This is a genomic window from Actinomadura sp. NPDC049382, assembly GCF_040677125.1.
GTDB lineage: Bacteria > Actinomycetota > Actinomycetes > Streptosporangiales > Streptosporangiaceae > Spirillospora > Spirillospora geliboluensis.
On record NZ_JBFARO010000027.1, the window covers coordinates 1 to 55,811 of the forward strand.

Sequence of the window (55,811 nt, forward strand, 5' to 3'; positions counted from 1 at the left end):
CCGGCGAACGCCGCCAGCGCGATCCCGAACCCGAACACCGGCGTGACCCAGCGGCCCACGTCGATGCCCAGCGCCCGCGACAACTCCGGCTTCTCGGTCGCCGCCCGCACGATCATCCCCACCCGGGTACGGGTCAGCACCACCCACACCGCACCGCACACCAGCACGGACACCGCCAGCACGAACACCTGATAGGCCGGGTAGCTGAACAGCCCCAGGTTGATCGACCCGTCCAGCGCGGACGGCCTCGGGTAAGGCTGCGACTGCACGCCGTACTGCCGCTTCACCAGGTCTTGCAAGATGAGCGCCAGACCGAAGGTGAACAGGAAGTTGTAGAGCGGATCCAGCGGCGCCAGCCGCCGGATGAACAACCGCTCAAGCACCACGCCCAGCAGCCCCAGCACGACGGGGACGAGCGGCAGCGCCAGCCAGAAGTTCAGGCCGAGCGAGTCGAGCGCGATGAACGCCCCGAACGCGCCCAGCATGTAGAACGCGCCATGGGCGAAGTTGACGACGCCGAGCATTCCGAAGATGACGGCGAGGCCGAGGGCGAGCAGGGCGTAGAACGCCCCGCCCACCAGGCCGTTGAACGCCTGTTGCAGCACGTCGGGCCCGCCTCAGAGGGAGCAGGCGGCGTCGGGCTGCTGGAACGCCTCGGCGGCCGGGATCGTCTTGACGATCTTCTCGTAGTCCCACGGCTCCTTGACCTCGGCGGACGGCTTCACCTGCGCGATGTAGGCGTCGTGGACGAGCAGGTGGTCCTCGGCGCGGACCGTGCCGGTGGAGGTGAACACGTCGTTGACCTTGTGGCCTTCGAGCTGCTTCACCACGTCGTCGGACTTGTCGGTGCCGCCGCGCTGCACGGCCTCCAGGTACTGGAGCGCGGCCGAGTAGTCGCCCGCGTGGACGGCCGTCGGGCGGGCGCCCGTCTTGGCCTTGAACTTGTCGGCCCACGCGCGGTTGCCCGCGTTGGCGTTCCAGTACCAGAAGTCGGTGAAGTACGTCCCCGCGAGGGCGTCCGGGCCGAGCGAGTGGATGTCCGTGAGGAACATCAGCCCCACCGCGAGACCCACGCCCTTGTCGCGCAGCTTGTACTCGTTGTACTGCTTCACCAGGTTGACCAGGTCACCGCCGGCCTGCATGGCCCCGAGCACCTGCGGCTTGGGGTCGAGGCTGGGCGCCTTCAGCAGGAACGTGGAGAAGTTGTCGTTCGGGAACGGCGTCGGGTCGCTCTTCACGACCGTCCCGCCCGCGCCCTTCACGGCCGCCGTGAAGGTCTTCTCCATGTCCTGGCCGAACGCGTAGTCCGGGTAGACGATGTACCAGTTCTTGGCGCCGTCCTTGGTGACCTCAGTGCCCGTCCCGTGGGCGAGCATGTAGCTGTTGTAGCCGTAGTGGAAGGTGTACTTGTTGCACTGCTTGCCTTCCAGCTCCGTGGTCGCGCCGCCGACATCGATGAAGACCTTCTTCTTGTTCTTCGCGACGGTCGCGACGGCGAGCGCGGCCGACGACGTCGGGACGTCCACGATCAGGTCGGCCTTCTGCCGGTCGTAGAGCTCCTGCGCCTTGGAGTTGGCGATCTCCGGCTTGTTCTGGTGGTCGGCGGAGACCACCTCGATGTTCTTGCTGACGGCCTTGTCACCGTACTTGGCCTTGAAGTCGGCGACGGCCATCTTCACCGCCTCGACGGCGTTCTTGCCCGACAGGTCGGCGTAGACGCCGGACTGGTCGGTCAGCACCGCCAGGACGATCTTGTCGTCGCTGATCTTGCCCCCGCCCCCGCCGGGCCCGCCCGCGCAGCCGGCCAGCAGCGCTCCGGCGGTCGCGATCGCGGCCGAACGTCCCAAAAGTTTCATGGGGGTCTCCCTAGATTCCGAGGTACTGGAGGAGTTCGTCTTCACGGGCGCGGACCTCGTCGTTGTCCATGGACTCGACGATCCGGCCCTCGGCGAGCAGGTGGTGGCGGTCGGCGACGGTGGCGGCGAAGTGCACGTTCTGCTCGATCAGCAGGACGGTCACCCCGGCGGCCTTGACCTCGCGCAGGATGGCGCCGATCTGCTGGACGATCAGCGGCGACAGGCCCTCGGTGGGCTCGTCGCACAGCAGCAGCCGCGCGCCCGTCCGCAGCACCCGCGCCAGCGCGAGCATCTGCTGCTCACCGCCCGACAGCTTCGTCCCGGGGAACCGCCGCCGCTCCTTCAACCGCGGGAACGTCTCGTACACCCGCTCCATCGACCACGGGTCCGGGCCCATGCGCGGCGGAAGCGTCAGGTTCTCCTCCACCGAGAGGGAGGCGAAGATGCCGCGATCGTCCGGCACGTAACCAAGGCCGAGGCGCGCGCGCTTATGCGGGCTCAGGGAGGAGATGTCCTCGTCCAGGAATCGGACCGTTCCGGACGTCCCTTTATGCAGCCCCATGAGCGAGCGCAGAAGCGTGGTCTTGCCGGCGCCGTTACGGCCGACGAGCGTCACGATCTCGCCCTTGTCGACGTGCAGCGAAACGTCGCGCAGGGCCTGGGCCTCGCCGTACCAGGCCGACAGTCCGTCAACGCGCAGCATGGGAGTCTCCGAGGTAGGCAGTGACCACGCGCGGGTCGTGGCGGATCTCGGCATACGGCCCTTCGACCAGGACCTGGCCGTGCTGAAGCACCGTCACCCGGTCGGCCAGGCTCGCGACCACACTCATGTTGTGCTCGACCAGAACCACCGTCCGGCCCGCGCGGACCTTCTTGATGAGCTCGACCGTCCGGCCGACGTCCTCGACGCCCATGCCGGCGGTCGGCTCGTCCAGCAGCAGGACCTTGGGGTCGAGCGCGAGGGCCAGCGCCAGTTCGAGGGCCCGCTTGCGGCCGTAGGCGAGCGCGCCCGCCGTGACGTCGGCGTGCTCGCCCAGCCCGACCTGGTCGAGCAGCTCGGCGGCGCGGCCGGAGTAGCGGCCGAGCGCCGCGTCCGACCGCCAGAACCGCCAGCCGAGGCCGCTGCGCCCGGCCAGCGCCAGCTCCACGTGCTGCCGCGGGGTCAGCTCGGCGAACAGGCTGGTGATCTGGAACGAGCGCGCCACGCCCAACCGGGTGATCGCCTCCGGGCTCCGCCCCGCAAGCTCGTGCCGCCCCAACCGGACGCTGCCCGCGGTCGGCTTCAAGAACCCGGTCAGCAGGTTGAACAACGTCGTCTTGCCGGCGCCGTTCGGCCCCACCAGCGCGTGCACGGACCCCTCCCCCACATCCAGGTCCACACCGTCCACGGCACGGAAACCGCGGAACTCCCGGACCAGGCCCCGCGCCTTCAGCACCGGGGCCTGCGGGACGGGATCGCCCATGCGCCCTCCTCAATCTCGTCTAAGGTGACCCGAGACACACCGGGCCCTCGTGACCGGGAACGCTAGGTCGCGCCCGCGGGCCGGACCATGTGAGCGGCCCCCATATTCGGACCGGCCGATACGGCTGTGACCCACATCACGCGCAGGTCAGCACGCCCCGCACATGGCGGCCTCCGCCGATATGTGGACGGGCCACGTGGTCGCGGTCACAGCGGGCGCCCACCATGGCGGGCACTGACGCCGATCCGAGGAGCCGGAATGCCCGTCCGCACCGCCGCCCTGACCGCCGGCCTCGCCACCGGCGCTCTGGTCGCGGCCCTCGCCGCACCCGCCCACGCCGCACCGGGCCACACCTCACCGGGCCATGCGCGGGAACGCGCGCTCACCGTCCCGGGAGCCGAGAAGCTGGTGTCGGCGCGGCTGGACGACCTCACCACCGCCGGGACGGTCGCGTCCGGGCACACCGTCCCCGCCGACTTCGCCGGCCTGCACGCCGCCGGGACGCGCAACCCGTCCGGCGTCCCCGGCATCCAGCTGGACGGCTATTTCCCGGACGACTCCGCCTTCAACACCACCCACGGCTGGAACCATGACGCGCAATTCGTCATCCGGCTGCCCGACCGCTGGAACGGCGGCCTCGTCGTCGCGGGCTCTCCCGGCAACCGCCGCCAGTACGCCAACGACGTCACCATTTCCGACTGGGCGCTCGCCAAGGGCTACGCCTATGCCGCGACCGACAAGGGCAACAGCGGCGTTGAGTTCTACAAGGACGGCCGCCGCCCCGGCGACGCCGTCGCCGAATGGAACCACCGCCTGACCCAGCTCACGCGCGCCGCGAAGAAGGTCGTCGCGAAACGCTACGGCCGGTCGCCCGGCCGCACCTACGCGGCGGGCATCTCGAACGGCGGCTACCTCGTCCGCTGGCAGTTGGAGAACCGGCCGGAACTCTACGACGGCGGCATCGACGCCGAAGGCACGCTCTGGCGCGCCGGCGGCCCCAACCTGTTCACCTATCTCCCGTCCATCCTGCGGGCCTACCCGGCCTACGCGGCCACCGGTGACCCGTCCGCCCACAAGGCGCTGCTGAAGGCGGGGCTGGCACCCGGTTCGGAATTCCTCTGGCCGTTCCACGACCAGGTCTACTGGGAACTCACCCAGCGCATCTACCGCGAGGAATTCGACCCCGCCTACACCGGGCCGGAAGCCGAGTACGACTACGCCTCCCGCCCGAAGGAAGTCCACCGCGCGGTGGCCCGGATATCCCTCACCGGGCAGATCCGCAAACCCCTGATCACCCTCCAGGGAACCTACGACACGCTCCTGCCGATCGGCACCGACTCGGACGTCTACGCGAAACTCGTCCGCGCCCGGGGAAAGGCCCCTTACCGCTACTACCGCCTGGAGGCCGCCAACCACGTCGACGGCCTCTACGACACCTACCCCGACCGCCTCCGCCCGCTCCTGCCCTGCATGCGCACCGCCTTCACGGCCCTCGAATCCTGGACGCGGAACGGCACGCCCCCGCCGAAGAGCGCGACGCTTCCCCGCCCCGCGTCCGGCGACCTGGTCAACACCTGCTCCCTCAGCTGACACCGGAACCGAGGAGGTCTCGTGTCATGAAGTCCACCCCGATCCTCACGGCCGCCGCCGCGCTCGCCCTCACGGCGGCCACCGCCTCCCCGTCCGCGGCCGCCGCGCCCCTCGCCGGAGCGCTTCCCCAGCACACGATCAGCGCTTCCTACGTCAGCGGCATCTCGTCCGGCGGATACATGGCGGACCAGCTCCACGTCGCCTACTCGGGGACGTTCAAAGGCGCCGGCATCTTCAGCGCCGGCCCGTACCACTGCGCGCGGGGAAGCGTGGTCACCGCGCAACTCGCGTGCATGAACGACCTGTACGACGACAATCCCGCGGAATTGGAGCGCACGGCCCGCGACCGGGCGGCCCAGGGACGCATCGACCCCGTGGCGAACCTGGCCGGGCATCCCGTCTGGATTCACCACGGGACGAACGACATGACGGTCAAGCAGTCGGTGAACGACGGGCTCGCCGGTTTCCACCGCGATTTCGGCGCCGCCGTCTCCTACAACAAGACGTCCCCGGCCGGGCACGCATGGGTGAGCCCCCTCGGCCCCAATCCGTGCACGGCGACCTACACGCCCTACATCAACAATTGCGGCGACGACCCGGAGGGCGCGATGCTCGCGCACCTCTACGGGAGCGTGGCGCCGCCCGCGTCCGCACCCGGCGGAATGCTCATGGAGTTCGACCAGAACGCCTATGCGCCGAACGGCAGCGCCTCGTCCATCAGCATGGACGCCAAGGGATTCGCCTACATTCCGGCCGCGTGCGAATCGAGCACGTGCCGGCTGATGGTCGCGCTGCACGGATGCCAGCAGGGCCGCAGCCTCGTCGGCACCACGTTCGCGACGAAGACGTACCTCAACGAATACGCCGACACCAACGCCACGATCGTCCTGTATCCGCAGGCCACCGCGTCCAGCTGGACGGGCGGTAACCCGCAGGGCTGCTGGAACTGGTGGGGCTACGGCGGCGACACCGCCTACGACATGAAGGGCGGCAAGCAGATCGAGACCATCATGCGCATGGTCCACGCCCTGGGCGGCTAGTCGCCCGGAGTCAGAGTTTGGAACGCGTCCAGGCCACCAGCTCGTCGGCGGGAAGGGTGTTGACGAGCTGGGACGCCTCGACCCCGCACCGGGCCGCGCGCTCGCAGCCGAAGGGCTGCCAGTCGAGCTGGCCCGGCGCGTGGGCGTCGGAGTCGATGGAGAAGCGGCAGCCCGCCTCGGCGGCGACGCGCAGCAGTCGCTTCGGCGGGTCGAGCCGTTCCGGACGTGAGTTGATCTCGACGGCGACGTCGTAGGCGGCGCACGCGTCGAAGACGAGCGCGGCGTCGAACTCCGACTCGGGCCGCAGGCCGCCGCGCTTGCCGCCCGCCTTCACGATCCGCCCCGTGCAGTGCCCGAGGACGTTCACCCGCGGGTTCGCGATCGCGGCGACCATGCGCTTCGTCATGGCGACCCGGTCCATGCGGAGCTTGGAGTGGACGCTGGCCACGACGACGTCGAGGCGTTCGAGCAGGTCGGGGGCCTGGTCGAGGGTGCCGTCCTCCAGGATGTCGACCTCGATCCCGGTGAGGACGCGGAACGGCGCCAGTTCCTCGTTCAGCGCGGCGACGGTGTCGAGCTGGCGGCGGAGGCGGTCGGCGGACAGGCCGTTGGCCACCTTGAGGCGCGGGGAGTGGTCGGTCAGCGCGAGGTACTCGTGCCCGAGGCCGCGCGCCGTCTCGGCCATCTCCCGGATGGGCGAGCCGCCGTCCGACCAGTCGCTGTGGGTGTGCAGGTCCCCCTTCAAGGCGGCGCGGAGCGCGGCGGCGGCCTCGTCGAGCGGCCGCCCCTCGGTCGCCTCCAGGCGGCGCAGGTAGACGGGGGTCTCGCCGCGCAGCGCCTCCTCGATCACCAGCGCGGTGACCTTGCCGATGCCGGGCAGCGCGGTCAGCGTCCCGTCGCGGGCGCGGTCGGCCAGTTCGTCCGGCGGCGTCCGCTCGGCGAGGTCGGCGGCCGTGCGGAACGCCCGCACGCGGTAGGTCGGCTCGTGGGCGCGCTCCAGCAGGAACGCGATGCGGCGCAGCGCTTCGACGGGCTCCACGCCTCGCACCGTACCCAGGTATGACCTGATGCGTCCCACCACGGTGTCATCCGGGTGAGTCCGCGGCGGCTTTAGCCTGGCGGCATGGCCGGGGACAATCTCACGCTGCGGGGCATCCTGCGGGACGTGCTGGTGGCCGCCGCGTTCACGGGCCGGGCGGACCCGGCCCCCCTGAACCGGCCCTGGCCGCTGCTGCTGCGCTGGACCCGCTACATCGGCGTCGGCCGGCTCCCCTACGGGCTCGTGACGAACCTGTTCGGGCTCGCGCTCACCGTCGGGCTGGTCGCGGGGACGGTGTCGCTGCTGACCACCGAGACCACACGCCGCGGCCTGGACGTGTCCGACGGGACGAAGCTGCTCATCGCGGTCGCGGTCACCGCGCCGCTCGCGCTGCGGGACCGGCATCCGCTGGGCGCGTGGCGGCTGAGCTTCGCGGCGATGGCGCTGGTCGACGTGGACGGGTGGCTGACCGTCCCGTACGTCCCGGCGGGCACGTTCGCGGCGATCGTGTGCGTGTACACGGTCGCGGTGCGCTGCTCGCGCGACATCACCCTCGGCGTCGGGATCATCTCCTTCGCCGGGGTGTGGATCAAGGACCCGGAGACCGGGGCCGGGGCGTCGGTGCTGCTCCTGCTGCCGCTGACGGTCGGCTACGCCGTCCGGGTGCGGCGGACGTCGCGGCGGGAGCTGGCCGAGCAGGAGCGGCGGCACCGGGACGCCGAGGCGGTGCTGACCGAGCGGCAGCGGATCGCGCGGGAACTGCACGACGTCGTCGCGCACCACATGTCGATGATCGCGATCCAGGCGGAGGCGGCGCCGTACAAGGTCGCGGAGGTCCCGGACGAGACCCGGCGGGACCTCGCCGAGATCCGCGCGACCGCGCTGGACGCGCTGACCGAGCTGCGCCGGATCCTCGGCGTGCTGCGCGCGGAGGACGGCGCCGAGACCGCCCCGCAGCCGAGCCTCGACCGGCTCGACGAGCTGGTCGGCAACGCGCGCGGCGCGGGCCTGCGGGTGGAGACGCGGCTGGAGGGCGATCTCGCCGGGCTGCCGCCGGGCGTGGGCCTCACCGCGTACCGGATCATGCAGGAGGCGCTGAGCAACGCGATGCGGCACGCGCCCGGTTCCCGGGTGGACGTCGAAGTGTCCCGAGATGACGGTCTAGTGTGGCTCGGCGTCGTGAACGGCCCGCCCGCCGCCGGACAGGTCCCCGGCACGCCGCTGCCCGGCGGCGGCCACGGGCTGCTCGGGATGCGGGAGCGGGCCGCCGCGCTGGGCGGCGAGCTGACCGCCCGCCCCACCGCCGAGGGAGGATTCGCCGTGACCGCCACGCTGCCGCTGAGGGCGCGGGAGACGACGTGACGATCCGGGTCGTGATCGTCGACGACCAGGGCATGGTGCGCGCCGGGTTCGGCGTGCTGCTGAACGCCCAGCCGGACATCGAGGTCGTCGGCGAGGCGGTGAACGGCGAGGAGGGGCTGCGGCGCATCGCCGAGCTCGCCCCGGACGTGGTGCTGATGGACGTCCGCATGCCGGTGATGGACGGCCTGGAGGCGACCCGCCGGCTCCTGTCCGAGACGTCGGGCGACGTCCCGAAGGTCCTCATGCTGACGACGTTCGACCTGGACGACTACGTCTACGCGGCGCTGCGGGCCGGGGCCAGCGGGTTCCTGCTGAAGGACGCGTCCGCGACCGAGCTGGCCGACGCGGTGCGGGTCGTCGCGGCGGGCGACGCGCTGCTGTCGCCGTCGGTCACCCGGCGGCTGATCGCGGAGTTCTCCCGGCTCGGCGGGCCGCGCGCGCCGTCCCGCAAGCGGCTGGAGGAGCTGACCGAGCGGGAGACGGAGGTCCTGGGGCTGGTGGCGCGTGGCCTGTCCAACGGGGAGATCGCCGCGAAGCTCGTCGTCGCCGAGCAGACCGTCAAGACCCATTTCGGGCGGATCCTGATGAAGCTGGGGCTCCGGGACCGCCCGCAGGCGATCGTCTACGCCTACGAGGTGGGGCTGGTCCGGCCCGGCGACTGATACCCGGGTGGCACGCCGTCGGACCGTGGTCGCACGCCGCAAGACGGCTCCGCCGGGTGATCCCCGGCCGGGTGTCCGATTTCTACCTTCCTGATCAGTGCTGCGAACCACTGACCAGGAAGGACGGGCCCGATGCCGGGTGTGCGCCAGTCCCTCGCCGCCGTGTCGCTCCTCGCGGCGGGCTCGGCGGCCCCCGCGGCGGGGCACGCCGACCCGTACGCCGCTCCAGGGCCGCTGCCCGCGCTGTCCGCGCTGTCCGCGCCGGCCCTGACCGCCCGCTACCAGACCACCGAGCGGGACATCGGCCGGGCCCTGGCCACGGCGAAACGCGTCCACGATGAGGACCGGGCGCGCGCGCTGTCCGCCTTCCTGGGCTCGGGCAGGCGGTTTCTTGCCTTCGACCCGCGCGGCTCTGGACGGGCCGTCGAAGTCGTCGGCGACCTGGAGCACGCCGACCGCATCGCCGTCGTCGTTCCCGGCGCGGACAACACGCTGGCCAACTACGACTCGCCCAAGTTCGTCGGTGGCGGAACCCGAGCCCTCTACCAAGAGGCTCGCGGGAACGCCGCGCACTCACGGTTCGCGGTCATCGCCTGGCTCGGTTACGACTCGCCCTCCACGCTGAGCCCCGGCGTCCTCACGGGCCGCCGAGCCGAGGACGGCGCGCGCGGGCTGGAGCGCCTCCTCACCGGCATCCACCGGGTGAACGGGAACGCCCGGTTCGCCCTGCTCTGCCACAGCTACGGCTCGGTGGTCTGCGCGAAGGCCGCCCCGCGCATCGGGCCACTGCCCGCGGACGACATCGCGCTCTTCGGCAGCCCCGGCACGACCGTCGACACGGCCGCCGACCTGGGGACGCCCGCGCGCGTGTGGGCGGGCCGCGCCAAGGGCGACTGGATGCGCTACGTGCCCAACGTCCGCTTCGCAGGGCTCGGCTTCGGCACGGACCCCGTCTCGCCGCGCTTCGGCGCACTCCGCTTCGACGCCGGCACCGGCCCGCACAGCGCCTACCTCAAGCCCGGCTCGCGCGCGCTTCGCAACCTCACCCTCATCGCCCTCGGCCGCACCGCGGAGGTCAGCCGTGCTTGACACGCGTTTACGAGAAGCGAACGTCCGCCCGGCCCGCGCGCCGGAACGCGACTACGCGGTGGACGCGCTGCGCGTCCTCGCGATCCTGGGCGTCGTCCTCGGCCACTGGCTGGTCACCGCGTTCGTCGCGGACCCCTCCGGTCACGACCTGCACGTCACCAGCCCGCTGAAGACGATGCCCTACCTCGCACCCATCTCCTGGGTCTTCCAGACGCTCGCCGTGTTCTTCCTGGTCGGCGGCTACTCTGCGGCGAAGTCGCGGCGTCCCGGCGAAGCGTGGGGAGCGCTGATGCGGCGGCGCCTGACCCGGTTCGCGCGGCCCCTGCCCGTCCTGGCCCTCGCGTGGATCCCGGCCGCCATCGCCCTGCGGTGGGCCGGGTTCTCGTCCGGCACCGTCCGGACGATGCTCGAACTGGTCCTGAGCCCGCTGTGGTTCCTCTGCGTGTACGTGGTGCTGACGGCGTGCGGCCCGCTGATCGCGTCCGCGTGGGACCGGTTCGGGCTGCCCGGCGCCGCGCTCCTCGTCGCGGCGACCACCGCGATCGACCTCGGCCGCTTCGCGCTCGACACGCCCGGGTGGACGGGCTGGGCCACCGTCCTCACCGCCTGGCTCCTGCCGTTCTACCTCGGCACCGGCTGGGCGCGCGGCGCGCTGCGCTCCCGCCGCGCCGGGCTCGCCCTGCTGGGCGGCGGCACGGCGGCGACCGCGCTGCTCGTGCTGCTCGCCGGGTATCCGGCGAGCATGGTCGGCGTGCCGGGCGCCGCGGTCTCCAACCTCAGCCCGCCGACGCTCGCGGCCGTCGCGTTCGGCCTCGCCCAGACCGGCCTCGCGGTGCTGCTGCACGGGCCCCTCACCCGCTGGACGCGACACGCCCGGGTGCGGTCGGCCCTGGACGCGTCCGGCCGCTCCGCGATGACGGTCTTCCTGTGGCACCAGACCGCGCTGATGGCCGTGACCTCGGTGACGCTCCTCACGTTGGGTAGCCTGCAAGGGGTGCACACGGCACCCGGCCGCCCGGAATGGATCATGATGCGGCTGCCGTGGCTGGCCGCCTTCGCGGTGGCGCTGGCCGTGCTCCGCGCCCTGACCGGCCGGTTCGAACGGGCGCCGCGCCGCCGCACCGACCCTGGATGGTAGACATACGCACGATGCCGCCGAACGCCGTGATGCCGGGGTCCCACGTCCGGCGGCCGCCGGGGACGCATGTCCGGCGGCCGCGCTCGCGGCGGCTGCGCCGGGCCCTGGCGGGCGCCGCGTCCATCGGCGTGATCATGCTGACGACGGCCGGGACCGGGCACGCCGACCCCTACGCCGCGCCCGTCCGCGTCCCCGAGCTGGCGCCCTCGACGCTGGACGTCCGGTACACCGCCGAACGCGGCGCCATCGAGGAGGCGCTGAAGACGGCGCAGTCGGTCGGCGACACCGACCGCGGCAAGGCGCTCGGCGCGTTCCTCCAGCCCGGACGCCGCTTCCTCTACTTCGACCCGCGCGGCGGCGGGCGCGCCGTCGAGGTCGTCGGCGACCTCACCCGGGCGCGGCGGGTCGCGGTGCTCGTCCCCGGCGCCGACACCACGCTGTCCGCGTTCGACACGCGCGGCGGCAAACCGTGGTCGACACCGGGCGGCGGCGCGCGCGCCGTCTACGCGCAGGCGCGTTCCATGGCGCCGGACCCGGAGCTCGCGGTCGTCGCCTGGCTCGGCTACGCGGCGCCCAAGACGTTCAGCAGCGACGTCCTCACCGACGACCGGGCCGACGAAGGCGCCGGGAAACTGCGCCACTTCGTGAAGGGCCTGCACCGGGTCAACCCCAGCGCGACCGTGGGTCTGCTCTGCCACAGCTACGGCTCGGTGGTGTGCGGCCGTGCGGCATTGGACGCGCCCAAGAGCACGTCCTGGCGTCACGTCACCGACATCGCCCTCTACGGCAGTCCCGGCACGTCGGCCTGGTCGGCGTCCAAGCTGAGCGGCACCGCCCGCGTCTGGGCGGGGCGCGGCACGACCGACTGGATGGAGGACGTCCCCCACGTGCGCTTCCTCGGCATCGGCCTCGGCCCCGACCCGGTCTCCCCCGAGTTCGGGGCGCGAGTCTTCGACGCCGGATCCGGCGGCCACAGCGACTACCTCGCCCCCGGCTCGGCGTCGCTGCGCAACCTCACCGACATCGCGCTCGGCCGCGCCTCCGAGGTCACGCACGGCTGACCCGTCCGGCACTCGGGGTCGGGTCATCATCGGGATAGTGGCACCCTGGGGTGGTGGACACCGCGAACGAGGCCGAAATCCGCGACCAGACCACCCAGCGCCTGGAGAAGGCCATGGGGACGTTCGGCACCGCGGCGCTGGCGAGCATGGAGGAGCAGCTCCCCTGGTTCCGGCGCATGCCGGCCGACCAGCGGTCCTGGATCGGCCTCGTCGCGCAGGCGGGCATCGCCGCGTTCGTCGAGTGGTTCAAGAACAACGAGAAGACGCGCCCGGCCATCGCCGGCGAGGTGTTCGGCACCGCGCCCCGCGAGCTGCTGCGCTCCATCAAGCTGCACCACACCATCGACATGATCCGCGTCATCATCGAGGTGGTGGAGACCCGGCTGGACGAGCTCGCCGCGCCCGGCGGCGAGGCCCAGCTCCGCGAGGCCATCCTCCGCTACACCCGCGACGTGGCGTTCGGCGCGGCCCAGGTCTACGCGCGCGCCGCCGAGACGCGCGCCGCCTGGGACGCCCGGCTGGAGGCCCTCGTCGTCAACGCGGTGCTGCGCGGCGAGGTCGACGACGGCATGCACTCGTGGGCCGCCGCCCTCGGCTGGACGTCCAAGCCCGTCACCGTCATCGCGGGGTTCACCCCGGAAGACGAGGAGCCCGAGGTCACCATCGACCAGATGCAGCTGGCCGCGCGCCGCGCGCGCGCCGACGTGCTCGCCGGCGTGCAGGGGCACCGCGTCATCGTCATCGTCGGCGGCGATATCGACCCCGTCGAGGCGGCCCGCCCCATCGCCGCCAAGTGCGGCCCCGGGCCCGTCGTCGTCGGCCCGCAGGTCGCCGACCTCTACGAGTCCACCCACTCCGCGCAGGCCGCCGTCGCCGGCCTGCGCGCCGCCGCCGGATGGCCCGACGCGCCCCGTCCCGTCCACGCGACCGAGCTGCTGCCCGAACGCGCCCTGGACGGCGACGACGACGCGCGCCGCTACCTCGTGGAGAGCGTCTACAACCCGATGCTCGCCGCCGGCGCGCCCCTGCTCGACACGCTCACCACCTACCTCGAACAGGGCTCGTCGCTGGAGGCCACCGCGCGGCTGCTGTTCGTCCACCCCAACACCGTCCGGTACCGGCTCCGCCGCGTCACCGAGCTGACCGGGCTGGCGCCCACCGACGGCCGCAACGCCTTCACCCTCCGCATCGCCCTGGTCCTCGGCCGCTTCGGGACGCGCTCCGCCCACGGCTGACCTCCCGGCCGACCCCTACCCGGCGGACGCGCCTTCAGGGGTTGTAGGGGTCGTACAAAGGGTTCCGACCAAAGTTCGTGCTGATCGGTATCGAGGTCAGCGGACATTGACGGAATGCTGGACGCTGTGATTCTCCTCGCATCGCCCGGCCAGGGCGCCCAGACCCCCGGCTTCCTGCAGCCATGGCTAGAGATACCCGGAGTCGCCGACCGTCTCGCCTGGTGGTCGGCCGTCACGGGGCTCGACCTGGTCAGGTACGGGACGGAGGCGGACGCCGAGGAGATCCGCGACACCGCCGTCGCGCAGCCGCTGCTGGTCGCCGCCGCGCTCGCCGCCTACGAGGTGCTCTACGAGGACGCCGTCCCCGGCGCCGTCGCCGGGCACAGCGTCGGCGAGCTCGCCGCCGCCGCGATCGCCGGGGTGCTGACGCCGGAGACCGCGCTGGTCCTCGTCCGGGAGCGGGGCCGGGCGATGGCCGAGGCCGCCGCCGTCACCGAGACCGGGATGACCGCGGTGCTCGGCGGCGACACCGACGAGGTGCTCGCCTCCATCGACAAGCACGGGCTCACCCCCGCGAACGTCAACGGCGCCGGCCAGATCGTCGCCGCCGGGACGATGGAGCGGCTCGCGAAGTTCGCCGACGAGCCGCCCGCCAAGGCGCGGCTCCGGCCGCTGTCGGTCGCGGGCGCGTTCCACACCGAGCACATGGAGCCCGCCGTCGACACGCTCCGCCGGCTCACCGCCGGCGTCCGCGCCGCCGACCCGCGCACCACGCTGCTGCAGAACCGCGACGGCGCCGCCGTCAGCGGCGGCGGCGACTTCGTGGCCCGGCTCGTCGAGCAGGTCAGCGCGCCCGTCCGCTGGGACGCGTGCATGGAGACGATGCGAGAGATCGGCGTCACCGGCATCATCGAGCTGCCGCCCGCCGGGACCCTCACGGGCCTCGCCCGGCGCGAGCTGAAGGGAGTCCCGCTGGTCGCCCTCAAGACACCCGACGACCTCGACAAGGCCCGCGAGCTGATCAAGGCGGACGCGTCATGACCGCCGGGCTCACGATCCCCGCGCCGACCGCCGGCGCCCGTGTCCTCGCCTTCGGCGACTACCGGCCGGCCCGCATCGTCACCAACGACGAGCTGGCCGAGACCGTCGACACCAGCGACGAGTGGATCCGCAGCCGCGTCGGCATCACCGAGCGGCGCATCGCCGGCGACGACGAGGGCATCGTCGAGCTCGCCGTGCACGCGGGCGGCAAGGCCCTCGCGGGCAGCGGCCTCGACCCGTCCGACATCGACCTCGTGATCCTCGCGACCTGCTCGGCGGAGTCGCCGATGCCGAGCCACGCCGCGCTCGTCGCGCACCGCCTCGGCATCGACGCGCCCGGCGCGTTCGACCTCAACGCCGCCTGCGCCGGGTTCTGCTACGCCCTCGCCACCGCCAGCGCCGCCGTCCAGGCGGGCAGCGCCCGCAACGTGCTGGTCATCGGCTCCGAGAAGATGTCCCAGTGGATCGACTGGACCGACCGCTCCACCTGCATCATCTTCGCGGACGGCGCGGGCGCGGCGGTCGTCGGCGGCAGCGACTCGCCCGGCATCGGCCCAGTGGTGTGGGGCAGCGCCGGCGACAAGTACGACAAGATCATCATCGATGACCGGCACTCGTTCATCCGGCAGGAGGGCCAGGCGGTGTTCCGCTGGGCCACCACCGCCATCGCCCCCATCGCGCTCCAGGCCTGCGAGCGCGCCGGGGTCAAGCCGGAGGACCTCGCCGCCATCGTCCCGCACCAGGCCAACCTGCGCATCATCGAGGCCATCGCCCGCAAGGTGAAGGCGGCCAACGCCGTCGTGGCCGACGACATCGTCCACTCCGGCAACACCTCGGGCGCCTCCATCCCGCTGGCGCTCTCCCGCATGATCGAACGCGGCGACGTGCCGTCCGGCGCCCCGGCCCTGCTGGTCGGCTTCGGGGCCGGACTGTCCTACGCTGCCCAAGTCATCCAGATCCCGTAGGCCGTCACGCCTGCCCGCCGGGCCTGGACCAACCCACCGAAGGAGAACGCAGAACCATGGCAGTCGCCACCGAAGAGCAGATCCTGACCGGCCTCGCCGAGATCATCGACGACATCGTCGGCATCGACAAGGCCGAGGTGACCCCCGAGAAGAACTTCATCGACGACCTCGACATCGACTCGCTGTCGATGGTGGAGATCGCCGTGGCCGCGCAGGACCAGTTCGGCGTCGAGATCCCGGACGACGAGCTGCGCAACCTGAAGACGGTCAAGGACGTCGTCAACTTCGTCCAGAACCTGCAGAGCTAGCACCTCGGGACGGCGCGCCGCCGGCCCGGCCGGAAGGCGGCGCGCCCGCCCTTCTCCCCTCCCAGTCCGCAAGGAGCACCCAGTATGAGCAAGAGCCAGACCAGAGTCGTGGTGACCGGTCTCGGTGCAACGACCCCACTCGGCGGAGACCTGCCGTCGACCTGGTCCGCCCTGCTCGCCGGAGAATCCGGGGTCCGGAGACTGGACTGGGAGGGCGTCGATCAGCTGCCGGTCCAGTTCGCGGCGACGCTGAAGGTCCAGCCGGACGAGGTCCTGCCGAAGCAGGCGATGCGCCGCCTCGACCGCAACCAGGCGATCGCGCTGATCTCCGCGCGCGAGGCGTGGGCCGACGCCGGGTTCGCGCCGTCGACCGGCGGCAAGCCGCAGAAGGGCATGGAGAAGGCCGGCGTGGACGGCGGCTACACCGTCGACGGCGAGCGCCTCGGCGTCGTGTTCTCCAGCGGCATCGGCGGCCTGCACACCGCCCTCAACAGCTATGACGTCTACCGCGAGAAGGGCTGGTCGCGGGTCTCGCCCTTCACCGTCCCGATGCTGATGCCGAACGGCGCCTCCGGGCACGTCGGCATCGAGTTCGGCGCGATGGCCGGCTCGCACGCCCTGGTCAGCGCCTGCGCGTCCAGCGGCGAGGCCGTCGGCTACGCCATCGACATGATCCGCGCGGGCCGCGCCGACGTGGTGATCTGCGGCGGCACCGAGTCGTGCATACACCCGCTGCAGATGGCCTCGTTCGGGGCCATGCGCGCGATGTCGACCCGCAACGAGGCGCCGGAGCGCGCGTCCCGCCCCTACGACAAGAACCGCGACGGGTTCGTCCTCGGCGAGGGCGCCGCGGTGCTGATCCTGGAGTCGGAGGAGCACGCCCGCGCCCGCGGCGCCCGCGTCCTCGGCATCGCCGCCGGCTGCGGCTACTCCGGCGACGCCTACGACATCGTCCTGCCCGACCCGAGCGGCGCCGGGCAGGCGAAGGCCATGCAGCGCGCGCTGAAGGACGCGGGGCTGGAGCCCGCCGACATCGTGCACATCAACGCGCACGCCACCTCCACCCCCGCCGGCGACGTGGCCGAGCTCGCCTCCATCAAGGCGGGCCTCGGCGAGGACGCCGCCCGCCAGGTGGCCGTCACCGCCACCAAGTCGATGACCGGGCACCTGCTCGGCGGCGCCGGCGCCCTGGAGTCGGTGTTCACCGTCCTCGCGCTGAAGGAGGGGCTCATCCCCTTCGTCGCGAACCTGGAGGAGCTCGACGACGAGGCCGACCTGGACATCGTCCGGGACGAGCCGCGCAAGATCTCCGACGGCCCGGCGGCGGCGCTGAACAACTCGTTCGGCTTCGGCGGCCACAACGTGTCGGTCGCCTTCCAGCGCGCCCTCTGACACCCGCGCACGGGAACGGCCCGGCGAGCCTCGCGGCTCACCGGGCCGTTCCCGTCCCAAGCCCTCGGCCGGCACGCCCGCCCACCCGCCGGTAGCGGTGGCCATCAGCGCGGTGGTCGTTCACCGGCGTGGGGGCGTGCGCGTCGCGGGGCGGGCACGCCCCGGCCGGCCACGCGCCGGGCGCGGCGCGCGGACCGGCGGGGCTCAGACGGCGGCGTGCAGCCAGCGGACGGGGGCGCCGTCGCCGGCCCGGCGGAAGGGCTCCAGCTCGTTGTCCCACGGCGTGCCGAGGAGGCGGTCGAGCTCGTGCTCCAGCGTGGTCTTGCCGACCGCCGCGTTGGCCATCACGGCGCGGAGCCGGTCCTCGGGGACGAGGATGTCGCCGTTGGCCCCGATGACGCCGGAGAAGACCCCGAGGGACGGCGTGAAGCTGAACCGCACGCCGTCGGTGCCGGGCGTGGGGTCCTCGGTGGCCTCGAACCGCACGAGCTTCCAATTGCGCAGCGCCGAGGTGATGCCCGCGGCGGTACCGGGCCTGCCCTCCCAATGCAGCTCCGCGCGCAGCGTTCCCGGCGCGGCCGCCTGATCTGCCCACTCAAGGGAAACGGGCACACCGAGAACACCTGCGGCGGCCCACTCGATGTGCGGGCTCAGCGCAGGCGGCGCGGAGTGGACGTAAAAGACGCCACGTGCGGTCACCGGACCTCCTGGATCTGTACCGAGGCTCGTCTTCCCCTACGGCCTCGTACGTCCCAAGTCGGCGTCCGCGTCCCTCATTGTGCATCATCGGCCCGTCTGGCACCACCGTGAGTTCCTTGTTTATCGAACGCTTGACCGCACGATGCGCGCCGTTCACCGGGTCCGCGCGACAAGGGTAGGCCCTCGGCGGGCGGTCCGCGACGAAAGCACGCAACCCGGTGGGGCCGTCGCCGACCACCGCGACGCCCTTCACCGCCAGGCACTTTCCGTTCGTTTCCGGTGACGGTGCGTCGATGATCCGGCACCATGACCGCGGGGCCGCGAGGGCGAAAGCGAGGACGGATGTTCGACCAGCAGGCGCGGATCGAGCGGGTGCTCGTCCGGCATCCCGGCGCGGTGGTGGTGGAGCCGCTGCCAGGCCGTCCGGCCCTGATCCGCCGGGACGAGATCCTCGTCGCCGGGCGGGACGCCGGCGCGGCCGAGAACGTCCTCCGGCGCTGGTCCGACGCACGGCACGACGAGTACGGCGTCTCCCGGCTGCGGCTGCGCGCCCCCGCGAAGGTGGACGTGTGCGAGGTCGCGGCCATGCTCGCGGCGGGCGTGCCCGGCAGGGGCGCGCGGTCCCGGGGGCGGAGGGCGTCGGCGCGGTCGCGGCGGCCGACCGCGTGCTCGATCCGGCGGCGCATCCGGTCCGCGCGGGCCTGGGCGTCGTCATCGGGTCGCAAAATGATACTGACAGTCAGCGTTCGATGGCATAGGGTCAGCAATAAGCGGGGGGCCTCGGAAGGAGACTTCGGTGGCCCATAAGGACGGAACGGACGAGCTGGTGGTCCGGGCGCGCGGCGGCGACGGTGACGCGTGGGCCCGGCTGGTCGAGCGGCACAGCGCGCTGCTGTGGTCGATCGCCCGCTCGCACGGATTGAACGACGCCGACGCGGGCGACGTGGTGCAGACGACGTGGCTGCGGCTGGTGGAGCGGATCGACGGGTTGCGGGACCCGGCGGCCACCGGCTGCTGGCTGGCCACCACGGCGCGGAACGAGAGCCTGCGGCTGGTGCGGCGCAGGAGCCGCGACGTGCCGCTGGTGCCGGCGCCCCGGCGGCCGGAGCCGGGCCCCGAGCGGGTCGTCGCCGACCGCGACCGGCTCGGCCGGGTCGGCGCCGCGCTCGACACGCTGCCGCGCCGCTGCCGGACGCTGCTGCGGCTGTTCGCGCTGGCGCCGAGCCACGCCGAGCTGGCCGCCGCGCTCGGCATCCCGGTCGGCAGCGTGGCGCCGACGCGGGCGCGCTGCCTGGAGGCGCTGCGGAGGCTCGTCCCGTGAACGACGACGAGCTGATGTCCGGGGTCCGGGACGCCTTCGAGGTCCTGGACCCCGTGCCCGCGGACGTGCTGGCGGCGGCGCGCGCGTCGATCGCGTGGCGGCTCCCGGCCGCGGCGCTGGCGGAGCTGGCGCACGACCGCAGCGGCCGGACGGCGGCCGGGGTGCGCGGCGGGGCGTGCCGGACGCTGACGTTCAGCTGCCCCGGCCGGGAGGTGGAGATCGAGGTGGCCGAGCAGGGCCGGGAGCGGGAGATCAGCGGGCGGCTCGTCCCGTCCGCGGCGGCGCTGGTCGAGGTCCGGCACCGCGACCTGCCGCCGGGCGGGATCAGCGCGCGGACCGAGCCGGCCGGGCTGTTCTGCGTCCCGCGCGTCCCGGAGGGGCTGGTCAGCCTCGTGTTCCGGCTGGAGGACGGCTCCTCGATCGTGACGAGCTGGATCCATCTGTGACCGGGCGGGACGAGAGCGCGCTGCTGGCGTTGGCGGGGACGGACCCGGCGACCGCGTGGGCGCGGGCGCGGGAGCTGCTGGACGACGACGGCGGCGATGTCCTCGCGCTGCGGGTGGCGGGGCTGGCGGCCAAGGAGCTGGGGCGGCTGGACGAGGGCATCGCCCACCTGGACCGCGCCCTGCGCCTCGCCGAGGGCTACACGGCCGCACAGGTGCGGATGAACCTCGTCGGCCTGCTCACGGCGCGCGGCGACGTCAACGAGGCCCTCGCCCGCGCGGACGAGGCGCAACCCGTTCTGCACGGCCGTGACGCTGACAGGCTCGCCGCGAACAGGGCATGCGCCCTGGCTCGGGCCGGACGGCTGGACGAGGCCCATGCGGTGGCCGAGGCCGCCCTGCCCCGGTTACGCGAAGGCAATGACGCGGCCGCGTTGAACGGCCTCCTCACCAATCTGGGTCTGGCGTGCGCCTTTCGCGGTGACTACGACGGTGCTGAACAGGCTCTGGCAGAGGCCGTCGCCGTGGGTGAGGCCGCTGGGCTGTGCCATCAGACGGCGATGTCGAAGGGCAACCTGGCCTTCGCGGTATCGCGGCGTGGAGACGCCCCGCGCGCGCTTCGCCTCTTCGCAGAGGCCGAACCGGGCCTGACCGGTGAACGTCTGGCGCAGTGCCGGTTCGACCAGGCGGAGACCCTCATCATGGCGGGCCTGGCGGATGAGGCGCGTCCCGTCCTGACCGCCGCCTTGGAGGCGGCCATGGCGAACGGGTACGGGTGCGATGTCGCGGACGGTTTTCTGCTCCTCGCCCACGCCGAATTGGCCGGCGGCAACCCGGAGGACGCCACCGCCGCAGCCGAGCACGCCCGCACCATGTTCGCCGAGCAGGAGCGCACAGGATGGATGCTCCTGGCCGAGCACGCCTTGCTCAGGGCCAGATGGGCGTGCGGTGAACGTTCCCCGGTCCTGCTCCGTTCGGCGGCGGCGACGGCCGAGCGGCTGGAGGGCGGCGGCTGGTCCGACGCCGCGGACGAGGCCCGCATCGTGGCGGCGCGTGTCGCGCTGGAGCTGGGCAGGCCCGCCGGGCACCTGCTGTCCTCCGTCGGGCGTTCGCGGGGGCGTGCGTCCACCCAGATCGCCGCCTGGCACGCCCTCGCCCTCGAACGTGCCGCGCGGCACGACCGAGAGGGCGCCGTGGCCGCCGTCAACGCGGGGCTGCGGGTGACCGAGGAGCACGCGGAGGTGCTCGGCGCGCTCGACCTGCGCGCCCGCGCGGCCGGGTTCGCCGCCGAGCTGGCCGAGCTGGGCCTCGCCCTGGCCCGTTCGGCGGCGGAACTGCTCGCCGTGGAGGAGCGGCGCCGGGCGATCGCGCGCCCGGTGCGGGTCCGTCCGCCCGCCGACCCCGAGCGCGCCGCCGCGCTGGCCGCGCTCCGCGCGCTGAGCAGCGGCCACACGGCCGACACCGCGCGCGGCGGCGGGCCGTCCGCGCTCGCGCCGGACCTGGGGGTGCTGGAGGCGCGGATCCGGTCGCGGACGCGGTGCCGCCCGTCCGGGGCCGCGCCGCCCCGCACCGCCGAGCCCGCCGAGATCGCCGCGGCGCTGGGCGACCGGGTCCTCGTCGAGCTGGTCGCGACCGGCGGCGAGCTGCACGCCGTCACCGTCGCGGACGGGCTGCCGCGCCGCCACCCCCTCGGGCCGTGCGAGGGCGTCGACCGCGAGACCGGCCTCCTCCGGTTCGCCGCGCGCCGCCTCGCCGAACGGGACGACCCGCAGGCCCTCGCGACCCTCACCGGCGGGGCGGAGCGCCTCGACCGGCTCCTGCTCGACCCGCTGGGCCCCGTCATCGGCGACCGCGACCTCGTCATCGCCCCGACCGGCGCCCTGCACGGCCTGCCGTGGGCGGCGCTGCCGTCACTGGCCGGGCGGCCCTTCACGGTCGTCCCGTCCGCGAGCGCTTGGCTCCAGGCCCATGCGGCGGCTCCTCCCGACGGGCACGCCGTCCTGATCGCGGGTCCCGATCTGCGCCACGCCGAACGGGAGGTCGCCGCGCTCCAGCGGCTCCACCCTCAGGCGCGCGTCCTGACGGGTGTGCAAGCGCGCGCGGAGGCCGTCCGGGACGCCCTGGACGGCGCGTCCCTCGCCCACATCGCCGCGCACGGCGAGTTCCGCGAGAGCAATGCCCTGTTCTCGCGGCTGCGGCTCGCCGACGGCCCGCTGATGGTGCACGACCTCGACGACCTCGCTGACGCGCCGCACCTGGTCGTGCTGTCGGCCTGCGACATCGGCCGCGCCGGCGAGGGCGACGCCGTCCTCGGCATGGCCGGCGCGCTCCTCGCCCTCGGTACCGCCACGGTGATCGCCAGCGTCACCCCCGTCCGCGACGAGGCGACCCCGGAGTTCATGGCGGCCTTCCACGCGGCCGTGGCGTCCGGCCGCCGCCCCGCCGAGGCCCTCGCCGCGCTCCCCCGCACCCCGGCCACCACCGGTTTCCTGGCGATGGGCGCGGGGTGAGAGGGTGGTAAGAGCCGGGTCAGGCGTCGCCGGTCGCGACGGGATTGGACGGGTCGCTCACCCAGTCCGACCAGGAGCCGACGTAGAGGGCCGCGGGGATGCCGGCGAGGTTGAGGGCGAGGATCTCGTGGGCGGCGGTCACCCCGGAACCGCAGTAGGCGCCGACGTCGAGGGCGTCGGTGGCGCCGAGTTGGGCGAAGCGCTCGCGCAGCAGCCCGGGCGGCAGGAAACGGCCGTCCACGCCGACGTTTCCGGACGTCGGAGCGTTCCGGGCCCCCGGAATGTGACCCGCGACCGGGTCGATCGGCTCCTGCTCGCCGCGGTAGCGCTCGGCGGCGCGCGCGTCGAGCAGGACCCCCGCCTTCGCCAGCTCGGCGGCGCCCTCCGCGTCCAGCACGGGCAGCCGCCCCGGGTTCGCGATGAAGTCGCCCGGCTTCACCTCGGGTTCGGCCGTGCTCAGCCGGTGGCCCGCCTCCGTCCAAGCGCGGTAGCCGCCGTCCAGGACGCGCACCCGGTCGTGCCCGAAGTAGCGCAGCGACCACCAGACGCGGGCGGCGGAGGTGGAGTCGGCGTCGTCGTACACCACGACCAGGCTGTCGTGCGACACGCCCGCGCGGCGCATGGCCGCCTCGAAGACGGCGGGCTCGGGAAGGGGGTGCCGGCCGCCGTTCCCCGGCGGGCCCGCCACGTCGCGGTCGAGGTCGACGAACACGGCGCCCGGCAGGTGCCCCTTGCGGTAGGACTCGATCCCCGGCGGACCCGCCAGATGCCATCGGACGTCCAGCAGGACCACGGGCGCCTGCCGCCGGAGCAGCCGGTCCAGCGCGGGCACTTCGATGAGAGGGTGCACACGGCCAGTTTGCGCGTAAATGCCCTGATTAGGGAGGGGCGAATCCTGGTTCATCTCATATCCGCTGTGTGTCAGGGACGGGACGTGGCGAGCAGCGGCACGAGCTGCTCCGCCGGGACGAGGGAGCCGTGCATGCCGACCATCCGGTTCAGCCACGGCTCCCGCTCGGACGCGACGATCGCGAGATCGGTGCGCGGGACGGCGATCACGTCGCCGATGCGCTCGCGCATGCCGTCGCCGAGGGGGCCGAACCAGCCGTCCGCCACGGCCTGCTCGCGCGGCACGACCCAGGCGCGGTCGCCGAGCAGGGCCGTCCAGGCGGCGAGTACGTCGTCGTGGGCGCCGGGCTCGCTGTAGACGTACCGGGCGCGGGCGTCCCCGCCGAGGAGCGCGACGCCGTCCTGCAACTCGGGGACGGTGTCGACGTCCACCCGCTCGGACGGGTCGACCATGCCGTGGTCGGCCGTCACGTACAGGGCCGCACCCGGCGGCAGGACCGCCGCGATCCGCTGGGCGAGCACGTCCACGAACCGCAGCTGGTGCCGCCAGTCGGCGGACCCGACGCCGAAGCGGTGGCCGGTCCCGTCCAGGTCGGCGTGGTAGGCGGTGACGTAGGCGCGGTCACCGCGGCGCAGCGCCGCCTCGGCGCGCCCGACGAGCTGCCCGAGGCCCTCGGCGGACAGGTACTCGGCGCCGCGGGCGGTCGCCCGGCTCAACCCCGACCGCTTGTGCTGGCGCAGCGAGATGTAGCCGACCTCGACGCCGTCCGCCCCCGCCCGCTCATAGGCGGTCGGGACGGGCTGGAACGCCGCCGGATCCGGGTCGTCGTCCTTCCAGTGCAGGCAGTTCAGCAGCCGGCCGGTGCCGGGCACCGCCACCTGCAGGCCCAGCAGCCCGTGCCCGCCGGGCGGCGCCCCCGTCGCCAGCGACGCCAGGCTGGTGACGGTCGTCGCCGGGAACCCGGCCGTGATCGGGCCGCCGTCCATCGCGTTCAGGAAGGGGGCCTCGTCCGGATGCTCCCTGAGCTGCTCCCAGCCGAGCCCGTCCACGAGCAGAACGCACGCGCGCGGCAACTCGGGCAGCCCCAGCACGTTCACCGCACCCGGAACGCCGAGCGCCGCCAGCACCGACCCGGGAAGATCAGAAAGCGCCCCGGCCCCATACCGAGGTACAGGAACCTCCATCACCGAGCGACCCTCCCCGTGGGGGGCGACCCCCCACACCCCCCGCAAAAGCAGACCGCCCGGCTCCCTACGTTCCGCTGGTATTTCACTCCGGTCACCGGGCAATCCTCCCCGTGGGGGGCGACCCCCCACACCCCCCGCAAAAGCAGACCGCCCGGCTCCCTACGTTCCGCTGGCGCTCCACTCCGGTCACCGGGCGGTCGCAGCCGAGAGTTCCTCGGCGAAGGCCAGGACCTGGGTGACGGCGTCCGCGCCGTCGGCCGCCTCGCTGACCCGCAGGGACAGGTCGTCGGCGGTGACGCTGCCGGTGTAGCCGTGGTCGGCCTCGCAGTTCTCGTCGCCGCAGGTGGCGGGTTCGAGGTCGATGTGGGCGATCGCGCCCCAGCCGATGGTCAGCACGACCTCGGTGGGCGGCACGCCCGGCACGTAGGACGCCGGGTCCGGGACGACCCGCGTCACCGCGACCGACTGGACGCGCTCCAGCTTGACGGCCTCGGTGGTGGTGGACGCGTGCGGCTGGGCCATGCCCTCGCCGGGCGGATGCTCGTCGGTGTGGCACACCAGCAGCCGGGTCGCGGACAGCACGAGCACGGTCACATGCCGCCGCACCTCCATCGCCGGGTCGAAGGTCGCCTCGTGGTGCACGACGTAGGCGACGACGGGCTCGTCACCGACGGCCGACTCGACCGCGTCCGCGACCAGGGCCGGGTAGTAACCGCTGCGCTCGATCGCCGTGCGCAACCCGTTGGCGGTCGCTCGGGTTTCCCTCATGGCCCCATCCTGCCCTGTCCGTGGCGGACGCGCACATGACGGCCCGCCGCGCGGTCATTCGCGCCCCCGCGGGGTAGGTGGGGGGCATGGACGAGCATCCACTGCCGACCCCGCCGCCGGTGCCGCCGCCCACCCCGGACCCGGCCCCCACGCCGGAGCCCCCGGTGCCTCCCGAACCGCCGCCCGGCCCCTACCCGGGCCCGCCGCCGCGGCCGCCCGGGCCCGTTCCGCCCGGCCCGTCGCCCGAACCGGTCCCGCCGGGGCCGCCGCCGGAGCCCACGCCGCCCGGTCCTGCGCCGGAGCCGACGCCCCCGGCGCCGCCGCCGGAGCCGATCCCGCCGGGGCCCGAGCCAGACCCCGTCCCGCCGACTCCGGAGCCGCGTCCGCCCGGCCCACCGGGCTAGCGGGCCGCGCCTCAGAGGCGGCGGGGGCCCATTTCGGCGCGGGGGCCGAGGGGGCGTTCCAGCGTCAGCTTCACCGCGCGCACCGTGACGCCGTGGCCGTCCACCATGACGGGGTCCAGCTCCAGGCGCGCCACCTCGGGGAGGTCGTAGCCGAGGCGCGACGCGCGCAGCAGCAGCCGTTCGAGGGCCTTGACGTCCACGGGTTCGGCGCCCCGGTGGCCGAGCAGCAGCGGCGCCGTGCGGATCGCGCGGATCATCTCCGCGGCGTCCACGTCCGCGAGCGGGGACAGCCGGTAGGCGCGGTCGTCGAGCAGCTCGGCGGTCTCGTCGGCGATGCCGAACGAGATCAGCGCGCCGAACGAGCGGTCCTCCCGGACGACGATGCGGGTCGGCACGCCGTGACCGCCCTCGGCGACCTCGATGCCGTAGCAGGCGAGCAGCTCCGCCGCCTTCTTCGCCGGGACGTCCACCGGGCCGCCGTCGCCGAGCCATTCCGCGACGAGGACGCGGGCGCGGTCGCGGTCCACGTCCTCGAACACCGGCATGCGGCCAGCGGGGCGACGCCGCCACTGCGCGTACCTGATTACGTACGCGAGGGCGCGAACGGCGTCCTCAGGCGAGGTGTAGGACGGCACCGAGCCTTCGGCGGGCATCCCGTCCGGGCCGGGGACGCGCAGTTCGGCGGGCATGCCCTCGGTGCCCAGGTAGGTCGCGACGACGGGTTTGCCGGCGCCGGCGGCGAGCCGGAGCATCTTCTCCGGGACGCGCACGTCGTAGCCGCCGATCGTCGGCGGGGTGAACAGCGCCACGACCGCGTCCACCGTGTCGTCGTCGAGCGCGGCGGCGAGGGCGGCCTCGTAGTCGTCGGCGTCCGCGCCGGGGCCGAGGTCGATGCGCGGCCTGACCTGCAGGCCGTGCGCCACCGCCTCGTCCTGCGCGAGCAGCCCGAGCGAGTTGGAGTTGTCGATGATCGCGATGCGGTCCCCGGCGGGGAGCGGCTGGTAGGCCAGCACCTGCGCGACGTCGAACAGCTCGGCGAGGTCCTCGACCCGGATGACGCCGGCCTGCTCGAACAGCGCGCTGACCGCGTGGTCGGGCAGCGTGAGCGCGCGCGCCGCGTGCCCCAGCGGGACGCCCTGGGTGCTGCGGCCGCTCTTCACCGCGACGATCGGCTTGCGGCGGCCCAGTCGGCGCGCCAGCCGCGCGAACTTGCGGGGGTTGCCCAGCGACTCCAGGTACAGCAGGACGGCCTTGGTCGCCGGGTCCTCCTCCCAGTACTGCATGAGGTCGTTGCCGGAGACGTCCGCCCTGTTGCCCGCGGACACGAAGGTGGACAGGCCGAGGCCGCGTTCGGCCGTCCGCTGCAAGATGGCGATGCCGAGCGCACCGGACTGGGAGAAGAAGCCGACCGGCCCGCGTCCCGGCATGGTCGGCGCCAAGGTCGCGTTGAGCCGCACATCCGTGTCGGTGTTGGCGATGCCCAGGCAGTTGGGGCCCACGACGCGCATTCCATACGCGCGCGCGAGGCTGACGAGCTCCTTCTGGTTGGCGCGCCCCTCCTCGCCGACCTCACCGAAGCCGGACGAGACCACGACCAGGCCCCGCACGCCCTTGGCCGCGCACTGCTCCACGACCCCGTGGACGCTGTCGGCACGGACGGCGACGACCGCGAGATCCACATCGTCGGGGATGTCCAGGACGGACGCGTACGCGCGCACCCCCGCCACGGCGACCGCCGTCGGATGCACCGGGTACACCGGCCCGCTGAAGTCCCCGGCGAGCAGGTTGCGCAGGACGGTCTGCCCCACGCTGTGCTCCGCGCGGCTCGCCCCGATCACCGCCACCGACCCGGGGAACAGCAGCCGCTGGATCGAGCGCGACTCCGCCCGGTGCTCGCGGGCCGTCATGACCTCCAGGGAGGTGTCGGTCGGCTCCAGGTCGAGGACGAGCTCGATCACGCCCTCCTCGAACCGCTGCTCCGCCCGGTAGCCCGCCTCCCGGAACACCCGCGTCATCCGGCGGTTGTCGGGCAGCACGCTCGCCACGAACCGGCGCACGCCCCGCTCCCGCGCCGCCGCCGCGATGTGCTCCAGCAGCACCGCGCCGAGGCCGCGGCCCTGGTGCGCGTCCTCCACGAGGAACGCGACCTCCGCGGTCTCCGGCCGGTCGCCGAGCCGGTCATAGCGGACGACCGCCACCATCACCCCCGCGATCGTGGCGATCAGCGCGACACGCCGGTCGTGGTCCACGGTCGTGAAATGTTCGACGTCGCGGTCCGACAGGTGCGGGCGCGGCGAGAAGAACCGGTAGTAGATCGACTCCGGGGACAGCCGCTCGTGGAAGGAGCGCAGGAGGTCGGCGTCATCTGGCCGGATGGGACGCAGGTGGGCCGTCCCGCCGTCGCTGAGCACGACGTCGGCCTCCCACTGATCCGGGTAACGCTCGGTCACGTACCCGAGGGTAAGGCACGGACGCTCCTGGGGCCGCGCCGGGAAAAACGGTCTTCCCCGCGTTTCGCTGCGCGTTCGAGACCTAATCGGGGCTCCGGAGCTGTTACGGTCGAGCACACGTCCAGACTTGCCGCTCGCGCGGGCCGTGTTGATCGAGGTGATGACTCCATGACGCGCGTGGTCGTGGTCGGCGATCTCATGACAGACACCGTGGCGCGTGCCGCGTATCCCCTGGCGAAGGGGAGCGACACGCCCGCCGCTGTAACGACCCACGGGGGCGGCTCCGGCGCCAACGTGGCGGCCTGGCTCGCCCTGGAAGGGGTCGAGGTCGCGTTCGTCGGCCGCCGCGGCTCCGACATCGCGGGCCGGAACCGGGACATGGAGATGATGGGGTACGGCGTCGACGCCCGCCTCGTCATGGACCAGGAGCGTCCCACCGGCACCTGCGTGGTCATGGTCACGCACAAAGGCGACCGGACGATGCTGTCCGATCCCGGTGCCAACGGCGCGCTCCTCCCCGAGGACATCGAGCGCTGCAAAGACCTGTTCAACCAGGGCACGCACCTGCACCTGTCGGGCTACTCGCTGATCAACGAGGGCTCCCGGAAGGCCGCCATCCACACCCTGGACCTCGCCCGCAAGGCGCAGATGTCCGTCTCGGTGGACGGCGGGTCGTCCTCCCCGCTCAAGCGGATGGGCGCCGAGCCGTTCCTGGAGTGGACGCAGGGCGCGCGGCTGCTGGTCGTCAACGCCAAAGAGGCCGAGATCCTCACCGGCCGCGACACGCCGGAGCAGGCCGCCAAGGTGCTGACCGCCTGGTATCCGCAGGTCGTCATCAAGAACGGCTCCGACGGCGCCCTCTGGTACACCAACGGCCGGCCCGAGCCCGTCACCGTCGCCGCCGAACCCGTCGAGAAGATCATCGACGGCACCGGCGCCGGGGACGCGTTCGTCGCCGGGTTCCTGCCGCCCTGGCTGGACGGCAAGCAGCCCGCCGACGCGCTCACCGCCGGCTGCCGGCTCGCCGCCCGCGCGATGAAGCACCTCGGCGCCCGCCCGACCCTCGACGTGGTCGACAACCAGATCAAGTAGGGGTCAGGCGAGCGGGGTGTAGGTGCGGACGTCCTCCTTGACCGCCGCCCAGAGGCGGTTGAGGGGGTGCCCCGGCCCGTAGCGCTCCAGGTCGGCGCGGCGGACGAACGCGCCCGTCATCAGCTCGGCCTTGGGCTCCAGGTCGTCGTGCAGCCCGATGGCGCGCAGCGGCACCGCGTCGGGATCGTCCTGCGCGGCCATGCCCCGCCCGATCGACCCGGTGACGATCATGCAGCCGCGGACGAACCCGGACCGCAGCAGCGACAGCCCGTAGTGGACGTCGTCGATGTCGGCGACGACGTTGAGGCGGTCGCGGTAGTGCGGCCCGTACCAGGTGGCGAGCAGGTCGGCGACCAGCCCGGCCGGCGGCACCACCAGCGGGACGCGCCCGAGCGCGCTGGTCTCGACGGGCCCGTCCGGCAGCTCGCTCTCCGGCAGGTTGGTCAGCAGCAGCGCCTGGCCCCGCGCGTACTCGATGACCTCGTACTCCTTCAGCCGCAGATCGCCCTCGGGGGTGCTGACGATGCTCCCGCAGACGAGGTCGACCTGCCGGTTCTCCAGCCGCGACCACACGTCCTTCGTGCGGACGTGGGCGACCTTGAACTCCACCTCCCGCTGCCGGAACTCCTCCGACACCCGGTTCCAGGCCCGGGACACGATCGGCAGGGTGAACTCGGTGGTGCCGACGGTCAGCATCCGCCCCAGCCTGCGCCGGCTCAGGTGAATGGACTCCAGCCACTTGTCGAACGTCATGCGCGCCAGTTCGACGGTGGCCTCGCCGGTGGGGGTGAACAGGAAGTCCTTGCCGCGCCCCTGGCGGACCGTCAGCACCTCGCCGCAGAGGTTCTGGCTGTTGCGGTTCAGTATGTCGAGCTGCTTCTGGACGCTGGACTGCTCGCGCCCCAGCACCCGCGCGGCCCGCAGCGCGGACCCGGTCTCATGCACCACCAGGAGCGTCCGCAGCTGGTCGAACGTCATGTCGAGCAGCCCGGACGGACCGTCCAGGAGGGCGTCGAGGGTCGGTGACACGGTGAGGGACATTACTACCTGTTCCACCGGTCCGACGACAAATGGCCATGCGGCCAGCTGGGCGGGAACTGATGACATTTCCCACTGAACTTATCTAAAGATGTTCTTGCAAACAGCTGGACAGAGTTTTCTGACCTCTAGGACACTTTCTTTCGAGCCGCTCCCCGCCGCCGTCCCTCGTCCCGACCGGACGGCGGCGTTCCGGGCGCGCCCCGGTGGTGCCGGCCACCGGGGCCGCCGCCCGGCGACCCGACTCCCGTTCGCCGCGGCCCTTCTCCGCCGCGGCGCCGGGGCCGGACGCCGGCCCGTGCGCGGGGCCGCGCGCACGGGCCGGTCCGATCGTCCCGCCCGCGCCCACGGGGGCGCGCGGGCGGCCCACGATCACCGGACCCACCGCGCGCGCCCCGCTCGCAACGGCTGTCGGCAGGGCACGCTCGGGTAGCTCTCCGGGCCGGGACGGTGAGATCAGCCCAGCGTGCGGACGGTACGGCCGAGTCACCGTCCGTGCGACCGATGAATCAGCGGGGGCACGAAGGTCTGTATGGACGCCGCGAGAACCGTGACGCCCGATCCCGACCGAAGGAGCCCGCGCCCATGCCCCGCGAATGCCTCGCCATACCGCCGCGTGCGGCAACGGTGCTCCCGCCGCCGGGCCGGCCCGTGAGCGGTGCCCCCCGCGCGGGCGTCCGATGACGTCCCTCCAGGAGAGACTCCAAGACGCGGCCGATGATCTGGTGGCGTCCGGCGCCGAGGTGGGCCTGCAGGTCGCGGTCGTCCACAACGGACGGACGGTCGCCGACGTCGTCGCGGGCATGGCCGCCCCTGAGCGCCCGGTGACACCCGACACGCTCTTCTACGCCGCTTCCACCGCCAAGGGCGTGGCGTCGGCGGTGGCCCACGTGCTCGTGGAACGCGGCGAACTCACCTACGACATGCGCGCGGCCGACGTCTGGCCGGAGTACGCGGCCCACGGCAAGGGCGAGACGACGCTCCGCCACGTCCTGCTCCACACCGCGGGCGTGCCCGCGCCCCCGTACGACACCACGGTCGAGGATCTGTGCGACTGGGACCACATGTGCGCGGTGCTGGCCGCGTCCGAACCGTGGTGGGAGCCCGGCACCCGCTTCGGCTACCACGCGCAGACGTTCGGGTTCCTGCTCGGCGAGATCGTACGGCGCGCCACCGGGCGCACCCTGACCTGGTGGCTGCACGAGGCCGTCACGCGGCCGCTCGGCGTCGGGGACGACGTGCACTTCGGAGTCCCCACCGCGCACCTGCCCCGCGTCGCCCACCAGGAACCGCCGACGGAACCGCCACCGGGCCCGGCCCCGGCCGACCGGTCACTCCCACCGGGCATCAGACCCGACGCCGCATACGCCAACCGCCCGGACGTTCTCACTTCGGACATCCCGTCCGCCGGCACGATGACGGCCCGCGGCGCGGCCCGCGTCTACGCCGCCCTCCTGGGCCACGTCGACGGCGTCGACCTGGTCTCCCCCGCCCGCCTGGCCGACATGGCGGCCGTCCACGTCGACGGCATGGACGAGGTCATGGACATGCCGGCGACCTGGGCGTTCGGCTTCAGCGACTACCGTCCCGCCCGCCCCCGCCCCGGATCGACGTTCGGCATGCCGGGCATGAACGGCTCGGCCGCCTACGCCGACATCGACACGGGCGTGGCCGTCGCGGTGATGCGCAACCGCTTCACCCCCGACCTGACGGCGCTGACGCGCATCGACCACATCATCTGCGACACCATCGATGGGAGCGAATGACCATGCAGAACCCGACACCGCAGCTCGACGAGCGCTTCAGTGACCCCGCCGCCCAGGCGACCCCCTGGGCCACCACGCTCAAAGCCCTCGAAACGGCGCAGCTCTTCTGGATCACGACCGTCCACGCCGACGGCCGCCCGCACGTCACGCCCCTGGTGGCGGTCTGGCTCGACGACGCCCTCCACTTCTGCACGGGGCCGGAGGAGCAGAAGGCGGTGAACCTCTCGCACAACCCCCACGTCGTCCTCACGACCGGCTGCAACGACTGGACGCAGGGCCTCGACGTCATGGTCGAAGGCGAGGCCCGGCGCGTCACGGACCGCCCCACCCTCGAACGCCTCGCCGCCGTCTGGACCACCAAGTGGACCGGCCAGTGGCAGTACGAGGTGGCCGACACCGGCTTCGTCCACCAGGCGGGCGAAGCCCTCGTCCTGGCCGTGCAGCCGACCAAGATCTTCGCCTTCACCAAGGGCACCTTCACCCAGACCCGCTACACCCCCTGACCCGTCACCCCCGGCGTACCGGGGCGGGCGGGATCTCGGCCAGACAGGAGGTGTCGGGGACTCGCAGGTCACGGACGAATCCGGTCTGGATCCCGGCCACGCAGCCGCTGGGCTCGTGTTCGGGCACGTGGCCGACGTTGGGCACCTCCACGACCGCGGCGCGGCGGAACTGGCGTGCGGCCTGCCGCCCCGTCTCGGTCGGAGTGTTGGCGTCCAGATCACCTGAGGTCACGAGGACGGGGACGTCGGGGAACGGCCCGCCGGTCGGCTGGCCCGGGCCGTGCCGGTCGGGCCAGCGGACGCAGGTGTTGCCCTGGTCGTAGCTCATGCTGGTCCAGGCCCGCTTTCCGAACGGCCAGTAGTCGCGCTCGGGCAGTGCGGCGCGCCCGGCCGCGAACTGCCGGAGCCGAAGGGGGGTCGGCGCTCCGCGGTCCCACAGCGTCGGGTAGTCGTTGCAGACCACCGTCGCCGCCAGTTCGGGGTTGAAGGGCTGCGGGTCGTCCTGACGCAGTGAGGACCCGCTCAGCGGGGCCGTCTTCTGGGCGGCGTCGATCAGCATCGCGGTGTCGGAGCGCAGTGCGCTGCTGACCATCGCGGGGACGTCGCCGAGGCCGGCGGGCGCCGTCTTGGCCAGCCCGTAGACGATCGAGGCCAGTGCGGTGTCGTCGAGCCGCCGCCGCTGTCCGCCCAGCGTGTAGGAGACGGGCCGGGTGCGGAGCCGCTGGGCGAGCCGTGCGGTGTCGCGGAGCACCCGGTCGCCGTCGCAGGCGCCGGCGCTGCGTTCGCAGACCAGCCGCAGCGCCCGGCGGGCCGCCTGCGCGTTGGGACGTCCCCACATGTCCACGGCGAGCGGGTAGGCGCTGGAGAGCACGAGCGAGCGCACCCGCTCGGGGTGCCGTTTCGCGTAGACCGTCATCAGGTAGGTGCCGTAGGACTCCCCGATCAAGTCCAGCCGCGCGATGCCCAGCTCCGCGCGGACGGCGTCGATGTCATCGGCGATCTCGGCGGAGGTGTAGCCGCGCGCCCCGGCGCCCAGCGTCCGGCCGCACTCGCCGACCGCCCGCACGAACTCCTCGCGTGTCGCGGGCAGCGAACTGAGCGCGCCGCAACTGACCGGGTCGGACCGGTTGACCCCGCGCGGATCGACGAGCAGCAGGTCATGATCCTGCAGCAGCCCGCCGAACATGCGGGCGTACGTGGAGGCGGACGCGATCGCGGAATCGCCGGGGCCGCCCGGATTGATGGTCACGGTTCCCCTGGCGGGCCGGGACGTGTCGCGGTGCTTGATCAACGCGTAGGCCACGGTGATGTCCCCCAGCCCGGGGCGGGCCCGCACCAGCGGAACCCGCACCGTCCCGCACACCGCACCCGGCACCGGCACGCACCCGGCCGACGCGTTCTCCGCCGTCCGCTGAGGCGTCCCGGCACGTCCCGCCGGCACGGCGACCAGCCCACTCGCCACCACCGCGGCGACCCCGGCCACCAGTATCCCGCTGCCCTTCGAGATCAACTTCATGCACGGCAGCCTGGACGGCACGGTGTCGCACGCGCATCGTCCTGCACGGGTAACCCGCGCCCGCCCCCTGAGAGGGAGACCAACCCCACCCCAGGCACCACACCGGCGATTCTCATGGTTCGGCGGGCCTTCACCGTGACCCCGTCATCGAGGCGGGCGAGCGCTTCTGATGTCCGTCCCCGGTGGCCCGATCCGGCCGCGGGCGCGCCGCCCGGGCCGCGTGGGCGTTCCCGTCGCTCCGCCCGGTGGCGGCGGCAGGCGTGGGCGTGCCGCGTGCGATGCCGTGGGTGGGTTAGGAGGGGGTGGGTGGGTTAGGAGGGGGTGGCGAGGGTCAGGGGGAGGACTGATTGGGCGCCCTCCTCCTTGAGGAGACGGGTGGCGACGGTCATCGTCCAGCCGGTTTCTATGCGGTCGTCTACCAGGAGGATGTGGCCGGGGTTGTCTTGGAGGGCCTCGGTGAGGGGCACCGGGACGGCCAGGCTCTGCCAGACCTGGTGGAGGCGTTGGGCGCTGTTGTGGCGTCGGGGGCCTGGGTCACCGAGCGGGGTCAGTTCGCCCAGATACGGGAGGCGGCCTATCTCGGCTATGCGGCGGCCGAACGTGGTGACCAGGCGGGGGCGGGAGCGGGAGCCGATCGTGACGACGCCGGTGGGGCGGGTGCCCCAGTCCCAGGCGGCGAGGACCTTGACGACGGCGTCGACCAGGTCGGCGGGGACGTCGGTGTCGTCGGCGGCGAACAGGTCGCGGAGGCGGTTGCCCCAGCCGATGTCGGTGAGGCGGCCGAGGGCGCGGCCCGTCTCGGCCTGGAGGTCGGCCTTGATGCGGCCGGACACGCCGAGGTCGTCCTTGAGGCCGGTGGGCCACATGCGGCGGGGGGCGATGTCGACGCCGGGGCGGTGCAGGCGGTCGCGGGCGCGGGTCGCGCTCTCCTGGGCGACGTCGGTGGGCCAGTGGCGGCCGGTGCAGTTGTCGCAGCGGCCGCAGGGGGCGGCGGCCGGGTCGTCGAGCTGGCGGCGGAGGTACTCCTCGCGGCAGCCCGTGGTGGAGATGTAGTCGAGCATCGCCTGCTGCTCGCGGCGGCGCTCGGCGGTGACGCGCTCGTAGCGTTCGCGGTCGTAGCTCCAGGGCCGGCCGGTGGACGTCCAGCCGCCCTTGACGCGGCGGGCCGCGCCGTCCACGTCGAGGACCTTGAGCATCATCTCCAGGCGGGCCCGGGTGAGGTCGACCATCGGTTCGAGGGCGCCGGTGGAGAGCGGGCGGTCGGCCGAGTCGAGGACCTCCAGGGTGGTGCGGACCGTCTGCTCCGGAGGGAACGCCAGGCTGGCGAAGTAGGCCCAGATGTCGCGGTCCTCCCGGCCGGGGAGGAGGATGACCTCGGCGCGGTCGACGCCGCGGCCCGCGCGGCCGATCTGCTGGTAGTACGCCACCGGGGACTGCGGCGCGCCCATGTGGACGATGAAGCCGAGGTCGGGCTTGTCGAAGCCCATGCCGAGGGCGCTGGTCGCGACGAGGGCCTTGAGCTTGTTGTCCTGGAGGTCCTGCTCGGCCTGGAGGCGTTCGGCCTGCTCGGTCTGGCCGGAGTAGGCGGCGACCTCGTGCCCCCGGTCGCGGAGGTAGCCGGTGATCTCGTGGGCGGCGGCGACGGTGAGCGTGTAGATGATGCCGGAGCCGGGCAGGTCGGCGAGGTGCTCGCCGAGCCAGGCGATGCGCTGCTCGGCGGTGGGGAGCGCGGCGACGGCGAGGTGCAGCGACTCGCGTTCCAGCGGGCCGCGCAGGACGAGGGCGTCGTCGCCGGCGAGCTGCTCGGCGACGTCCTGGGTGACGCGGGCGTTGGCGGTCGCGGTGGTGGCGAGGACGGGGATGCCGGGCGGCAGCTCGGCGAGCAGGGTGCGCAGCCGCCGGTAGTCGGGGCGGAAGTCGTGGCCCCAGTCGGAGATGCAGTGCGCCTCGTCGACCACGACCAGCCCGGCCCCGGCGGCGAGCTTCGGCAGGACGAGATCGCGGAAGTCGGGGTTGTTGAGCCGTTCGGGGCTGACGAGCAGCACGTCGACCGCGCCCGCCTCGACCTCGGCGAAGATCTGCTCCCAGTCGCCGGTGTTGGACGAGTTGATCGTGCGGGCGTGGATGCCGGCCCGGTCGGCGGCCTCGATCTGGTTGCGCATCAGCGCCAGCAGCGGCGAGACGATCACAGTGGGGCCGGCGCCGCGCTCGCGGAGCAGCCGGGTCGCCACGAAGTACACCGCCGACTTGCCCCACCCGGTGCGCTGCACGACCAGGGCGCGGCGCCGGTCGACGACGAGCGCGCTGATCGCCGTCCACTGGTCGTCGCGGAGCCGCGCGTGGTCGCCGGCGAGGGCGCGCAGGCAGCGCTCGGCATCGTCCCGGAGCCCGTCTGAAGTGCTCATGTGTCCTTGGTACCAGCGCCGCGGAAGACACCGCACCAAAAACGCGTTCTGTGGAAAAGGCGGGTGGGAGCCGGGGCGTTGCGGCCGCGAGTGCGTGGGTAGCCTGCTGGTCAAGATCAGGTGACGGCGGGGAAGGAACACAGCGGGGGCAATGCGCGCTGCCGAACGATTGCGGCGGACCTGGCAGGTCCTGATGGACGGGCATCCCCCGGAACCGCCAGAGGAAGAGCCCGGTGAGGTCGTCGACCCGCGTGCGGTCGATCTCGTCCTGCGCGTCGGTGAACTGCTGCTGGCGAGCGGCGAGACCACCGAGCGCGTCAACGAGGCGATGCTCAGCCTGGCCGTGGCCTATGAGCTTCCCCGGTGCGAGGTCCAGGTCACGCTGACGAGCCTTCTGGTGTCGGCCCACCCGGGCAAGGGTGCGCCGCCGATGACGGGGACGCGGGCCATCCGGCGCCGTACCCCGGCCTACTGGCGCCTTACGGCGCTGCATGATCTCGTCCAGGACGCCTCCATCGGCATGTTGGAACTGGACGACGCGCACAAGCGCCTCGCGGGGATCAAGAGCGGGCGCGCGCCCTATCCGGCGTGGCTGATGGTCGTGTCGCTGGGCCTCATCGCCGCGTCGGGCAGTGTGCTGTCCGGTGGTGGGCCGCTCGTCGCGACGACCGCGTTCATCGCGACGGTGCTCGGCGACCGCACCGCCGCGGCGCTGGCGCGGCGCGGCATCGCGGAGTTCTTCCAGCTGACGGTCGCCGCCGCGATAGGAGCGGGAGCCGCGGTCATCGTGGTGGCCCTGGGCAATCCGAAGGACGCCTCCACCATCGTCACGGGCGCGATCCTGGCGCTGCTGCCGGGACGCCCCCTGGTCGCGAGCATTCAGGACGGCATCACCGGCGACCTGGTGAGCGCCGGGGCGCGGGTCCTGGAGGTCTTCTTCATGATCGCCGCGATCGTCGCCGGGCTCGGCGCGGTGGTCTACCTCGCGGTCAATTTGAACGTCCCCATCGACGTCAAGCATCTGCCCACGCCGGCGGCGGAGTTGCGGCCGGTCGCGGTGATCGCGGCGGCGGCGATCTCCGTGACGTTCGCGATCTCCCTTGCCGCGCCCAAGCAGGTCCTGCTGGCGGCGGCCTTGGGCGGTGCGCTCATCTGGGTGCTGTACGTCCTGTCGCGCGGGTGGAACGTCCCCCCGGTGCTGGCGGCGGCGGTGGCGGCGACGGTCGTCGGTGTCGCGGCGAACTGGCTGGCGCGAAGAAACCAGCAACCCGTCATGCCCTACGTGGTCCCGGCCATCGGCCCTCTGCTGCCCGGGACCGCGCTGTACCGCAGCATGGTGGAACTCAACACGGGCTCCCCGAACACGGGTGTGCTGAGCCTCATCGGGGCCGTGTCCGTGGCGCTGGCCTTGGGCGCCGGCGTGAACCTCGGTGGTGAGCTGGTCCGCGCGTTCCAGCGCGTCGGCCTCGGCGCGTCCGGACGGTGGGCCCGTCCCGCGGCCCGCCGTACGCGCGGTTTCTGAGCCCTCGTTCTGTCGGTGGCGGACGTTACGTTCGCGGCATGTACCGACAGGGAGACATCCTGATCCTGCCCGTGTCCGAGGAGGCGGTCCCGCGGTCCGTGCGCGACCTGCCGTCCGCTCCGCGCGACGGCCGGGGACGCATGGTGCTGGCCCTCGGAGAGGCCACCGGGCACGCGCACGCGCTGACCGCGCCGGGCTCGCTGCTGCGCACCCCCGACCCGCTCGCCCCGGACCATCTGCACCTGCCGTCCGGCGGGCGGCTGGTGCATGAGGAGCACGCGGCGATCACGCTGCCCAAGGGGTGGTACCGGGTGGTCCGCCAGCGCGAGTACGTGCCCGGCGCCGTGCGCGTCGTGGCGGACTGAGGCGGCGGGATGGTCACCGGAACCTTGCGCGAAACCCATTTCGTGGTCGGCGACTGGCAGGCGGCGGCGTTCGGCACCGGCCCCGCCGACCGCGCCCAGGCCGAGGCGGGGGTCGCCTCCGCCTACGCCTCCGCGGGCCTGGCCGCCCCTGAACGGTACGTGTGGGTCCCCTCCCCCGCGCGCGGCGCCGTCGCGGCGGCCGTCCTGGCGGGGCACGGCGACGCGCTGAAGGCGGCGGGGCTGGACGAGCTGGTCGAGCAGGCCCGCGCCGACCTCGGTGAAGGGCCGGCGGGCGGGAGCGTCCTCGCGGACGTCCGCACCCGCCCGTGGGAGGCGATGCGTGCGGCGGCCTGCTCCGAACAGGGGCCGGAGCAGTGGCCGCGCACGTGGGCCGAGACGGGCGGCCTCCTGTGGGGCCAGGTCCAGTCGCTGGTCACGCGGGTGCGCGCGGCCATCGGCGAGCAGGCCCACGCCGGGTCGCTCGCGGCCGGGAACGAGCGCCCCGCGCCGGATCAGGAGCAGGTGGCGTCCCTGCTGCGCGCCGCCACGCTCGACGCCGTACTCGGCCAGCACGACGCGCCGTGGCTGGCGCTGTTCGAGTCGCTCGGGCGGCTGGAGGGCCCTCTCGCGGGCCTTGCCGAGGTCGCCCGGTCGGCCGGCTGGTGGTGGCCGTACGAGCGGCTGGTGATCCTGTCGGAACGTCCGAGCGAGCTGCACCGCGACGAGCCCGGGCGGCTGCACCGCGGCGACGGCCCCGCTCTCGCCTACCCGGACGGGTTCGCGCTGCACGCCTGGCGCGGCATGCCCATCCCGCCCGACTTCGTGGCCTCGCTGACGGGGCTGACGCCCGACCGGATCTCGGCGGAGGCGAACGCCGAACTGCGCCGGGTCATGCTGGAGATCTTCGGATACGACCGGTACCTGGCCGAGACGGGCGCGCGTCCCCTGCACCGGGACGAGACGGGCGTCCTGTGGTCCATCGACCTGCCCGGCGACGAGCCGGTGGTCATGGTCGAGGTGGTCAATTCCACCCCCGAACCTGACGGGACGTACCGCACCTACTATCTGCGCGTCCCGCCCGGCACCCGCACAGCGCGCGCGGGCGTCGCCTGGACGTTCGGCGTGGACGAGGCCGACTACCACCCCGAGAAGCAGACCTGAGCCCGCGGGCGTCCCTTGGTCGCACTTCCCCAGTCACCAAGGGACGCCCGTCCTTCAACGCTCCAGCAGGGCCGGGATCCGTTCCAGGACGCCGCCGGCGAAGGTGTCGTAAAGCCCGAGGGGCTCCAGGTGGACGTAGCCGATGTGGCAGTCGCAGACGTCGAGCGGGCATGGGCGCGGGGCCAGCGTGTCCCGGAACGTGCCGTCGTACAGGTTGCCCAGCACGGCCGGGACGAAGTGGCAGCGGCGGACGGTGCCGTCGCCGTCCACGGACACCACCGTGTCCCCCGTCCGGCAGGGGAGGCCGCGGCTGGCGTGCGGGCGGCGGCTGAGCGGGAAGAGCGGGTCGATCTCGGCCCAGGTGGCGGCTTCGGCGTCGTCGTAGACGCGCCCCTCGGCGGCGTTGACCCACAGGTAGGTGCCGGTGGGCAGGTCGGCGCGCAGACGGCGGGCGGCGTCGAGGTGTTCGGGCTGGCCGACAATGCCGACGCTGTACCGGACGCCGCGCTCTGCCAGGTCCCGGCACTTCCCTAGGAAGCGTTCATAGGGCACTTGCCCGGGATGGTAGGTCGCCCAGAGCGCAAGCCGGGTGAGGTCGGCGTCGGCCGTCCACGACACACGGTGGCTGAGGTTGGTCTGGATCGCGACCCGTTCGACATGCGGGAGATGACTCAGCGTGGTGAGCGCCTGCCGGTACCAGGAGCGCACCAGCCCCTCGCCCCACGGCGTGAACAGGACGGAGACGGGGTGCCCGCAGCCGGCGACCCATTCCGTGAAGCGTTCCAGGGCGGCGCGGTCGGCGCGCAACTGGTCCGGTGTGTCGCGGCGCTTGGCGAAAGGGCAGTACGGGCAGTCGTAGTCGCAGCTCGCGAGCGGCCCCCGGTAGAGGATCGTCAGGTGCCGCCCCATCAGCGCGCCTCGTAGGAGTCCATGAGGCCCTCGACGCGGGACGAGAAGAGCGCGGGGCCGATGGCGTCGGAGTAGGCGAGCCCTTCCGGCGTGAGCCGCACCGTGGTGTCGGACGTCTCCAGCCATCCGCGCTCACCGAACGCTGCGAAGTCGGTGGCGAAGTCGTCCAGTGGGTCGCTGTCGAAGCGCGCGCGGTACTCGGCCCGGTCGACCCCGGCCGCCTGCAGTAGGGACTGGAGCAGATGGCGGCGGCGTTGCTCGTCGCCGTCCAGGGTGAACCCGACACGGGCGGTGGTGAAGTCGGTCTCGCTCACGTAGGAGTCGATGATGGAGCGCACTTGCCCGGCGCCCACCGCGTACTCGAACGAGTAGTGCAGGCGGGAGGTGTAGGAGCGGGCTCCGCAGCCGAGCCCGACCATGCCGTCCGTCTGGCAGCAGTACTCGGTGCCGTTGGCGGTGTCTCCGGGGAGCCGGAACATCCGCATCGACACCTGCTCGTAGCCTTCGGCAAGAAGGTGGTCACGGCCGATGCCGTACAGGGTGAGGCGCTGGTCGTCCCAGTCTTGGGCGCGGCGTCCCAGACCCGTCAGCGGACGGACGTAGAGGGGGTACAGGTAGACCTCCTCTGGACGCCATGCAAGCGCGGCGTCCAGGGAGTGCAGCCATGTCGCGGGCGTCTGGCCGTCGATGCCGTAGATGAGGTCGATGTTGAGGGTCGGGAAGCCCACGGCCCGGATGCGGTCCAGCGCGGCCTCCACTTCGGCGCGCTTCTGGGGCCGGACCGCCGCGCGCGCCTCCTCGTCCAGGAAGCTCTGCACGCCGATGGAGATGCGGGTGGTTCCGCGTTCGGCGAGGACGGTCAGGCGGTCGGTGGTGGCGGTGGCCGGGGACGTCTCCACGCCGAGCGGGATCGTCCCGAAGCCCTTGAAGCGTCCGGCGATGTCGCAGAGGCGCTCCAGCTCCGGGGCGGTGAAGTAGGTCGGTGTGCCGCCGCCGAACGCGGCCGTGGCGAAGGCGGGGCCGTCCAGGGCGTCCAGTACGGCGGTCGCCTGCCGGTCGAGGGCGTCCAGGTAGGCGCCGGTCAGTTCTTCGGGCGCGCCCGTGCGCGTGAAGAGGTTGCAGAAGCCGCACCGCATCTCGCAGAAGGGCACGTGGAGGTACAGGAAGAGCGAGTCGAGCGGCTCCCCCGCCCACACGTCGCGCAGTGGAGGCGCCGGGTCCAACGGACGGTAGGCGGTCTTGTGCGGGTACGCGTACACGTATCCCTGGTAAGGCTTCACTGTAGAACGAACTCCCCGTACGGAACGGTCCAGACGACCTCGTGGCCGATGCGGTGCCCGGTGTGGCCGTCCTCGCCGTAGGCCGTTCCGTGGTCGGAGCAGACGATGACGAAGCAGGGGCGGCGCATCAGCGCGAACAGGCGCCCGATGTGGGCGTCGACATGGCGGAGGGCGGCGGCGTGGCTGGCGCGCGTGTCGCCGTCGTCCCGGGTGGCGCCGGGCAGATAGAACCAGTTGGGCTGGTGCAGCGACGCGACGTTCACCAGCAGGAACAGCCGCCGGTCGGACGGCAGCCGCGCCATGGTCTCGGCGACGCGGTCGATCTGGTTGGGCAGCGCGTCGGGGTCGGTCACGCCGAACGCGGGCTCCCAGTGGCTCTCGGCGAACAGGGACGGCAGCGCCGACCCGAGCGGCGTCAGCTTGTTGAAGAACCCGACGCCGCCCACGCAGACGGTGTGGTAGCCGGCGGCGGCGAGCCCGGACGGCAGGTCGGCGGCGTCGAACGTCCACGTGTGGGGCGCGGTCGTCTCGCTGCCGGGGAACGCCCCCGCGAAGAGACGTGGGTGCGGCCCAGGGGACGCGGGGGTCGGCATGAACCCGGCCAGCATCGCGGCGTGCGCCGCATAGGTGAAACTGCCCGGCGTGTGGCGGCGCTCCCAACGGCCCCCGGGGAGCAGCCCGGCGAGTGTGGGCGTCTCCCCTGCCGCGGCCAGTTCGGCGGCCACGTCGTAGCGGAGCGTGTCGAGAGTCACCAGGAGCAGATCGTGGGTGCCGACGATGGCGTTCATGTCGTGCGACACGCCTGCATCCATGTTCGTCACGCCGCCGCCCCCGCCGCGTCCTGGAGCAGAGCGACCTGGGCGCCGTACGTGTCGAGTCCCTCGGCCGGGCTACCGGGCAGACCGGTAAGCCCAGGGAGCAGGTCGCCGAACGCGTTCACCTCGCAGACGGCGAACCGCTTCAGGCCGATCCCCACGAGCAGGTCGACGCCGACCATCGGGCTGCCCGGGAAACAGGACGCGGCCCGCGCGCACACGTCGAGTGCCCGCCGCCATCTGGTCTCGCCGAGCACGCGCTGCACGGCTCCCAGGTCGCCCCTGGCGCCGCCAAGATGCAGGTTGGTCATGGGCGTTCGGCTCGTCCGGACGACCGCGTGCGTGGGTTTGCCGCCGATGACGACGACCCGCAGGTCGAACACGCGGCCGTTGATCGTGGCCTTGGGCAGCCACCGCTCGACGTGCAGGCCGTCCGGCGCGAGCAGGTCGATGAGCGCGGCGACCTCCTCCTCGGTCTCGTAGGAGCGGACGCGCAGCGAGTTGACCAGCTGCCCGTCCGCCATGGACGCCGAGGTCACGGCCCTGATCCGGGTCGGCGGTGCGGTCTGCAGCGCCACCACCCCGGACGCGGACGAGCCGTGCGCGGGCTTGACGAACACGCGCCGCTCCCCCGCCTCGTCCATCCGGGACCGGAGTGCCGCGTAGCCGGAGACGCCCGGCAGCGCGGCCGGGACGGGCACCCCGGCCGCCAGCAGGCGGGCGTGCGACCGCCGCTTGTCGAACATGACCGCGATCTCCTCGACGTCGCCGAGCAGGCGGGCGCCCGCCGCCGACGCCTCCCCGGACATCCGCCGCAGCGCCGCCGTGAACGTCCGGTGCCAGCGGGCGCCGCCGCCCACCCGGGCCGGTTCGCCGGGGCCGCGCAGCAGCGCGTCGGCCTCGCGGTCCTCGCCCGGCGAGTCGACGCGCACGAGGTCGCCCGCGGCCAGGCCGAGCGGGGCGCCGCGCAGGACGTCCGCCCAGGGCACGACCCGCGGTTCGGGCAGCCCGGCGGACCGGCACGCCGCCGCGAACAGCACGGGGCGCCGGTCGCCGGGCGTCCCCACGACGACGAGGCTCATTCGGCGACCGCGATGTAGGAGCCGCTCATGTCGAACTCGAGCCGGCGCCACTGGGGCTTCAGCCACTCGGGGAACCCCTGCGGATCGTCCAGGTTCACCCGGACGCCCGGCAGCGCCTCCCGCACCCGCGCGCCCATCTCCTCGGTCAGGAAGTGGTGGTGCAGGTCGAGGTCGGCGAGGCGGCCGAGCGGCCGCCCGGCCAGCAGCGCCTCCGCGCCCGCGTCGGTGAGCGTGCCGAGCGCGAGGCTCAGCGACTCCAGCCGCGCGACGACGGGCGCGTCCGCGACGGCCTCGGCGATCCGGTCGTGGCCCGAGGCGTTCTCCAGCCCGAGGTGGCGCAGGGCGGGCAGCCGCTCCCCCGCGAGGATCGGGGCGAGGTCGTCGAGGGAGGCGAGCCAGTCCAGCTGGCCGCCGCCCAGCCACAGGTCGAGGTGGCGCAGCCCCGGCAGGTCGCTCTCGGCCACCGACCGGACGATCTCGGCGGGCAGCATGGCCGCCTCGAACCGCAGCGTCCGCAGCCGGGCGCCGGCGCCGGCGTCCAGCACCGGGAACAGCAGCCCGTCGGAGCCGCGCACCTCGAAGTGCTCCAGCTCGGGGAACGCCTCGAACAGCGGCGCGACGTCGGTGTGCTTGATCCACGAGAGGTGCAGGTCCCAGTCGCGGATGTCGCCGAGGAACAGCGCCCGGAGGCGCGGCAGCCGGTCGGCGGCGGCCACCAGCCGCTCCACCGGGTCGAACTCGGTGCAGTCGAACCCCCAGAAGCCGATGATCAGGTGGGTGACCCGCGCGGTGTCGACCTCCTGGAGGAAGCGGTCGAAGTTCTCGGGGACCTCCGCGCCCCACACCCCGTTGTCGTGGATGTGGTGGTAGATCCCCCAGGCGACGTCCCCGGCGGCGGGGAGCGGGCCGCCCTCCGGGTCTCCGTCGAACGCGTGGACGGGGAGCCCGGCGAACGTCGAGAGGCGTTCCTCGATCATTCGGACACCGCGATGTAGCGCCACTCGCCGTCCGGCTTCTCCTGCTCGTCCAGGTCGACCTCGACGCCGGGCAGCGCGGCCTTCACCCGCTCGATCATCGCGTCCGACAGGAAGTGGTGGTGCAGGTCCAGCTTGCGCAGGTGGGTGAGCGGCTGCCCGGACAGCAGCGCCTCGGCGCCCTGGTCGGTGAGGATGCCCATGGCGAGGCTGAGCGACTCCAGCCGCGCCACGACGGGCGCGCCCGCGACGGCCGCGGCGATCTCGTCCTGGATCTCGCTGTCCTCCAGGCCGAGGTGGCGCAGCGCGGGCAGCCGCTCGCCGCCGAGCAGCGGCGCGAGGTCGGCGACCGCGGTGTCGCCGCCGTAGTTCTCCTCGCCGAGCCACAGGTCGAGGTGCTCCAGGTTCGGCAGCTCGCTCGCGCCCACGGCCCGGACGATCCGGGCCGGGAGCCCGCCCGACTCGAACCGCAGCACCTTGAGCCGCTCGCTCTTCACCGGGTCGAGGGCGAGGTTCTGCGCGCCGCGCACCTCGAGCCGCTCCAGGTCCGGGAACGCGGTGAACAGCGGCGTGATGTCGGAGTGCTCGATCCAGGAGATCTCCGCCTCCTCGCCCGTGATGTCGCCGAGGAACAGCGCCCGCAGCTTCGGGAAGGACGCGGCGGCCTTGGTGAGCACGTCGACCGGGTCGGCGGCGCCGGAGTCGTAGTCCGCGCCCCAGTAGCCGATGATCAGCGCGGTGATCTCGGCGGTGTCGACCGTCTGCACGAAGCGCGCGAAGACGTCGGCGAAGTCCTCCTCGTCGAAGGCCGTCCCGACGTACCAGGCGGCCTCGCCCGCCGCCGGGTACTCCTCACCGGTGACCGGGTCGGTGCCGGCGTCCCCCGCGTCGCCCGTTTCGGTCTCGTGGTTGAACGTGGCCACCGGCAGGCCGGCGTATTCCTCAAGGTGCTGATAAACGCCCATGGGTCCCCTTCGCGAGTTCGTCGGCACCATGTCCTATCAGGACCGACGGACAAACCGCGCGGTTTCCGGCGAGGGCCCCGGCGGCGGGCGCCCCGGTGCGGGGCACCCGGCACCGGCGTCAGGAGGCGATCAGCACCGACCCCTTGTACTTGTCCTCGACGAACTTCTTGACCTCGGGGCCCTGCAGCAGCTGGACGAGCTTCTTCACGCGCGCGTCGTCCTTGTTCTCCGGCAGCGTCACGATGCCGTTGGCGTACGGGTTGCCCTCGGCCTTCTCGGCGGCGAGCGCCTCCTTGTTCGGCGACAGCCCGGCCTCGATGGCGTAGTTGCCGTTGATGACCGACAGGGCCACGTCGTCCAGCGAGCGGGGCAGCTGCGCGGCCTTGACCGGCGTGAACTTCAGGTTCTTGGGGTTGGTCGCGATGTCGCGCGGGGTCGCGGTCGTCGGCGCGTCCGGCTTCAGGGTGATCAGGCCGTTGTCGGCGAGCAGCTTCAGCGCGCGCCCCCCGTTGGCCGGGTCGTTCGGGACGGCGACCTCGGCGCCCCGCGGGACGTCCTGGAGGTTCTTCACCTTCTTGGAGTAGACGCCGAGCGGCTCCAGGTGGACGGGCGCGACGAACGTCAGCTTCGTCCCCGACTGCTTCTCGAACTCCTCCATGAACGGGACGTGCTGGAAGTAGTTCGCGGTGACCTGCTTCTCCTTCAGCGCGGTGTTCGGCTGCTGGTAGTCGCTGAACTCCACGATCTCGATCTTGAGCCCGGCCTTGTCGGCCAGATTGTCCTTGACGTAGGTCAGGATGTCGCCGTGCGGGACGGGGTTGACCGCGACCTTCAGCGGGGCGTCCGGATCGTCCGACGCCTCCGACGAGCCGCAGGCGGTCAGCCCTACGAGGAGACCGACGGAGGCCAGCGCGACAGTGAGCTTGCGAAGCACGACACGTGCCTTTCTGTGGGTTAGCGGTGGGTCAGGCGGCGGGCGACGAGGTCCCCCGCGGCCTGGATGAACAGGACCAGGACGACGAGCAGCGCCACGGTCGCGAGCATGACCTTGGTCTCGAAGCGCTCGTAGCCGTAGACGACAGCGAGGTTGCCGAGCCCGCCGCCGCCGACCGTCCCGGCCATGGCCGTGTAGCCGATCAGCGCGATGACGGTGACGGTCAGGCCCGACACCAGGCCGGGCCGGGCCTCGCGCAGCAGGACCTTGCCGACGATCTCCCGGCGGGTGGCGCCCATGGCGTCCGCCGCCGCGAGCACGCCCGGGTCGACCTCGCGCAGCGCGATCTCGACGAGCCGCGCGTAGAACGGGATGGCGCCGATCGTCAGCGGGACGATCGCGGCGGCGTTGCCGATGCTGGTGCCGACGACCAGCCGGGTGAACGGGATGATCGCCACCATCAGGATCAGGAACGGCAGCGAGCGGCCGATGTCGACGACGACGCCGAGGGCCCGGTTCACGGGCTGGGCGGGCAGCAGCCCGCCGCGCTCGGTCACGACCAGCAGCACGCCGAGCGGCAGCCCGAGCACGACGGTGAACAGCGTGGCCACGCCGGTCATGTAGAGGGTGTCCACCGTGGCGGGCCACAGCAGCGGAGCGACCTCGTCCCAGGTCATCGGACGTCCTCCCGGTCGTCGTCGGCGGCCCGGCCGGCACCGCCGGGCGGGGTGGCGGGGTCGCCGGCGTGCTTGACGTCGACGGTCAGCCCGGACTCGCGCAGGAACGCGAGCTGGGCGGCGTTCGCCGCGGGGTCGCCGGGCAGTTCGAGCTGGAGGCGGCCGACGCGCTCGCCGCCGACCGTCTCGACGGCGCCGCCGAGGATGTTCACGTCCAGCGAGTACTTGCGGGCCAGCGCCGACACGAACGGCTCGTCGGTGGCGCCGCCGGTGAAGGTGACCTCGACGAGCGTCCAGCCGTCGCGGGGCTCGGCCGGCGGCAGCGGGAACAGGTCCCGGGCGAGCTCGGAGCCGGGCCGGGCGAGCAGCCGGGTGACGGGCCCCGACTCGGTGATCCGGCCGTCCCGCATGACCGCGGCCGAGTCGCAGATGCGCTTCACCACGTCCATCTCGTGGGTGATCAGCAGGACGGTGAGGCCGAGCCGCCGGTTGAGGTCGCGCAGCAGCTCCAGGATGGACGCGGTCGTCTCCGGGTCGAGCGCGGAGGTCGCCTCGTCCGACAGCAGCACCTTGGGACGGCCGGCGAGGGCGCGGGCGATGCCGACGCGCTGCTTCTGCCCGCCGGAGATCTGCGCCGGGTACGCCTTCGCGTGCTCGGTGAGCCCGACCAGGTCCAGCAGCTCGGCGACGCGCTCGGCCCGCTCCGCGCGCGGGACGCCCATGACCTCCAGCGGGAACGCGACGTTGCCGGCGACGGTCCGGCTGCCGAGCAGGCCGAAGTGCTGGTGGATCATGCCGATGCCCTGGCGGGCGCGGCGCAGGTTCCCGCCGCGCAGCGCGAGCAGGTCCTGCCCGCCGACCACGACGCGGCCCTCGTCCGGGCGCTCCAGCAGGTTGACGCAGCGCAGCAGGGTGCTCTTGCCGGCGCCGCTGCGGCCGAGGACGCCGAAGACCTCGCCCTCGGCGACGGTCAGATCGACCCCGTCGACGGCGATCACCTCGCGGCCGCGGTCGCGGTAGCTTTTTCGAAGTTTCTCGATCTGGATCACAGGAAAACATCCATGCGGGCACGGGCGCCGGACGAGCGGCGGCGGTCAGCGGGACGGCGAGCGGCGCGGGCGAGCGCGGGCGGCACGGCGCGGCGTACGGCATGCGGCGTGCGGCATGCGCGGCGCGCGAACGCTCGGCGGGAACGCCTGCAAGGCGCCTGGGAAGCGCCTACGAGGGCAAGCGCCTAGGAGCGGCCGGGCGGGAACGGTGCGTGGCTCAGCAGGTGGCGTTCGAAGAACATGGGCGACTCGGGGGTGTGGCGGACAGGCTCGCTTCGGGGCGCGAGACGCAGGACGGCAGGGGCCCTCAGCGGCCACACATTCGCCGGCAACACGTAGCCCGCATGGCCCGCCGCATCGGCGGGCGGTGCTCACGGCACGGGCGTACGGAAGACATGTCAGCAGTTAACCGGCTTCACACCAGTGACCGCAAATCCGGCGGGTGTGATGTCCATCGCGCTGAGTGGCGGACACCGACGGGGACGTCCGCGCTCAGTCGTCGCGGTAGTCGATGTAGGTGCTGCCGGACCCGCTGTGGACGGAGATCGACCGCGCGGCGCCCTCGTCGACGACGGCGGGGTTGAGGTGGGTACCGCCCGAGCCCGTCCCGGCCCGGACGCGGTAGCGCGACCCCGGCGGCACGATGATCTTCGCCGTGCCCGACCCGGCGGACGCCTCGACGGCGCCCGGCGGCTCGGCGTACCGCAGGTCGAGGGAGCCGGACGACACCCGCGCCCGGGTCTTGGCCGCGGCCAGCCCGGTCCCGGTGATCGCGCCGGACCGGGCCTCCAGCCGCAGCCGGCCGCGCACCCCGGCGACGCCGATCTCGCCGGACCCGGTGCGCAGGTCGAGGTCGCCGGTCAGGCCCCGCACGCTGATCTCCCCGGCCCCGGACACCGCCGACACGCGCGTCCCCGCCGGGACCTGGACGTCGATGTCGGCGCCGCAGCCGCCGAGCACGTCCGAACTTCCGCAGCGGAACGTCACGAACAGCACGTCGTCCACGAGGGATTCCGTGACGCCGGGCCGGTCCAGGCCCCAGCGGAGCCTCGTGTAGACGCGGGCCTCGCCGTCCGGGCCGGGGCCGACGGAGACGGCGGCGCCGTCCATGTCGAGGCGCAGCTCCCTGATCACGTGGTGGTAGGGGGTGACGGACGCCGAGGTCTGCCGGACGGCCCGTCCGAGCGCCGCGAGCAGGACGGGCGTCACCGCGACCAGCGCGGTCGCGATCGCCAGCGCGATCCACACGCCGCGCCGCCGGGGCCGGCCCGCGATGGCCTCCTCCGGGCCGGCGGTCATGTGTCGCCGTCCAGGAAGCGCAGCACGGCGAGGACGCGCCGGTGGTCGCCCTGGGCGTCCGGCAGGTCGAGCTTGGCGAAGATGTTGTTGATGTGCTTGGCGACCGCGCTCTCGCTCACCACCAGCGCCGCGGCGATGCCCGCGTTGGAGCGGCCCTCCGCCATGACGGCCAGCACCTCCCGCTCGCGCGGGGTGAGCCGGCCGAGCGGGTCGGCGTGCCGGCGCAGCAGCAGCTGCGAGACGACCTCGGGGTCCAGCGCGGTGCCGCCGGCGGCGACGCGGCGCAGCGCGTCCAGGAAGACCGAGACGTCCGCGACCCGGTCCTTGAGCAGGTAGCCGATGCCGCCGGCGCCGCTCGACAGCAGGTCGGCGGCGTAGCGCTCCTCGACGTACTGCGACAGCAGCAGCACCGCGACCTCGGGCGCCTCCCGCCGCATGACGAGCGCCGCGCGGACGCCCTCGTCGGTGAAGCCGGGCGGCATCCGGACGTCCACGATCGCCGCGTCGGGGCGGTGCGCGCGGACGGCGGCGAGCAGCCCCTCGGCCTCGCCGACGGCCGCCGCGACCTCGAACCCGGCGGTCTCCAGCAGCTTGATCAGCCCGGCCCGGAGCAGGACCGAGTCCTCGGCGATCACAACGCGCACGGCAGCTCCACGGTGACGGTCGTCGGGCCCCCGGCGGGGCTGGTGATCCGGAACGCGCCGTCCACCGACCGGACGCGGCGCGCGAGCCCGGTCAGGCCCGTCCCGGCGGACGGGTCGGCGCCGCCCGCGCCGTCGTCGCGCACCGTCACCCGCAGCACGTCGCCCCGGCGGACGACCTCGACGTCCACCTCGGCGGCGCGGGCGTGCCGGACGACGTTGGTGAGGGCCTCGGACACGACGAAGTACGCGACGGCCTCGACGGTGGAGGAGGCGCGCGGCTCCACCTCGACCCGCAGCCGGACGGGCAGCGGCACGCGGGCGGCGACGCCGGACAGCGCGGCGTCCAGGCCGCGGTCCTCCAGCACGGCGGGGTGCAGGCCGCGGATCAGCGTGCGCAGCTCGGCGAGGGCCTCCTTGGCCTCCTCGTGCGCCTCGACGATCACCCGCATGGCGTCGTCGGGGACGCCGGTGAGGGTCTCGCGGGCCAGGCCGAGGTTCAGCGCGAGGGACACGAGGCGCTGCTGCGCGCCGTCGTGCAGGTCCCGTTCGATGCGGCGGCGTTCGAGGTCGGCGGCGTCGACCACGCTGGCGCGCTTCTCGGCGAGGTCCTCGACGCGGCGCCGCAGCTCCTCCGCGCGGTCGGGGCCGAGCAGCCCGGCGGCGGCGCGGGCGTCCAGCCGCCGCACGCCCGCCGCCGCCCAGGGCGCCGCCGCGAGGAGCAGGACGCCGGTCACGACGAGCGCACCCGATTTGACCGGGTTGCCGAACACGCCGACGTGGGGCAGCGCCCACGCGTAGAGAGGCACGGCCGTGAGGACGGCTCCCGCCGCCCACATCATGATCACGGCCAGTCCACCGAGCGCGAGCGGCGGGCCCGCGACCAGGTGGTACTCCAGCTTCCGCCACACCTCGGGCGAGCGCACGTCGCGGAGCGGATCCCACGGGCGCCCGTCGGCCAGGTCCGGCATGGGCGGAATGTGCAGGCCGAGCACGGCCCAGCACCGCTCCCGCTGCCACGCCGTCAGCGGACGCAGCGCGAGCAGCGGAAAGGCGATCGTCGCGGCGGTCAGGACGAGGACCGGCACGACGTCCACGGGTGCCCAGACCGCCCAGACCGAGCCCGGGACCGCCCATCCGGCGACCTGCAGCGGCACCCCGGAGGCGACGAACACGGTGTCGCGCCGCGCCGCCGCCGTCCACGGCGCGCGCACGCGGGCACGGGCGACCGCGGAGATGGATGCCATGCGGCAACCGTATTGGCACGCTTCGTCCGCCACCATGGACCAAACCGGAGGACGGGGGTGAACCTAGTGCCACCCCAAGTCGGATGGCGATGCCACTGACCGCGCCGGGCGCCGCGGCAAGGCTGTGACCGGGCGTCCCGGAGCGCGGATGCCGCAACCGGATCACCGTCCTCTGGGAGTGCCGAAATGGTCACCGCCGTCCCCCGCCCCGTCTCGTCCAAGGTCTCCTTCCGGCGCCGGCCGGTCCCCGATGTAGGGCGCGCCCTAGAGGGGCGGTGGGTGGGATGGGGGTTCATCGGGGGCGCGGCCGCACTGGTGCCTTGGATGTGGGTGCTCGCGACCACGATGCCGTCCACCGCGACGGTGTCGAACTGGTCGGCGGCCTGGGTGGGGCTGGACGCGATGGAGGCCGCCGCCCTGCTGGGCACGGGCGTGCTGTTCGTCCGCCGCGATCCCCGGTACGGGCTCGGCGCCGCCGTGGCCGCCGCCCTGCTGGCGGCGGACGCGTGGTTCGACGTGGCGACCGCCATGCCCGGCGCCGCGCGCGCGTCGGCGATCGCGCTCGCGGCGGGAGTGGAACTTCCACTGGCGGCCCTGTGCGCCGCCCTCGCCGCGCGGTCGTACACGCAGCGTGGAGCCGTGATCGACGAATTGGTGAACAGTGATCGGCAAAGCCTCGACGGGAGTGCGCCAGACGGGTGAAACCAGACGAGCCGGACCTCTAGAGTGAGTGCCATGTCGGGGCCCTCTCGCGGGAGGGCCCCTCGCCCTGCCTGCACGATCAGAGGTCCCCGAACATGAACGACCACGAGGTGCACGAGGAGTGCATGCGGCTCCTCCGGGACGGCCTGCCCGTCCCCGCTCCCGCCGCCTTCGAGGAGGGACGGGACTTCCTGCCGCTCGGACTCGACATGGACGGCGACGTCGCCGTTGTCACGTTCCTCCACCAGTGGGGCGACACGTCGGCGTTCGTCGAGGGGTGGACGTTCCACAAGCGCGACGGCGAGTGGCGGGAACTGGGCGGCGCCGGCGGGTTCGCGCCCGCCGAGCCCCTGGCGCGCCGCTCGTCCGGCGAGATGATGGGCCGCCACCTGCTCAAGTACGGGTCGGGGCGGAGCGTCCGCAACTCCAACCGGCTGCTGCCGTGGGGCGCCAAGTGGGTGAACGAGGCGCGGCTGCGGGCGTCGGCGGAGGTCGCGCGGGTCCGGGTCGGCAACCGGATCCTGGACGTCCCCGAGCACGGGCACGTCGTCGTCGTGTGGGGCGCCCGCCGGGGCCCGGTCGTGGAGGCCCTCGCCGCGGACGGCTCGGTGCTGGACGCCATGGACCTCGACCGTCCGGCCGTCCCGTCCCGTCCGCAGGGCTGATATTTGACCGTTCGGTCTTGAACGGGTTACCGTCCTGCCATGGCACGGACGAAGGAGTTCGACCCGGACGCCGCCCTGCGGCGCGCCCTCGACCTGTTCTGGGAGCGCGGCTACGAGGCGACGTCCATGGCCGACCTCGTGGAGCACCTCGGCATCGCCCGGGCCAGCATCTACGGCACGTTCGGCGGTAAGCACGAGCTGTTCCTGAAGGTGCTGGAGCGCTACCTCCAGGAGACCGACCCCAAGATCGCCGAGGCGCTGGCCCAGCCGGGCCCCGTGCTGCCGGCGGTGCGCGCGCTGATCGAGCGCTACGCGGCGGAGGCGGCCCGCGACCGGCCGCGGCGCGGCTGCCTGGTGGTGAACACGGCGGTCGAGCTGGCTGCGCGGGACCCGGACGCGGCGCGGCTGGTGGAGGCGAGCTGGTCGTTCCTGGAGGCGTCGCTGACGTCGGCGCTCACCCGGGCGCGCGCCCAGGGCGAGCTGCCGCCGGACAAGGACCCCCGCTCGCTGGCCCGGCTGCTGCTCGTCCTGTTCCAGGGCATGCGGGTCCTCGGCCGCGCACCCGCCGACGACGGCCGCCTCCGGGACGCGACGCGCGAAGCGCTGTCCCTCTTCGACTGACCCTTGCCCCCGACCTCAGTCGGGGTTCTGCACACCCTTATTCAAGACCGATCATTCTAGAAAAAGGAGTCGTCATGGCCTTCCACGGCAAGACCGTCCTCATCACCGGCGGCTCGCGCGGCATCGGCCGCGCCACCGCGCGCGCCTTCGCCGCCGAGGGCGCCACGGTCGTCCTCGCCGGACGCGACGTGACCGCGCTCGCCGACGCCGTCAAGGAGATCGGGTCCGGCACGGCCGACCACGTGGTCGCCGACGTGGCCGACCCCGCGTCCGCCGCCCGGATGGTCGAGACGGTGGTCGCCCGGCACGGCGGCCTGCACGTCGCGGTCAACAACGCCGGGATCCTCGGCGCGGCCGGGCCCGTCGCCGACATCGACGCCGCCGCCTGGAACGACGTCCTCGCGGTCAACCTCACCGGCGTCTTCCTGTCGATGAAGCACGAGATCGCCCACATGCGCGCCAACGGCGGCGGGACGATCGTGAACGTCGCGTCCAACATCGGGGCGCATCGCCGGCTCCCCGGCATGGCGGCGTACGCGGCGTCCAAGGCGGCGGTCAGCATCCTGACCCGCACCGCTGCGCTCGACCACATCGGCGATGGCGTCCGCATCAACGCCGTTAGCCCCGGGGCAAGCGACACCCCCATGTCGCTGCTGCCGGGCGAGAGCGAGACCGAGCGGGCGGCGCGGATGAGCGCGTCCGTCCCAGCGGGCCGTGTGGCGGCCACGTCCGAAGTGGCCTCGACCGTCCTCTGGCTGGCGTCGGACGCCTCCACCCACGTGGTCGGCCACGACCTCGTCATCGACGGGGGTGTCACCGCCTGACAAGGCTTTTCGGGACCGCTCACAGGGCAGACTCCATGCATGGCCCTCACACCCGACTATGACTCCGACCCGGAGCGCTTCCGTCTCGCCGGCAGGGTCACCGGGAAGTACCTGATCGGGGCGCGGAGCCTGCACGACCACATCGCCATGAAGCTGGTCAACGCCGGCGCGTCCCTCGTCCTGGACATCGGCTGCGGGGAGGGCGCCCTCAGCGCCGCCCTCCCCCGTCCGGCTCCGCTCCGGCTCGTGGGGCTGGACGCCTCCGCCGAACTGCTGCGCGCCCACCCCGGGCCGCGGGTGCGCGGCGACGCGCTGCGGCTGCCGTTCCGGGACGGGACGTTCGACGCCGCCGTGGCCGTGAACCTGCTCTACCACCTGGACGATCCAGGGCTCGCCCTGCGCGAGGCCCGCCGCGTCCTCGCCCCCGGCGCGATGCTGCTCGTCTCCGCGATCTGCCGGAACGACAGCCCCGAACTGTCGCCCGTCTGGCGTCCCGAACCCACCCCGTTCGACGCCGAGGACGCCCCGGACCGGGTCTGCGAGGTCTTCGGCGAGGTCGAGGTGGAGCGCTGGGACGCCCCGCTGATCACGCTCCCCGACCGCGCCGCGATCCGCGACTACCTGATCGCGCGCCGCGTACCCCGTCCCCAGGCCGCCGAGGCCGCCACCCACCTGGACACGCCCCTGCCGGTGACGAAACGCGGCTCCCTGGTGGTCGCCCGCCGCTGAGGGCTACAGCCAGCCGCGGTCCTGCGCGGCGCGGGCGGCGGCGTGGCGGTTGCCGACGCCGAGTTTGGTGACGGCGGCGGACAGGTAGTTGCGGACCGTCCCCTCCGACAGGCCGAGGTCGCGGGCGATGCGGGACACGGGGGCGCCGCCGGCGGCGGCGCGGAGGGCGTCGAGTTCGCGCGGGGTGAGCGGGCACTCCTCGGCGGCGAGGGCGTCGGCGGCGAGCTGCGGGTCGATGTAGCGGGCGCCTGCGGCGACCTGCCGGATGACCTCGGCGAGCCGCCGGCCGGGCGCGTCCTTGCCGAGGAAGCCGCGGACTCCGGCGGCCATGGCGCGGCGCAGGTTGCCGGGCCGGCCGTGCGCGGTCACGATCACCAGCCGGCAGGACGGCAGGTCGCGGGACAGCCGCTCGGCGGCGGCGAGCCCGTCCAGGCCGGGCATGTCGATGTCGAGGACGGCGACGTCGGGCTTCAGGGCGAGGGCCCGGTCGACGGCCTCGTCGCCGCGGCCGACGTCGGCGGCGACCTCGATGCCGTCCTCGGTCTCCAGCAGCAAGACGAGCGCCTCCCTGATCAGGAGGTGGTCGTCGGCGAGCAGCACGCGGATCATGCCTCTCCCTCCGGCGCGGTGGGGACGGCGGCCGCGACCCGGAACGTCCCGTCCCCGGCGGGGCCCGCGGCGAACTCGCCGCCGGCCGCGCCGATCCGCTCGGCGAGCCCGGCCAGGCCGCTGCCCGCGTCGCCGCTGCGGCGCCCGGCGCCGTCGTTGACGATCTCCACCTCGACGCGGTCGCGGCCCGCCCGGACGCTGATCTCGCACCAGGTGGCACTGGAGTGCCGCAGGACGTTGGTGGTGGCCTCGCGGGCGACCCAGCCGAGCGGCTCGTGGACGTGCGGCGGCAGCGCCGGGGACACTTCGGGGCGTTCGCAGCGGATCCCGGCGGCGCGCAGCACGGCGGACATGCCGTCCAGTTCGGTGCGCAGGGACGTGGCCCGGTAGCCGCGGACGACCTCGCGCACGTCGCGGACGGCGTCCCGCGCCATGGTCTGGATCTCGGTCAGCTCCTTGCGGACGCGCGCGTCGTCGCGCTCCACGAACCGCTCGGCTACCTCGGCGCGCAGCGCGACCGCCTGGAGGCTGTGCCCGAGGACGTCGTG

At 73.3% G+C, this 55,811-nt stretch carries 54 protein-coding genes (1 of these 54 running past the window's edge); 27 read left to right on the forward strand and 27 right to left on the reverse strand.

What is annotated here, in order from left to right; all coding sequences use genetic code 11:
• The 4 genes from AB0K34_RS18540 to AB0K34_RS18555 form a co-directional block, all read right to left on the reverse strand.
• Positions 1–605: branched-chain amino acid ABC transporter permease (locus tag AB0K34_RS18540; RefSeq protein WP_364549898.1), on the reverse strand; the 605-nt coding region annotated here is incomplete at its 3' end.
• Positions 606–617: 12 nt separating this feature from the next.
• A complete protein-coding gene (locus AB0K34_RS18545) occupies positions 618–1,856 on the reverse strand; it encodes an ABC transporter substrate-binding protein (RefSeq protein ID WP_138638649.1) in 1,239 nt (412 codons plus the stop codon).
• A 10-nt stretch (positions 1,857–1,866) separates the two neighbouring features.
• Positions 1,867–2,559: an ABC transporter ATP-binding protein gene (locus AB0K34_RS18550; protein WP_364549900.1), complete on the reverse strand. Its 693-nt coding sequence runs from the start codon at positions 2,557–2,559 to the stop codon at positions 1,867–1,869.
• Positions 2,546–3,319, reverse strand: coding sequence for an ABC transporter ATP-binding protein (locus tag AB0K34_RS18555; protein ID WP_138637191.1), 774 nt, complete (start codon positions 3,317–3,319; stop codon positions 2,546–2,548). Before AB0K34_RS18555 ends, AB0K34_RS18550 begins: the two co-directional genes overlap by 14 nt.
• A 258-nt stretch (positions 3,320–3,577) precedes the next feature.
• Between AB0K34_RS18555 and AB0K34_RS18560 the strand changes: the two genes are divergently transcribed.
• Together AB0K34_RS18560 and AB0K34_RS18565 are read left to right on the forward strand one after the other, a co-directional pair.
• Positions 3,578–4,909 (forward strand): tannase/feruloyl esterase family alpha/beta hydrolase, encoded by a 1,332-nt coding sequence (locus AB0K34_RS18560; protein WP_364549902.1) that lies wholly within the window; start codon positions 3,578–3,580, stop codon positions 4,907–4,909.
• A 26-nt stretch (positions 4,910–4,935) separates the two neighbouring features.
• Positions 4,936–5,949: a PHB depolymerase family esterase gene (locus AB0K34_RS18565; protein ID WP_364549904.1), complete on the forward strand. Its 1,014-nt coding sequence runs from the start codon at positions 4,936–4,938 to the stop codon at positions 5,947–5,949.
• Positions 5,950–5,959: 10 nt separating this feature from the next.
• On the opposite strand, the gene AB0K34_RS18570 is transcribed toward AB0K34_RS18565, so the two are convergent.
• On the reverse strand, positions 5,960–6,988 hold the full coding sequence (locus AB0K34_RS18570) for a PHP domain-containing protein (RefSeq protein WP_364549906.1): 1,029 nt from the start codon (positions 6,986–6,988) through the stop codon (positions 5,960–5,962).
• Between the two features lie 84 nt (positions 6,989–7,072).
• Between AB0K34_RS18570 and AB0K34_RS18575 the strand changes: the two genes are divergently transcribed.
• The 10 genes from AB0K34_RS18575 to AB0K34_RS18620 all read left to right on the forward strand — a co-directional run bounded on the left by AB0K34_RS18575 (position 7,073) and on the right by AB0K34_RS18620 (position 17,241).
• Positions 7,073–8,350, forward strand: a complete 1,278-nt coding sequence (locus tag AB0K34_RS18575; RefSeq protein ID WP_138637199.1) for a histidine kinase — start codon at positions 7,073–7,075, stop codon at positions 8,348–8,350.
• Positions 8,347–9,012 (forward strand): response regulator transcription factor, encoded by a 666-nt coding sequence (locus AB0K34_RS18580; protein WP_301177018.1) that lies wholly within the window; start codon positions 8,347–8,349, stop codon positions 9,010–9,012. The genes AB0K34_RS18575 and AB0K34_RS18580 overlap by 4 nt, the downstream gene beginning before the upstream one ends.
• 132 nt (positions 9,013–9,144) lie before the next feature.
• Positions 9,145–10,101, forward strand: coding sequence for an alpha/beta hydrolase (locus AB0K34_RS18585; RefSeq protein ID WP_364549908.1), 957 nt, complete (start codon positions 9,145–9,147; stop codon positions 10,099–10,101).
• Entirely contained in the window at positions 10,094–11,239 is a 1,146-nt protein-coding gene (locus AB0K34_RS18590; RefSeq protein ID WP_364549910.1) for an acyltransferase, read from the forward strand. The genes AB0K34_RS18585 and AB0K34_RS18590 overlap by 8 nt, the downstream gene beginning before the upstream one ends.
• An 11-nt stretch (positions 11,240–11,250) precedes the next feature.
• Positions 11,251–12,300, forward strand: a complete 1,050-nt coding sequence (locus AB0K34_RS18595; RefSeq protein ID WP_364549912.1) for an alpha/beta hydrolase — start codon at positions 11,251–11,253, stop codon at positions 12,298–12,300.
• A 53-nt stretch (positions 12,301–12,353) separates the two neighbouring features.
• A complete protein-coding gene (locus AB0K34_RS18600) occupies positions 12,354–13,535 on the forward strand; it encodes a helix-turn-helix domain-containing protein (RefSeq protein WP_240807697.1) in 1,182 nt (393 codons plus the stop codon).
• Positions 13,536–13,661: 126 nt separating this feature from the next.
• On the forward strand, positions 13,662–14,576 hold the full coding sequence (locus AB0K34_RS18605) for an ACP S-malonyltransferase (protein WP_364550001.1): 915 nt from the start codon (positions 13,662–13,664) through the stop codon (positions 14,574–14,576).
• Positions 14,573–15,541 (forward strand): beta-ketoacyl-ACP synthase III, encoded by a 969-nt coding sequence (locus AB0K34_RS18610; protein ID WP_301177022.1) that lies wholly within the window; start codon positions 14,573–14,575, stop codon positions 15,539–15,541. The genes AB0K34_RS18605 and AB0K34_RS18610 overlap by 4 nt, the downstream gene beginning before the upstream one ends.
• Positions 15,542–15,597: 56 nt before the next feature.
• Complete coding sequence (locus AB0K34_RS18615; protein ID WP_138637210.1) at positions 15,598–15,849, forward strand: acyl carrier protein; 252 nt, start codon at positions 15,598–15,600, stop codon at positions 15,847–15,849.
• 84 nt (positions 15,850–15,933) lie between these two features.
• Positions 15,934–17,241 carry a beta-ketoacyl-[acyl-carrier-protein] synthase family protein gene (locus tag AB0K34_RS18620; protein WP_138637212.1) on the forward strand — a complete coding sequence of 436 codons (1,308 nt, stop codon included), beginning with the start codon at positions 15,934–15,936 and terminating at the stop codon, positions 17,239–17,241.
• A gap of 204 nt (positions 17,242–17,445) precedes the next feature.
• Here the strand turns inward: AB0K34_RS18620 and AB0K34_RS18625 are convergent, their stop codons facing one another.
• Complete coding sequence (locus AB0K34_RS18625) at positions 17,446–17,940, reverse strand: DUF3145 domain-containing protein (protein WP_138637214.1); 495 nt, start codon at positions 17,938–17,940, stop codon at positions 17,446–17,448.
• Between the two features lie 342 nt (positions 17,941–18,282).
• Here AB0K34_RS18625 and AB0K34_RS18630 point away from each other — a divergent pair, with 342 nt between their 5' ends.
• The 4 genes from AB0K34_RS18630 to AB0K34_RS18645 are packed head-to-tail and all read left to right on the forward strand — an operon-like array spanning position 18,283 to position 22,214.
• On the forward strand, positions 18,283–18,747 hold the full coding sequence (locus AB0K34_RS18630) for a hypothetical protein (RefSeq protein WP_364549915.1): 465 nt from the start codon (positions 18,283–18,285) through the stop codon (positions 18,745–18,747).
• Positions 18,737–19,261, forward strand: coding sequence for a sigma-70 family RNA polymerase sigma factor (locus tag AB0K34_RS18635; protein WP_138637218.1), 525 nt, complete (start codon positions 18,737–18,739; stop codon positions 19,259–19,261). Before AB0K34_RS18630 ends, AB0K34_RS18635 begins: the two co-directional genes overlap by 11 nt.
• The gene (locus AB0K34_RS18640) at positions 19,258–19,707 is read left to right on the forward strand and encodes a hypothetical protein (protein ID WP_138637220.1); all 450 of its coding nucleotides are present in this window, start codon (positions 19,258–19,260) and stop codon (positions 19,705–19,707) included. Before AB0K34_RS18635 ends, AB0K34_RS18640 begins: the two co-directional genes overlap by 4 nt.
• The gene (locus AB0K34_RS18645) at positions 19,704–22,214 is read left to right on the forward strand and encodes a CHAT domain-containing tetratricopeptide repeat protein (RefSeq protein ID WP_364549917.1); all 2,511 of its coding nucleotides are present in this window, start codon (positions 19,704–19,706) and stop codon (positions 22,212–22,214) included. Before AB0K34_RS18640 ends, AB0K34_RS18645 begins: the two co-directional genes overlap by 4 nt.
• 19 nt (positions 22,215–22,233) lie before the next feature.
• Here AB0K34_RS18645 and AB0K34_RS18650 read toward each other — a convergent pair whose 3' ends face one another.
• The 4 genes from AB0K34_RS18650 to AB0K34_RS18665 all read right to left on the reverse strand — a co-directional run bounded on the left by AB0K34_RS18650 (position 22,234) and on the right by AB0K34_RS18665 (position 27,873).
• The gene (locus tag AB0K34_RS18650; protein WP_301177026.1) at positions 22,234–23,064 is read right to left on the reverse strand and encodes a sulfurtransferase; all 831 of its coding nucleotides are present in this window, start codon (positions 23,062–23,064) and stop codon (positions 22,234–22,236) included.
• 71 nt (positions 23,065–23,135) lie between these two features.
• Positions 23,136–24,248 (reverse strand): nucleotide pyrophosphatase/phosphodiesterase family protein, encoded by a 1,113-nt coding sequence (locus AB0K34_RS18655; protein WP_364549919.1) that lies wholly within the window; start codon positions 24,246–24,248, stop codon positions 23,136–23,138.
• Between the two features lie 189 nt (positions 24,249–24,437).
• A complete protein-coding gene (locus AB0K34_RS18660) occupies positions 24,438–25,019 on the reverse strand; it encodes a DUF5998 family protein (protein ID WP_301177027.1) in 582 nt (193 codons plus the stop codon).
• A 415-nt stretch (positions 25,020–25,434) separates the two neighbouring features.
• Complete coding sequence (locus AB0K34_RS18665) at positions 25,435–27,873, reverse strand: GNAT family N-acetyltransferase (protein ID WP_364549921.1); 2,439 nt, start codon at positions 27,871–27,873, stop codon at positions 25,435–25,437.
• Positions 27,874–28,041: 168 nt separating this feature from the next.
• Here AB0K34_RS18665 and AB0K34_RS18670 point away from each other — a divergent pair, with 168 nt between their 5' ends.
• The gene (locus AB0K34_RS18670; RefSeq protein WP_138641624.1) at positions 28,042–28,965 is read left to right on the forward strand and encodes a carbohydrate kinase family protein; all 924 of its coding nucleotides are present in this window, start codon (positions 28,042–28,044) and stop codon (positions 28,963–28,965) included.
• A gap of 3 nt (positions 28,966–28,968) precedes the next feature.
• Here the strand turns inward: AB0K34_RS18670 and AB0K34_RS18675 are convergent, their stop codons facing one another.
• Entirely contained in the window at positions 28,969–29,994 is a 1,026-nt protein-coding gene (locus tag AB0K34_RS18675) for a LysR family transcriptional regulator (RefSeq protein ID WP_205719696.1), read from the reverse strand.
• 689 nt (positions 29,995–30,683) lie between these two features.
• On the opposite strand from AB0K34_RS18675, the gene AB0K34_RS18680 reads away from it, so the two are divergent.
• Both AB0K34_RS18680 and AB0K34_RS18685 read left to right on the forward strand, forming a co-directional pair.
• Positions 30,684–31,769: a serine hydrolase domain-containing protein gene (locus tag AB0K34_RS18680; protein WP_364549924.1), complete on the forward strand. Its 1,086-nt coding sequence runs from the start codon at positions 30,684–30,686 to the stop codon at positions 31,767–31,769.
• Positions 31,766–32,272 (forward strand): pyridoxamine 5'-phosphate oxidase family protein, encoded by a 507-nt coding sequence (locus tag AB0K34_RS18685; RefSeq protein WP_364549926.1) that lies wholly within the window; start codon positions 31,766–31,768, stop codon positions 32,270–32,272. Before AB0K34_RS18680 ends, AB0K34_RS18685 begins: the two co-directional genes overlap by 4 nt.
• Before the next feature lie 4 nt (positions 32,273–32,276).
• Here AB0K34_RS18685 and AB0K34_RS18690 read toward each other — a convergent pair whose 3' ends face one another.
• Both AB0K34_RS18690 and AB0K34_RS18695 read right to left on the reverse strand, forming a co-directional pair.
• Positions 32,277–33,788 (reverse strand): alpha/beta fold hydrolase, encoded by a 1,512-nt coding sequence (locus AB0K34_RS18690; RefSeq protein WP_364549928.1) that lies wholly within the window; start codon positions 33,786–33,788, stop codon positions 32,277–32,279.
• Positions 33,789–34,099: 311 nt separating this feature from the next.
• Positions 34,100–36,193, reverse strand: a complete 2,094-nt coding sequence (locus AB0K34_RS18695) for a RecQ family ATP-dependent DNA helicase (RefSeq protein WP_364549930.1) — start codon at positions 36,191–36,193, stop codon at positions 34,100–34,102.
• A gap of 151 nt (positions 36,194–36,344) precedes the next feature.
• On the opposite strand from AB0K34_RS18695, the gene AB0K34_RS18700 reads away from it, so the two are divergent.
• The 3 genes from AB0K34_RS18700 to AB0K34_RS18710 are packed head-to-tail and all read left to right on the forward strand — an operon-like array spanning position 36,345 to position 39,241.
• Positions 36,345–37,715: a threonine/serine exporter family protein gene (locus tag AB0K34_RS18700; RefSeq protein ID WP_240808072.1), complete on the forward strand. Its 1,371-nt coding sequence runs from the start codon at positions 36,345–36,347 to the stop codon at positions 37,713–37,715.
• Positions 37,716–37,753: 38 nt separating this feature from the next.
• Positions 37,754–38,080, forward strand: coding sequence for a hypothetical protein (locus AB0K34_RS18705; protein ID WP_138638634.1), 327 nt, complete (start codon positions 37,754–37,756; stop codon positions 38,078–38,080).
• Positions 38,081–38,089: 9 nt separating this feature from the next.
• The gene (locus AB0K34_RS18710; protein WP_364549932.1) at positions 38,090–39,241 is read left to right on the forward strand and encodes a DUF6745 domain-containing protein; all 1,152 of its coding nucleotides are present in this window, start codon (positions 38,090–38,092) and stop codon (positions 39,239–39,241) included.
• A 54-nt stretch (positions 39,242–39,295) separates the two neighbouring features.
• Here the strand turns inward: AB0K34_RS18710 and AB0K34_RS18715 are convergent, their stop codons facing one another.
• The 12 genes from AB0K34_RS18715 to AB0K34_RS18770 form a co-directional block, all read right to left on the reverse strand.
• Positions 39,296–40,150, reverse strand: a complete 855-nt coding sequence (locus AB0K34_RS18715; RefSeq protein ID WP_301174816.1) for an STM4011 family radical SAM protein — start codon at positions 40,148–40,150, stop codon at positions 39,296–39,298.
• Complete coding sequence (locus AB0K34_RS18720) at positions 40,150–41,430, reverse strand: STM4012 family radical SAM protein (RefSeq protein WP_364549934.1); 1,281 nt, start codon at positions 41,428–41,430, stop codon at positions 40,150–40,152. The genes AB0K34_RS18715 and AB0K34_RS18720 overlap by 1 nt, the downstream gene beginning before the upstream one ends.
• Complete coding sequence (locus AB0K34_RS18725) at positions 41,427–42,242, reverse strand: STM4013/SEN3800 family hydrolase (protein ID WP_364550003.1); 816 nt, start codon at positions 42,240–42,242, stop codon at positions 41,427–41,429. Before AB0K34_RS18725 ends, AB0K34_RS18720 begins: the two co-directional genes overlap by 4 nt.
• A gap of 5 nt (positions 42,243–42,247) precedes the next feature.
• Complete coding sequence (locus AB0K34_RS18730) at positions 42,248–43,327, reverse strand: STM4014 family protein (RefSeq protein WP_364549936.1); 1,080 nt, start codon at positions 43,325–43,327, stop codon at positions 42,248–42,250.
• On the reverse strand, positions 43,324–44,304 hold the full coding sequence (locus tag AB0K34_RS18735) for an STM4015 family protein (protein WP_364549938.1): 981 nt from the start codon (positions 44,302–44,304) through the stop codon (positions 43,324–43,326). Before AB0K34_RS18735 ends, AB0K34_RS18730 begins: the two co-directional genes overlap by 4 nt.
• A complete protein-coding gene (locus AB0K34_RS18740; RefSeq protein ID WP_138638640.1) occupies positions 44,301–45,266 on the reverse strand; it encodes an STM4015 family protein in 966 nt (321 codons plus the stop codon). Before AB0K34_RS18740 ends, AB0K34_RS18735 begins: the two co-directional genes overlap by 4 nt.
• Before the next feature lie 118 nt (positions 45,267–45,384).
• Positions 45,385–46,200: a MetQ/NlpA family ABC transporter substrate-binding protein gene (locus AB0K34_RS18745; protein ID WP_138638641.1), complete on the reverse strand. Its 816-nt coding sequence runs from the start codon at positions 46,198–46,200 to the stop codon at positions 45,385–45,387.
• 20 nt (positions 46,201–46,220) lie between these two features.
• Entirely contained in the window at positions 46,221–46,877 is a 657-nt protein-coding gene (locus AB0K34_RS18750; protein ID WP_138638642.1) for a methionine ABC transporter permease, read from the reverse strand.
• A complete protein-coding gene (locus tag AB0K34_RS18755; protein WP_138638643.1) occupies positions 46,874–47,926 on the reverse strand; it encodes an ATP-binding cassette domain-containing protein in 1,053 nt (350 codons plus the stop codon). The genes AB0K34_RS18750 and AB0K34_RS18755 overlap by 4 nt, the downstream gene beginning before the upstream one ends.
• A gap of 492 nt (positions 47,927–48,418) precedes the next feature.
• On the reverse strand, positions 48,419–49,225 hold the full coding sequence (locus AB0K34_RS18760) for a DUF4097 family beta strand repeat-containing protein (RefSeq protein WP_364549941.1): 807 nt from the start codon (positions 49,223–49,225) through the stop codon (positions 48,419–48,421).
• Positions 49,222–49,869 (reverse strand): response regulator transcription factor, encoded by a 648-nt coding sequence (locus AB0K34_RS18765; RefSeq protein ID WP_364549943.1) that lies wholly within the window; start codon positions 49,867–49,869, stop codon positions 49,222–49,224. Before AB0K34_RS18765 ends, AB0K34_RS18760 begins: the two co-directional genes overlap by 4 nt.
• Entirely contained in the window at positions 49,857–51,113 is a 1,257-nt protein-coding gene (locus AB0K34_RS18770) for a histidine kinase (protein ID WP_364549945.1), read from the reverse strand. The genes AB0K34_RS18765 and AB0K34_RS18770 overlap by 13 nt, the downstream gene beginning before the upstream one ends.
• A 186-nt stretch (positions 51,114–51,299) precedes the next feature.
• Between AB0K34_RS18770 and AB0K34_RS18775 the strand changes: the two genes are divergently transcribed.
• From AB0K34_RS18775 to AB0K34_RS18795, 5 genes are all read left to right on the forward strand, one after another.
• Entirely contained in the window at positions 51,300–51,815 is a 516-nt protein-coding gene (locus AB0K34_RS18775; RefSeq protein WP_364549947.1) for a hypothetical protein, read from the forward strand.
• Between the two features lie 95 nt (positions 51,816–51,910).
• A complete protein-coding gene (locus AB0K34_RS18780; RefSeq protein WP_138641910.1) occupies positions 51,911–52,480 on the forward strand; it encodes a hypothetical protein in 570 nt (189 codons plus the stop codon).
• A gap of 39 nt (positions 52,481–52,519) precedes the next feature.
• Positions 52,520–53,101 (forward strand): TetR family transcriptional regulator, encoded by a 582-nt coding sequence (locus tag AB0K34_RS18785; RefSeq protein ID WP_364549949.1) that lies wholly within the window; start codon positions 52,520–52,522, stop codon positions 53,099–53,101.
• A gap of 74 nt (positions 53,102–53,175) precedes the next feature.
• Positions 53,176–53,925, forward strand: coding sequence for a glucose 1-dehydrogenase (locus AB0K34_RS18790; RefSeq protein WP_138641908.1), 750 nt, complete (start codon positions 53,176–53,178; stop codon positions 53,923–53,925).
• 39 nt (positions 53,926–53,964) lie between these two features.
• A complete protein-coding gene (locus tag AB0K34_RS18795) occupies positions 53,965–54,654 on the forward strand; it encodes a class I SAM-dependent methyltransferase (protein ID WP_364549951.1) in 690 nt (229 codons plus the stop codon).
• Positions 54,655–54,657: 3 nt separating this feature from the next.
• Here the strand turns inward: AB0K34_RS18795 and AB0K34_RS18800 are convergent, their stop codons facing one another.
• Both AB0K34_RS18800 and AB0K34_RS18805 read right to left on the reverse strand, forming a co-directional pair.
• The gene (locus AB0K34_RS18800; RefSeq protein ID WP_138641906.1) at positions 54,658–55,263 is read right to left on the reverse strand and encodes a response regulator transcription factor; all 606 of its coding nucleotides are present in this window, start codon (positions 55,261–55,263) and stop codon (positions 54,658–54,660) included.
• Positions 55,260–55,811, reverse strand: partial view of a histidine kinase gene (locus AB0K34_RS18805; protein WP_364549953.1) — the 3' portion only. 579 nt of this gene lie beyond the right edge of the window; the window shows 552 of its 1,131 coding nt (coding positions 580–1,131); the start codon falls outside the window, past its right edge — the gene reads right to left on this strand; its stop codon occupies positions 55,260–55,262. The genes AB0K34_RS18800 and AB0K34_RS18805 overlap by 4 nt, the downstream gene beginning before the upstream one ends.

Coding starts and splice junctions, on each gene's coding strand:
- AB0K34_RS18545 (WP_138638649.1), bottom strand. CDS start 1,856: ATGAAACTTTTGGGACGTTCGGCCGCGATCGCGACCGCCGGAGCGCTG.
- AB0K34_RS18550 (WP_364549900.1), bottom strand. CDS start 2,559: ATGCTGCGCGTTGACGGACTGTCGGCCTGGTACGGCGAGGCCCAGGCC.
- AB0K34_RS18555 (WP_138637191.1), bottom strand. CDS start 3,319: ATGGGCGATCCCGTCCCGCAGGCCCCGGTGCTGAAGGCGCGGGGCCTG.
- AB0K34_RS18560 (WP_364549902.1), top strand. CDS start 3,578: ATGCCCGTCCGCACCGCCGCCCTGACCGCCGGCCTCGCCACCGGCGCT.
- AB0K34_RS18565 (WP_364549904.1), top strand. CDS start 4,936: ATGAAGTCCACCCCGATCCTCACGGCCGCCGCCGCGCTCGCCCTCACG.
- AB0K34_RS18575 (WP_138637199.1), top strand. CDS start 7,073: ATGGCCGGGGACAATCTCACGCTGCGGGGCATCCTGCGGGACGTGCTG.
- AB0K34_RS18585 (WP_364549908.1), top strand. CDS start 9,145: ATGCCGGGTGTGCGCCAGTCCCTCGCCGCCGTGTCGCTCCTCGCGGCG.
- AB0K34_RS18595 (WP_364549912.1), top strand. CDS start 11,251: ATGCCGCCGAACGCCGTGATGCCGGGGTCCCACGTCCGGCGGCCGCCG.
- AB0K34_RS18610 (WP_301177022.1), top strand. CDS start 14,573: ATGACCGCCGGGCTCACGATCCCCGCGCCGACCGCCGGCGCCCGTGTC.
- AB0K34_RS18615 (WP_138637210.1), top strand. CDS start 15,598: ATGGCAGTCGCCACCGAAGAGCAGATCCTGACCGGCCTCGCCGAGATC.
- AB0K34_RS18620 (WP_138637212.1), top strand. CDS start 15,934: ATGAGCAAGAGCCAGACCAGAGTCGTGGTGACCGGTCTCGGTGCAACG.
- AB0K34_RS18630 (WP_364549915.1), top strand. CDS start 18,283: ATGTTCGACCAGCAGGCGCGGATCGAGCGGGTGCTCGTCCGGCATCCC.
- AB0K34_RS18655 (WP_364549919.1), bottom strand. CDS start 24,248: ATGGAGGTTCCTGTACCTCGGTATGGGGCCGGGGCGCTTTCTGATCTT.
- AB0K34_RS18660 (WP_301177027.1), bottom strand. CDS start 25,019: ATGAGGGAAACCCGAGCGACCGCCAACGGGTTGCGCACGGCGATCGAG.
- AB0K34_RS18670 (WP_138641624.1), top strand. CDS start 28,042: ATGACGCGCGTGGTCGTGGTCGGCGATCTCATGACAGACACCGTGGCG.
- AB0K34_RS18680 (WP_364549924.1), top strand. CDS start 30,684: ATGACGTCCCTCCAGGAGAGACTCCAAGACGCGGCCGATGATCTGGTG.
- AB0K34_RS18685 (WP_364549926.1), top strand. CDS start 31,766: ATGACCATGCAGAACCCGACACCGCAGCTCGACGAGCGCTTCAGTGAC.
- AB0K34_RS18690 (WP_364549928.1), bottom strand. CDS start 33,788: ATGAAGTTGATCTCGAAGGGCAGCGGGATACTGGTGGCCGGGGTCGCC.
- AB0K34_RS18695 (WP_364549930.1), bottom strand. CDS start 36,193: ATGAGCACTTCAGACGGGCTCCGGGACGATGCCGAGCGCTGCCTGCGC.
- AB0K34_RS18700 (WP_240808072.1), top strand. CDS start 36,345: ATGCGCGCTGCCGAACGATTGCGGCGGACCTGGCAGGTCCTGATGGAC.
- AB0K34_RS18705 (WP_138638634.1), top strand. CDS start 37,754: ATGTACCGACAGGGAGACATCCTGATCCTGCCCGTGTCCGAGGAGGCG.
- AB0K34_RS18710 (WP_364549932.1), top strand. CDS start 38,090: ATGGTCACCGGAACCTTGCGCGAAACCCATTTCGTGGTCGGCGACTGG.
- AB0K34_RS18715 (WP_301174816.1), bottom strand. CDS start 40,150: ATGGGGCGGCACCTGACGATCCTCTACCGGGGGCCGCTCGCGAGCTGC.
- AB0K34_RS18725 (WP_364550003.1), bottom strand. CDS start 42,242: ATGGATGCAGGCGTGTCGCACGACATGAACGCCATCGTCGGCACCCAC.
- AB0K34_RS18730 (WP_364549936.1), bottom strand. CDS start 43,327: ATGAGCCTCGTCGTCGTGGGGACGCCCGGCGACCGGCGCCCCGTGCTG.
- AB0K34_RS18735 (WP_364549938.1), bottom strand. CDS start 44,304: ATGATCGAGGAACGCCTCTCGACGTTCGCCGGGCTCCCCGTCCACGCG.
- AB0K34_RS18740 (WP_138638640.1), bottom strand. CDS start 45,266: ATGGGCGTTTATCAGCACCTTGAGGAATACGCCGGCCTGCCGGTGGCC.
- AB0K34_RS18750 (WP_138638642.1), bottom strand. CDS start 46,877: ATGACCTGGGACGAGGTCGCTCCGCTGCTGTGGCCCGCCACGGTGGAC.
- AB0K34_RS18760 (WP_364549941.1), bottom strand. CDS start 49,225: ATGACCGCCGGCCCGGAGGAGGCCATCGCGGGCCGGCCCCGGCGGCGC.
- AB0K34_RS18770 (WP_364549945.1), bottom strand. CDS start 51,113: ATGGCATCCATCTCCGCGGTCGCCCGTGCCCGCGTGCGCGCGCCGTGG.
- AB0K34_RS18775 (WP_364549947.1), top strand. CDS start 51,300: ATGGTCACCGCCGTCCCCCGCCCCGTCTCGTCCAAGGTCTCCTTCCGG.
- AB0K34_RS18780 (WP_138641910.1), top strand. CDS start 51,911: ATGAACGACCACGAGGTGCACGAGGAGTGCATGCGGCTCCTCCGGGAC.
- AB0K34_RS18785 (WP_364549949.1), top strand. CDS start 52,520: ATGGCACGGACGAAGGAGTTCGACCCGGACGCCGCCCTGCGGCGCGCC.
- AB0K34_RS18790 (WP_138641908.1), top strand. CDS start 53,176: ATGGCCTTCCACGGCAAGACCGTCCTCATCACCGGCGGCTCGCGCGGC.
- AB0K34_RS18795 (WP_364549951.1), top strand. CDS start 53,965: ATGGCCCTCACACCCGACTATGACTCCGACCCGGAGCGCTTCCGTCTC.
- AB0K34_RS18800 (WP_138641906.1), bottom strand. CDS start 55,263: ATGATCCGCGTGCTGCTCGCCGACGACCACCTCCTGATCAGGGAGGCG.